Origin of the sequence: Pseudomonas sp. 09C 129 (genome assembly GCF_002843625.1) — a bacterium.
Taxonomy (GTDB): domain Bacteria; phylum Pseudomonadota; class Gammaproteobacteria; order Pseudomonadales; family Pseudomonadaceae; genus Aquipseudomonas; species Aquipseudomonas chlororaphis.
Genome location: NZ_CP025261.1, coordinates 6,838,313 through 6,893,064, shown reverse-complemented (window position 1 = coordinate 6,893,064; position 54,752 = coordinate 6,838,313). Strand labels below are relative to the sequence as shown.

The 54,752-nt window shown below is 64.6% G+C and carries 57 protein-coding genes, 2 pseudogenes and 1 riboswitch (2 of these 60 running past the window's edge); of the genes and pseudogenes, 30 read left to right on the top strand and 29 right to left on the bottom strand.

Annotated elements, in window-relative coordinates; all coding sequences use genetic code 11:
- Positions 1-193: pseudogene (gene mtgA, locus CXQ81_RS30945) on the bottom strand (monofunctional biosynthetic peptidoglycan transglycosylase) (it extends 529 nt beyond the left edge of the window).
- Positions 194-227: 34 nt separating this feature from the next.
- Positions 228-386 carry a hypothetical protein gene (locus CXQ81_RS31605; RefSeq protein WP_256593495.1) on the bottom strand — a complete coding sequence of 53 codons (159 nt, stop codon included), beginning with the start codon at positions 384-386 and terminating at the stop codon, positions 228-230.
- Between CXQ81_RS31605 and CXQ81_RS30940 the strand changes: the two are divergent.
- From CXQ81_RS30940 to trmB, 4 genes and pseudogenes are all read left to right on the top strand, one after another.
- Positions 345-637, top strand: a pseudogene (locus tag CXQ81_RS30940) (DUF423 domain-containing protein). The gene CXQ81_RS31605 and the pseudogene CXQ81_RS30940 sit on opposite strands and share 42 nt — an antisense overlap.
- Positions 638-727: 90 nt before the next feature.
- Positions 728-928 (top strand): sulfur carrier protein ThiS, encoded by a 201-nt coding sequence (gene thiS / locus CXQ81_RS30935; protein ID WP_007921206.1) that lies wholly within the window; start codon positions 728-730, stop codon positions 926-928.
- 67 nt (positions 929-995) lie between these two features.
- Complete coding sequence (locus CXQ81_RS30930; protein WP_007921204.1) at positions 996-1,790, top strand: thiazole synthase; 795 nt, start codon at positions 996-998, stop codon at positions 1,788-1,790.
- 9 nt (positions 1,791-1,799) lie between these two features.
- Positions 1,800-2,525 (top strand): tRNA (guanosine(46)-N7)-methyltransferase TrmB, encoded by a 726-nt coding sequence (gene trmB / locus CXQ81_RS30925; protein ID WP_016704842.1) that lies wholly within the window; start codon positions 1,800-1,802, stop codon positions 2,523-2,525.
- A 121-nt stretch (positions 2,526-2,646) separates the two neighbouring features.
- On the opposite strand, the gene CXQ81_RS30920 is transcribed toward trmB, so the two are convergent.
- The 10 genes from CXQ81_RS30920 to CXQ81_RS30875 form a co-directional block, all read right to left on the bottom strand.
- Positions 2,647-2,970 (bottom strand): DUF3392 domain-containing protein, encoded by a 324-nt coding sequence (locus CXQ81_RS30920; protein WP_007921199.1) that lies wholly within the window; start codon positions 2,968-2,970, stop codon positions 2,647-2,649.
- Between the two features lie 22 nt (positions 2,971-2,992).
- Positions 2,993-4,195 (bottom strand): radical SAM family heme chaperone HemW, encoded by a 1,203-nt coding sequence (gene hemW / locus CXQ81_RS30915; RefSeq protein ID WP_101336194.1) that lies wholly within the window; start codon positions 4,193-4,195, stop codon positions 2,993-2,995.
- On the bottom strand, positions 4,192-4,788 hold the full coding sequence (rdgB, locus tag CXQ81_RS30910) for an RdgB/HAM1 family non-canonical purine NTP pyrophosphatase (protein WP_101336193.1): 597 nt from the start codon (positions 4,786-4,788) through the stop codon (positions 4,192-4,194). The genes hemW and rdgB overlap by 4 nt, the downstream gene beginning before the upstream one ends.
- Complete coding sequence (locus CXQ81_RS30905; RefSeq protein WP_007921193.1) at positions 4,785-5,219, bottom strand: DUF4426 domain-containing protein; 435 nt, start codon at positions 5,217-5,219, stop codon at positions 4,785-4,787. The genes rdgB and CXQ81_RS30905 overlap by 4 nt, the downstream gene beginning before the upstream one ends.
- 24 nt (positions 5,220-5,243) lie before the next feature.
- On the bottom strand, positions 5,244-5,864 hold the full coding sequence (gene metW / locus CXQ81_RS30900) for a methionine biosynthesis protein MetW (protein ID WP_007921185.1): 621 nt from the start codon (positions 5,862-5,864) through the stop codon (positions 5,244-5,246).
- A gap of 7 nt (positions 5,865-5,871) precedes the next feature.
- Positions 5,872-7,011, bottom strand: a complete 1,140-nt coding sequence (locus tag CXQ81_RS30895; RefSeq protein WP_007921181.1) for a homoserine O-acetyltransferase — start codon at positions 7,009-7,011, stop codon at positions 5,872-5,874.
- Positions 7,012-7,220: 209 nt separating this feature from the next.
- The gene (locus CXQ81_RS30890) at positions 7,221-7,514 is read right to left on the bottom strand and encodes a DUF167 domain-containing protein (RefSeq protein ID WP_053262984.1); all 294 of its coding nucleotides are present in this window, start codon (positions 7,512-7,514) and stop codon (positions 7,221-7,223) included.
- A 13-nt stretch (positions 7,515-7,527) separates the two neighbouring features.
- The gene (locus tag CXQ81_RS30885) at positions 7,528-8,118 is read right to left on the bottom strand and encodes a YggT family protein (RefSeq protein ID WP_007929986.1); all 591 of its coding nucleotides are present in this window, start codon (positions 8,116-8,118) and stop codon (positions 7,528-7,530) included.
- 10 nt (positions 8,119-8,128) lie between these two features.
- Positions 8,129-8,947 (bottom strand): pyrroline-5-carboxylate reductase, encoded by an 819-nt coding sequence (gene proC, locus CXQ81_RS30880; protein ID WP_101336192.1) that lies wholly within the window; start codon positions 8,945-8,947, stop codon positions 8,129-8,131.
- A 34-nt stretch (positions 8,948-8,981) separates the two neighbouring features.
- Positions 8,982-9,680, bottom strand: a complete 699-nt coding sequence (locus CXQ81_RS30875) for a YggS family pyridoxal phosphate-dependent enzyme (RefSeq protein WP_101336191.1) — start codon at positions 9,678-9,680, stop codon at positions 8,982-8,984.
- Between the two features lie 57 nt (positions 9,681-9,737).
- Between CXQ81_RS30875 and CXQ81_RS30870 the strand changes: the two genes are divergently transcribed.
- Entirely contained in the window at positions 9,738-10,772 is a 1,035-nt protein-coding gene (locus tag CXQ81_RS30870) for a type IV pilus twitching motility protein PilT (protein WP_101339361.1), read from the top strand.
- Between the two features lie 76 nt (positions 10,773-10,848).
- Here the strand turns inward: CXQ81_RS30870 and CXQ81_RS30865 are convergent, their stop codons facing one another.
- Entirely contained in the window at positions 10,849-11,481 is a 633-nt protein-coding gene (locus CXQ81_RS30865) for a C40 family peptidase (RefSeq protein ID WP_007929981.1), read from the bottom strand.
- 250 nt (positions 11,482-11,731) lie between these two features.
- Between CXQ81_RS30865 and CXQ81_RS30860 the strand changes: the two genes are divergently transcribed.
- A complete protein-coding gene (locus tag CXQ81_RS30860) occupies positions 11,732-12,151 on the top strand; it encodes a TM2 domain-containing protein (protein WP_007929980.1) in 420 nt (139 codons plus the stop codon).
- A 105-nt stretch (positions 12,152-12,256) separates the two neighbouring features.
- On the opposite strand, the gene CXQ81_RS30855 is transcribed toward CXQ81_RS30860, so the two are convergent.
- The 7 genes from CXQ81_RS30855 to gshB all read right to left on the bottom strand — a co-directional run bounded on the left by CXQ81_RS30855 (position 12,257) and on the right by gshB (position 18,480).
- Positions 12,257-13,528 carry a dihydroorotase gene (locus CXQ81_RS30855; RefSeq protein ID WP_101339360.1) on the bottom strand — a complete coding sequence of 424 codons (1,272 nt, stop codon included), beginning with the start codon at positions 13,526-13,528 and terminating at the stop codon, positions 12,257-12,259.
- Positions 13,525-14,529: an aspartate carbamoyltransferase catalytic subunit gene (locus CXQ81_RS30850; protein ID WP_007929978.1), complete on the bottom strand. Its 1,005-nt coding sequence runs from the start codon at positions 14,527-14,529 to the stop codon at positions 13,525-13,527. The genes CXQ81_RS30855 and CXQ81_RS30850 overlap by 4 nt, the downstream gene beginning before the upstream one ends.
- A gap of 26 nt (positions 14,530-14,555) precedes the next feature.
- Complete coding sequence (gene pyrR / locus CXQ81_RS30845; RefSeq protein ID WP_007929976.1) at positions 14,556-15,062, bottom strand: bifunctional pyr operon transcriptional regulator/uracil phosphoribosyltransferase PyrR; 507 nt, start codon at positions 15,060-15,062, stop codon at positions 14,556-14,558.
- Between the two features lie 122 nt (positions 15,063-15,184).
- Entirely contained in the window at positions 15,185-15,622 is a 438-nt protein-coding gene (gene ruvX / locus CXQ81_RS30840) for a Holliday junction resolvase RuvX (protein ID WP_009046019.1), read from the bottom strand.
- Positions 15,622-16,191, bottom strand: coding sequence for a YqgE/AlgH family protein (locus tag CXQ81_RS30835; protein ID WP_053262979.1), 570 nt, complete (start codon positions 16,189-16,191; stop codon positions 15,622-15,624). Before CXQ81_RS30835 ends, ruvX begins: the two co-directional genes overlap by 1 nt.
- Before the next feature lie 224 nt (positions 16,192-16,415).
- Positions 16,416-17,315 carry an energy transducer TonB gene (locus CXQ81_RS30830; RefSeq protein WP_007929970.1) on the bottom strand — a complete coding sequence of 300 codons (900 nt, stop codon included), beginning with the start codon at positions 17,313-17,315 and terminating at the stop codon, positions 16,416-16,418.
- 190 nt (positions 17,316-17,505) lie between these two features.
- Positions 17,506-18,480 (bottom strand): glutathione synthase, encoded by a 975-nt coding sequence (gene gshB, locus CXQ81_RS30825; RefSeq protein ID WP_007929968.1) that lies wholly within the window; start codon positions 18,478-18,480, stop codon positions 17,506-17,508.
- Between the two features lie 236 nt (positions 18,481-18,716).
- On the opposite strand from gshB, the gene pilG reads away from it, so the two are divergent.
- The 16 genes from pilG to madM all read left to right on the top strand — a co-directional run bounded on the left by pilG (position 18,717) and on the right by madM (position 37,374).
- Entirely contained in the window at positions 18,717-19,124 is a 408-nt protein-coding gene (gene pilG / locus CXQ81_RS30820) for a twitching motility response regulator PilG (protein ID WP_007929962.1), read from the top strand.
- Positions 19,125-19,167: 43 nt separating this feature from the next.
- Positions 19,168-19,533, top strand: coding sequence for a twitching motility response regulator PilH (pilH, locus tag CXQ81_RS30815; protein WP_007929961.1), 366 nt, complete (start codon positions 19,168-19,170; stop codon positions 19,531-19,533).
- 11 nt (positions 19,534-19,544) lie between these two features.
- A complete protein-coding gene (locus CXQ81_RS30810) occupies positions 19,545-20,084 on the top strand; it encodes a chemotaxis protein CheW (protein ID WP_101339359.1) in 540 nt (179 codons plus the stop codon).
- A 97-nt stretch (positions 20,085-20,181) separates the two neighbouring features.
- Positions 20,182-22,245 (top strand): methyl-accepting chemotaxis protein, encoded by a 2,064-nt coding sequence (locus CXQ81_RS30805; protein ID WP_037035562.1) that lies wholly within the window; start codon positions 20,182-20,184, stop codon positions 22,243-22,245.
- Positions 22,246-22,275: 30 nt separating this feature from the next.
- On the top strand, positions 22,276-28,230 hold the full coding sequence (locus CXQ81_RS30800; protein WP_101339358.1) for an Hpt domain-containing protein: 5,955 nt from the start codon (positions 22,276-22,278) through the stop codon (positions 28,228-28,230).
- A complete protein-coding gene (locus tag CXQ81_RS30795; RefSeq protein WP_009046013.1) occupies positions 28,223-28,678 on the top strand; it encodes a chemotaxis protein CheW in 456 nt (151 codons plus the stop codon). The genes CXQ81_RS30800 and CXQ81_RS30795 overlap by 8 nt, the downstream gene beginning before the upstream one ends.
- A 991-nt stretch (positions 28,679-29,669) precedes the next feature.
- Positions 29,670-29,930, top strand: coding sequence for a hypothetical protein (locus tag CXQ81_RS30790; RefSeq protein WP_101339357.1), 261 nt, complete (start codon positions 29,670-29,672; stop codon positions 29,928-29,930).
- 147 nt (positions 29,931-30,077) lie between these two features.
- Positions 30,078-31,748: a malonate decarboxylase subunit alpha gene (mdcA, locus tag CXQ81_RS30785; RefSeq protein WP_101339356.1), complete on the top strand. Its 1,671-nt coding sequence runs from the start codon at positions 30,078-30,080 to the stop codon at positions 31,746-31,748.
- Positions 31,749-32,624: a triphosphoribosyl-dephospho-CoA synthase gene (locus CXQ81_RS30780; protein ID WP_101339355.1), complete on the top strand. Its 876-nt coding sequence runs from the start codon at positions 31,749-31,751 to the stop codon at positions 32,622-32,624. It abuts the gene before it with no gap.
- Positions 32,624-32,923 carry a malonate decarboxylase subunit delta gene (locus CXQ81_RS30775; protein ID WP_101339354.1) on the top strand — a complete coding sequence of 100 codons (300 nt, stop codon included), beginning with the start codon at positions 32,624-32,626 and terminating at the stop codon, positions 32,921-32,923. Before CXQ81_RS30780 ends, CXQ81_RS30775 begins: the two co-directional genes overlap by 1 nt.
- Entirely contained in the window at positions 32,916-33,767 is an 852-nt protein-coding gene (locus tag CXQ81_RS30770) for a biotin-independent malonate decarboxylase subunit beta (protein WP_101339353.1), read from the top strand. Before CXQ81_RS30775 ends, CXQ81_RS30770 begins: the two co-directional genes overlap by 8 nt.
- Positions 33,764-34,567, top strand: coding sequence for a biotin-independent malonate decarboxylase subunit gamma (gene mdcE / locus CXQ81_RS30765; protein WP_101339352.1), 804 nt, complete (start codon positions 33,764-33,766; stop codon positions 34,565-34,567). The genes CXQ81_RS30770 and mdcE overlap by 4 nt, the downstream gene beginning before the upstream one ends.
- A 5-nt stretch (positions 34,568-34,572) precedes the next feature.
- Entirely contained in the window at positions 34,573-35,193 is a 621-nt protein-coding gene (locus tag CXQ81_RS30760) for a malonate decarboxylase holo-ACP synthase (protein WP_101339496.1), read from the top strand.
- Complete coding sequence (mdcH, locus tag CXQ81_RS30755) at positions 35,190-36,125, top strand: malonate decarboxylase subunit epsilon (RefSeq protein ID WP_101339351.1); 936 nt, start codon at positions 35,190-35,192, stop codon at positions 36,123-36,125. The genes CXQ81_RS30760 and mdcH overlap by 4 nt, the downstream gene beginning before the upstream one ends.
- A gap of 66 nt (positions 36,126-36,191) precedes the next feature.
- A complete protein-coding gene (gene madL, locus CXQ81_RS30750) occupies positions 36,192-36,608 on the top strand; it encodes a malonate transporter subunit MadL (RefSeq protein ID WP_053262968.1) in 417 nt (138 codons plus the stop codon).
- Position 36,609: 1 nt separating this feature from the next.
- Positions 36,610-37,374, top strand: a complete 765-nt coding sequence (gene madM / locus CXQ81_RS30745) for a malonate transporter subunit MadM (protein WP_007932567.1) — start codon at positions 36,610-36,612, stop codon at positions 37,372-37,374.
- A 99-nt stretch (positions 37,375-37,473) separates the two neighbouring features.
- Here the strand turns inward: madM and CXQ81_RS30740 are convergent, their stop codons facing one another.
- Positions 37,474-38,391 (bottom strand): LysR substrate-binding domain-containing protein, encoded by a 918-nt coding sequence (locus CXQ81_RS30740; RefSeq protein ID WP_007932558.1) that lies wholly within the window; start codon positions 38,389-38,391, stop codon positions 37,474-37,476.
- A 153-nt stretch (positions 38,392-38,544) separates the two neighbouring features.
- Between CXQ81_RS30740 and CXQ81_RS30735 the strand changes: the two genes are divergently transcribed.
- Positions 38,545-39,162 carry a hemolysin III family protein gene (locus tag CXQ81_RS30735; protein ID WP_101339350.1) on the top strand — a complete coding sequence of 206 codons (618 nt, stop codon included), beginning with the start codon at positions 38,545-38,547 and terminating at the stop codon, positions 39,160-39,162.
- A gap of 35 nt (positions 39,163-39,197) precedes the next feature.
- Here CXQ81_RS30735 and CXQ81_RS30730 read toward each other — a convergent pair whose 3' ends face one another.
- Positions 39,198-40,112, bottom strand: a complete 915-nt coding sequence (locus CXQ81_RS30730; RefSeq protein ID WP_009051293.1) for a LysR family transcriptional regulator — start codon at positions 40,110-40,112, stop codon at positions 39,198-39,200.
- 107 nt (positions 40,113-40,219) lie between these two features.
- On the opposite strand from CXQ81_RS30730, the gene CXQ81_RS30725 reads away from it, so the two are divergent.
- From CXQ81_RS30725 to CXQ81_RS30715, 3 genes are read left to right on the top strand one after another with little or no spacing between them, the layout of a single operon-like run.
- Positions 40,220-41,461 carry a D-amino acid dehydrogenase gene (locus CXQ81_RS30725; RefSeq protein ID WP_101339349.1) on the top strand — a complete coding sequence of 414 codons (1,242 nt, stop codon included), beginning with the start codon at positions 40,220-40,222 and terminating at the stop codon, positions 41,459-41,461.
- A 27-nt stretch (positions 41,462-41,488) separates the two neighbouring features.
- Positions 41,489-41,839: a RidA family protein gene (locus tag CXQ81_RS30720; RefSeq protein WP_101339348.1), complete on the top strand. Its 351-nt coding sequence runs from the start codon at positions 41,489-41,491 to the stop codon at positions 41,837-41,839.
- Positions 41,840-41,866: 27 nt separating this feature from the next.
- A complete protein-coding gene (locus tag CXQ81_RS30715) occupies positions 41,867-42,769 on the top strand; it encodes a transporter substrate-binding domain-containing protein (protein ID WP_007932538.1) in 903 nt (300 codons plus the stop codon).
- A gap of 124 nt (positions 42,770-42,893) precedes the next feature.
- Here CXQ81_RS30715 and CXQ81_RS30710 read toward each other — a convergent pair whose 3' ends face one another.
- Both CXQ81_RS30710 and CXQ81_RS30705 read right to left on the bottom strand, forming a co-directional pair.
- The gene (locus CXQ81_RS30710; RefSeq protein ID WP_007932537.1) at positions 42,894-43,613 is read right to left on the bottom strand and encodes a 16S rRNA (uracil(1498)-N(3))-methyltransferase; all 720 of its coding nucleotides are present in this window, start codon (positions 43,611-43,613) and stop codon (positions 42,894-42,896) included.
- A 97-nt stretch (positions 43,614-43,710) separates the two neighbouring features.
- Positions 43,711-45,117, bottom strand: coding sequence for an adenosylmethionine--8-amino-7-oxononanoate transaminase (locus CXQ81_RS30705; RefSeq protein WP_101339347.1), 1,407 nt, complete (start codon positions 45,115-45,117; stop codon positions 43,711-43,713).
- Positions 45,118-45,397: 280 nt separating this feature from the next.
- Between CXQ81_RS30705 and CXQ81_RS30700 the strand changes: the two genes are divergently transcribed.
- Together CXQ81_RS30700 and CXQ81_RS30695 are read left to right on the top strand one after the other, a co-directional pair.
- Positions 45,398-45,949 (top strand): cytochrome b, encoded by a 552-nt coding sequence (locus CXQ81_RS30700; protein ID WP_101339346.1) that lies wholly within the window; start codon positions 45,398-45,400, stop codon positions 45,947-45,949.
- Positions 45,950-45,981: 32 nt separating this feature from the next.
- Positions 45,982-46,581, top strand: a complete 600-nt coding sequence (locus CXQ81_RS30695; protein WP_007932534.1) for a YceI family protein — start codon at positions 45,982-45,984, stop codon at positions 46,579-46,581.
- 107 nt (positions 46,582-46,688) lie between these two features.
- Here the strand turns inward: CXQ81_RS30695 and CXQ81_RS30690 are convergent, their stop codons facing one another.
- The 5 genes from CXQ81_RS30690 to ahcY all read right to left on the bottom strand — a co-directional run bounded on the left by CXQ81_RS30690 (position 46,689) and on the right by ahcY (position 53,251).
- Positions 46,689-48,545 carry a DEAD/DEAH box helicase gene (locus tag CXQ81_RS30690; protein WP_101339345.1) on the bottom strand — a complete coding sequence of 619 codons (1,857 nt, stop codon included), beginning with the start codon at positions 48,543-48,545 and terminating at the stop codon, positions 46,689-46,691.
- A 225-nt stretch (positions 48,546-48,770) separates the two neighbouring features.
- The gene (locus CXQ81_RS30685) at positions 48,771-49,586 is read right to left on the bottom strand and encodes an ABC transporter substrate-binding protein (RefSeq protein ID WP_101339344.1); all 816 of its coding nucleotides are present in this window, start codon (positions 49,584-49,586) and stop codon (positions 48,771-48,773) included.
- A gap of 55 nt (positions 49,587-49,641) precedes the next feature.
- On the bottom strand, positions 49,642-50,724 hold the full coding sequence (locus CXQ81_RS30680) for a hypothetical protein (protein ID WP_101339343.1): 1,083 nt from the start codon (positions 50,722-50,724) through the stop codon (positions 49,642-49,644).
- Positions 50,725-50,806: 82 nt separating this feature from the next.
- The gene (gene metF, locus CXQ81_RS30675; RefSeq protein WP_007932530.1) at positions 50,807-51,652 is read right to left on the bottom strand and encodes a methylenetetrahydrofolate reductase [NAD(P)H]; all 846 of its coding nucleotides are present in this window, start codon (positions 51,650-51,652) and stop codon (positions 50,807-50,809) included.
- Between the two features lie 189 nt (positions 51,653-51,841).
- Entirely contained in the window at positions 51,842-53,251 is a 1,410-nt protein-coding gene (ahcY, locus tag CXQ81_RS30670) for an adenosylhomocysteinase (RefSeq protein ID WP_009045993.1), read from the bottom strand.
- A gap of 22 nt (positions 53,252-53,273) precedes the next feature.
- A riboswitch (S-adenosyl-L-homocysteine riboswitch) is annotated at positions 53,274-53,380 on the bottom strand.
- 197 nt (positions 53,381-53,577) lie between these two features.
- Between ahcY and CXQ81_RS30665 the strand changes: the two genes are divergently transcribed.
- Together CXQ81_RS30665 and CXQ81_RS30660 are read left to right on the top strand one after the other, a co-directional pair.
- A complete protein-coding gene (locus CXQ81_RS30665; protein ID WP_007932525.1) occupies positions 53,578-53,982 on the top strand; it encodes an acyl-CoA thioesterase in 405 nt (134 codons plus the stop codon).
- A 100-nt stretch (positions 53,983-54,082) separates the two neighbouring features.
- On the top strand, positions 54,083-54,752 hold the 5' portion of the coding sequence (locus CXQ81_RS30660) for a formate/nitrite transporter family protein (protein WP_101339342.1). It continues 218 nt past the right edge of the window; only the first 670 of its 888 coding nucleotides appear in the window; its start codon is at positions 54,083-54,085; the stop codon falls past the right edge of the window.

The window sequence follows — 54,752 nt, the reverse complement described above, 5'->3', positions numbered from 1 at the left end:
GAGATTTCGTCCAGGGTTTCCAGCTGCGTTGCAGGTCGATGGGCTCACCATCGATCCAGGATTCGATCTTGCGTTCGACCATCAAGGCCGTGCCCGGAGGCGGCACGACGCGGAACACCAGCACCAGCAAAACGCTGCCGACGGCGAACCAGAACAGGGCTTTAGATAAACGACGGAAAAATAAACGCAGCATAGAGATGGCTTGGCCGAACCCGTTGAGCGCGCCATTATACAGGCCCGACCGACGATTCTGACTGGAGTTCCTCATGCTGCGTGGCTTCCTGATGCTGGCCGCCTTTTTCGGCTTTACCGGCGTTGCCCTGGGCGCATTTGCCGCCCACGGCCTGAAAAATCGCCTGAGCGCGGAATACCTGGCGATTTTCCATACCGGCGTCACCTACCAGCTGGTGCACACTCTGGCGCTGCTGGGGTGGCGCTGCTGGCCACGCAGATTCCCGGCCGCCTGGCGACCTGGGCCGGCGCTTCGTTCGCCATCGGCATCCTGCTGTTTTCCGGCAGCCTCTACCTGCTGACCCTGACCGGTTTCAGCAAGCTGGGCATAGTCACTCCCTTCGGTGGTCTGGCCTTCCTGGTCGGATGGTTGTGCCTGGGTCTTGCCGCCTGGCGGTTGAGCTGACCGGCAGGTCCATTTCGAGACGAATGGCTTGGGTCGGCCAGACTGATCGGGCTAGAATGCTGGCCCCTAAAAATGATGGCGGCATTCGGCATGCGCATTCAGTTGAACGGCGAATCCTTTGAACTGCCCGACGGCGAAACCGTTGCGGCCCTGCTGACCCGTCTGGACCTGACCGGACGCCGGATCGCGGTCGAACTCAACCTGGATATCGTCCCGCGCAGCCAGCACGCCGAGACCACCCTCAACGAGGGCGATCAGGTCGAAGTGGTACACGCCATCGGCGGCGGCTAGCCACCCGGGCCAGGGCTGGCCCCACCCACGCATTCTGCAAGAACCTCACCCCAACAGAGGATTTCCGATGAGCAACGTTCGTAGCGACAAGCCTTTCGTCCTGGCCGGTCGTACTTACCAGTCGCGTTTGCTGGTAGGCACCGGCAAGTACCGTGACATGGAAGAAACCCGCCTGGCCATCGAAGCCTCGGGGGCCGAGATCGTCACCGTCGCCGTGCGCCGGACCAATATCGGGCAGAACCCGGGCGAACCGAACCTGCTGGATATCCTGCCGCCGGATCGCTACACCATCCTGCCGAACACCGCTGGCTGCTATGACGCGGTCGAGGCCGTGCGCACCTGCCGCCTGGCCCGTGAGCTGCTCGACGGTCACAATCTGGTGAAGCTGGAAGTGCTGGCCGACCAGAAAACCCTGTTTCCCAACGTGCTGGAAACCCTCAAGGCCGCCGAAGTGCTGGTCAAGGAAGGTTTCGACGTGATGGTGTACACCAGCGATGACCCGATCATCGCTCGCCAACTGGCGGAAATGGGCTGCATCGCGGTCATGCCGCTGGCCGGCCTGATCGGTACCGGCCTGGGGATCTGCAACCCGTACAACCTGCAGATCATCCTCGAAGAAGCCAAGGTCCCGGTGCTGGTGGATGCCGGTGTCGGCACTGCCTCCGACGCTACCATCGCCATGGAACTGGGTTGCGAAGCGGTGCTGATGAACTCGGCCATCGCCCATGCGCAACAACCGGTGCTGATGGCCGAAGCCATGAAGCACGCCATTGTGGCAGGCCGCCTGGCGTACCTCGCCGGCCGCATGCCGAAGAAACTCTATGCCAGCGCCTCCTCGCCGCTGGATGGTCTGATCAAGTAAGAGCCATTGATGACTGAATCAAACGACACGCCAATCCAGCCGGAAGCCGGCGACGAGCGCCAACACCGCCGCATCAAGAGTTTCGTGATGCGCGCCGGGCGCATGACCGAAGGCCAGCAGCGCGGCCTGGAGCAGGGCGCGCCGCTGTATGTGCTGCCGCTGGCCGACGCGCCGGTGGATTTCGATCAGGTGTTTGGCCGCTCGGCGCCACGCTCCCTGGAAATCGGCTTCGGCATGGGCCACTCGCTGCTGGAAATGGCCGCGGCCGCGCCGGAGCAGGATTTCATTGGTGTGGAAGTGCACCGTCCGGGTGTCGGCGCGTTGCTCAACGGCGTACTGACCCAGGGCCTGACCAACCTGCGGGTCTACGATTGCGATGCGATCGAGGTGCTCAACCGCTGCATCGCCGATAACAGCCTGGATCGCCTGATGCTGTTTTTCCCCGATCCGTGGCACAAGAGCCGTCACCACAAGCGGCGTATCGTCCAGGCGTCCTTCGCCGAGCTGGTGCGCAGCAAGCTGAAGGTCGGCGGCATCCTGCATATGGCCACCGACTGGGAGCCTTACGCCGAGTACATGCTGGAAGTGATGAATGTCGCACCGGGTTACCGCAACCTGGCCGAAGACGGCAAGTGCGTGCCACGCCCGGCCGAACGCCCGATCACCAAGTTCGAGCGCCGCGGCGAGCGCCTGGGCCATGGGGTGTGGGATCTGAAGTTCGAAAAGCTGGCGTAAGCCCTGCTGTGTAGGAGCATCCGTTCGATGCTCGATTGCTCGCAATCAGCTGCCAGGCTGAAAGATAGCGGCGCTGCGAAGTCCGCTATCGCGAGCAAGCTTCGCTCCTACGGGGCGTGGTTTATCGGCGGTCGGCGACGACGCCGATCAACACCAGCACCACCAGCAGCACCGGCGCCAGGCTGTAGTTGTTGAACTGGCTCAGGCCGCGGACGATCCATGGCGTGGCGTAGATCAGCGCGGCACCGCTGCCGATCATGCACAGCAGCGCCATCATCGGTACGCGCAGGGCGCCGGCGAGGCCGCCCAGGCGTGCTTCGACCCAGCCCTTGATATCGGCGCCGAACAGCACCAACAGGCAGCCGACGAGGGCCAGGGAGATTTCTGAAAGGTTGCTGCGACTCCAGCGGGACACGGTAGCGAGCAGGTCGAGTATCAAATCCATTCGTTTTCCCTTAGGGCTGAAATCAGCTCAGAAATTTCTGCAGCAAGTCATTGAGGAACAGCTGGCCGCGCGGGGTGGCGGCCAGGCGTGACGGTTCGACCTGTAACAGGCCGCTTTGTTCGGCGTCGCGGCGACCTTCGGCGAGGCTTTCCAGGGGCAGCCCGGTACGCTCCGGATACAGCCGCGCCTCGACGCCTTCGGTCAGGCGCAGGGCGTTCATCAGGAACTCGAACGGCAGCTCTTCGTTGCTCAGGTCCTTTTCGCCGGCCTTGAAGTGTTTCGCCGGGTTGAGGTAGTCCTTGGGCAGGCGGGTCTTCCAGGTGCGCACGATGCGCCCGTCCGGATGGCTGAGCTTGCCGTGTGCCCCGGCGCCGATGCCGATGAAGTCGCCGAAGCTCCAGTAATTGAGGTTGTGCCGGGCCGCCCGACCGGGCTGGGCATAGGCCGAGACTTCGTACTGGGCGTAGCCGTGCTCGGCCAAAAGCGCCTGACCGGCTTCCTGGATGTCCCACAGGGTGTCGTCTTCCGGCAGCGTCGGCGGCTGGTTCCAGAACACCGTATTGGGTTCCAGGGTCAACTGGTACCAGGACAGGTGGGTCGGCTTCATGGCGATGGCCTGGCGCAGGTCGCCCAGGGCGTCGTCCAGGGACTGGTCGGGCAGGCCGTGCATCAGGTCCAGGTTGAAGTTGTCGAACCCGGCCTGGCGCGCCATGCCGGCGGCGCGCACGGCTTCGTCGCCATTGTGGATGCGGCCCAGGGCCTTGAGCTTGTCTTCCTGGAAACTCTGGATGCCGATCGACAGGCGATTGATGCCCAGGGCGCGATAGGCGGTGAACTTCTCCTGTTCGAAGGTCCCGGGGTTGGCTTCCAGAGTGATCTCGATGTCGCGGGCGAACGGGATGCGTTGCTCCACGCCTTTGAGCAACCGGCCCAGGACCTGGGCGCTGAACAGGCTCGGTGTACCGCCGCCGAAGAAGATCGAACTCAGCTCGCGGCCGTAGACGGCGGCCAGGTCCTGGTCGAGGTCGGCCAGCAGGGCGTCGACGTACTCTTCTTCCGGCAGCACCGGGCTGGCGGCGTGGGAGTTGAAGTCGCAGTAAGGGCATTTGCGTACACACCACGGGATGTGGATGTACAGCGCCAGGGGCGGCAGCTGGGGCAGGGCCGCCCGGGGCGTTTGCGCACCGCCGAGAATCAGCGGTGGCGCGGACGAATCAATGGTCATTGCAGGCTCAGGCGTTGCCGCAGAATGGCCATGGCGCGGGCGCGATGGCTGAGTTGGTTCTTTTGGATCGGGTCCAGCTCGGCGCTGGAGCAGTTGCGCTCCGGCACCCAGAACAGCGGGTCGTAGCCGAAACCGTGTTCGCCGCTGGCGGCCGTGAGGATGCGCCCGTGCCACAGGCCTTCGCAGAGGATCGGCAGCGGATCCTCGGCATGTCGCACCAGCGCCAGGACGCAGACGAACTGCGCGCCGCGCTCGGCCTCGGGAACGTCCTTCAGGGCGTCCAGCAGCTTGGCGTTGTTCGCCGCGTCGCCCTGGCCGTCGGCGTAGCGCGCCGAGTAGATGCCCGGCGCGCCGCCGAGGAAGTCCACCGCCAGGCCGGAATCGTCCGCCAGCGCCGGCAGGCCGGAAATGCGCGAAGCGTTGCGGGCCTTGAGGATGGCGTTCTCGATGAACGACAGGCCGGTTTCTTCCGGTTCGACGCTGCTGAACTCGCCGATCGAGCGCAGGTGCACCGAGTCGCCGAGCATGGCCTGGAGTTCCTTGAGCTTGCCGGCGTTATGGCTGGCCAGTACGAGTTGGGTAAAAGTCATCATTCGCCGGGGAAAAGCTCTTGGTTGAAGTTGATGGTGTTGATCGCGTCACCGGTCTGCACCTTGATTTCGAAGGTGCGGGTTTCCTGCTGTTCCACCGGGTACTGGGCGATGTAGTAGATCGCGCCCTGTTCGGTGACCTGCTTGAATTTCAGCGGCACCGACTGGCTGGTCAGGTCCTTGACAGTCCCGGTGACCTGGGCGACCAGCGGTTTGCCGGCCTTGAGCACGGAAACGTTGATCACGCCCTGGTTCTTGCTGCGCACCAGCTCCGCAGCCTTGGCGATATCCGGTTGCAGGAAGGTGGAGTTGAAGGTGTTGTAGTGCACGGTCACGTCACCGAACACTTCCTGGCGCTCGCCCTTGATGGGCTCGGCGGCCATCGCCGATGCGCTCAGGCACGCTGCCAATAGAAAAGTAACCAAGCGACCCATGATCGTTCTCCTTTTGAACCTGGTTTATACCGCGATCTGGTGATCCTGCAGGCCGGGGCTGCTGACGCGGTAGATGCCGATCTCACCTAACAGATTAGGCCATAGCTTACTGGCCCACCCGTGCCGGTGCTGTTGATCCACCGCAAGGCGATCGATGACCTTGGCTTCACGTTCGCGGCAAAGCTCTTCAAAGTCCTCGAACGTGCAGAAGTGGATGTTCGGCGTGTTGTACCAGGTGTACGGCAGGAATTCGGAGACCGGCATCCGTCCCTTGCTGGCCAGGTACCAGCGGCAGCGCCAGTGGCCGAAGTTGGGGAAGGTGATGATGCACTGGCGGCCGACCCGCAGCATTTCGTCGAGGATCCGATCCGGGTAGTGCACGGCCTGCAGGGCCTGGGTCATGACCACGATATCGAAGCTGTTGCTGGCGAAGTTGCCCAGGCCCTTGTCCAGGTCCTGCTCGATGACGTTGATGCCCTTGGCCACGCACTCGGCGATGTTGTCCGGGTCGTTTTCCAGGCCATAGCCGGTGACTTGCTTGTGATCGCGCAGCCAGCTCAGCAGTTCGCCATTGCCGCAACCGAGGTCGAGCACGCGGCTGCCGGCGGGGATCCATTCTTGGATGATTTCCAGATCGGCTCTCATGGCGTCCTCACAGCGTTATACGGTTCATGTAGTTGCCGAACGCCTGCAGGTAACGCGGGATCGGAATCAGAAAGGCGTCGTGGCCCTGTGGGGCATCGATTTCCAGGTAGCTGACGTCCTTGCGCGCGGCCATCAGGGCATCCACCAGCTCCCGCGAGCGGGCCGGGGAGAAGCGCCAGTCGGTGGTGAAGGACATCACGCAGAACTTGGCCTTGGCGCCTTCGAAGGTTTTCGCCAGGTTATCGTCGAAGTTCGCCGCCGGATCGAAGTAATCCAGGGCCTTGGTCATCAGCAGGTAGGTGTTGGCGTCGAACCGCCCGGAGAACTCCTCGCCCTGATAACGCAGATAGCTTTCGACCTGGAACTCGACGCTGTGGAAGTCGTAGTTGAGCTTTTCGCTCTTCAGGCCACGGCCGAATTTCTCGCCCATGGAGTCGTCGGACAGGTAGGTGATGTGCCCGACCATCCGCGCCAGCATCAGCCCGCGCTTGGGGATCACGCCCTGTTCCTGGAACGAACCGCCGTGGAATTCGGGGTCGGTGAGGATGGCCTGGCGCGCCACTTCGTTGAAGGCGATGTTCTGCGCCGACAGCTTGGGTGCCGAGGCGATGGCCAGGCAATGGCGCACACGGTCCGGGTAGGTGATGGTCCATTGCAGGGCCTGCATGCCGCCCAGGCTGCCGCCGATCACGGCGGCCCACTGGTGGATGCCGATGCGGTCGGCCAGGCGCGCCTGGCTGTGCACCCAGTCTTCCACGGTCAGCACCGGGAAATCGGCGCCGAACGGCTTGCCGGTGTCCGGATTGACGCTACTTGGGCCGGTGGAACCGTTGCAGCCGCCGAGGTTGTTCAGGCTGACGACGAAGAACTTGTTGGTGTCGATCGGCTTGCCCGGGCCGATGCAGCTGTCCCACCAGCCCGGCTTGCGGTCGTCGGGGCTGTGGTAGCCAGCGGCGTGGTGATGGCCGGACAGGGCGTGGCAGATCAGCACGGCATTGCTCGCCGTGGCGTTCAGCTGGCCGTAGGTCTCGTAGATCAGATCATAGGCTGGCAGGGAGCGGCCGCAGGCCAGGGCCAGGGGCTCGCTGAAATGCGCCACTTGCGGCGTCACCAGACCAACGGAATCGGCGGGAAAGGCAGTTGGCATCGACCCTGCTCTCGTTTAAATGAGGCGTAAGTCTAAAGACCGCTGCCCCCAGCGGCAAGCAAAGGCCGGGGCTGATTCTCCCGCGACCTGTGACGAACCTTGTAGCCGCTGCCGCAGGCTGCGATCGGCTCCGCAGGAGACGTGCTCTTGAGGGCCTCGAAGGGCCTTCGGCCCTTATCGCAGCCTACGGCAGTGGCTACAGAGAGTGATCAGGATGGACGCTGTAATTCCGGCAGGTCCGGGAGTTTTTTCGGTGCGTTGATCCGCACCCGTTTCTGCCGGTTCAGCTCGCCGCTGATCAGGCTGACCTGGCTCTTGGACACGCCGAAGGCCTTGGCCAGGAACGCCATCAAATAAGCGTTGGCCTTGCCCTCCACCGGTGGCGCGGTGAGGCGGATCTTCAGGCGCTCACCATGTAGCCCGGCGAAATCATCGCTACGGGCCGCAGGTTGCAGGTGGCACTCCAGGATCAGGTCGTCGCCGTCCCAGCGAAAGTAACTCATCACAGAGGCCGGGTCAGATCAGCAGACGCAGGATTTCCGGCATCATGGTCATGGCCGCCAGGTTGTTGATCACCAGCATGTCGATCAGCTTGAGCACCATGAACGCCAGGATTGGCGAGATATCCAGGCCGCCCATGCTCGGCAGGATGCGGCGGAACGGCGCCAGGGCCGGCTCGCAGATCTGGTTGACCAACTCGGCGCCCGGGTTATGGCTGCCCGGGGCGACCCAGGAAAGGATCACGCTGATGATCAGGGCGAAGAAGAAAATCTTCATGAACAGCGCGGTCACGCCAATGATCGACCAGATCAGCAGTTGCAGCGGGTTGCCGGTGGTGCCGTAGGTCAGCAGCAGGGTCAGGGCCATCAGCAGCAGTTGCACGACGATCGCCAGGATCAGCGACGACATGTCCAGGCCGAACAGGCTCGGGATGACCCGGCGCATCGGCTTGAGCAGCGGCTGGGTGGCGCGCACGGCGAACTGGCACAGCGGGTTGTAGAAGTCGGCGCGTACCAGTTGCAGCACGAAGCGCAGCAGCACGATCAGCAGGTACAGGCTGCCCAGGGTTTGCAGCACGTACACCGCCGCAGTGTTCAATCCAATCATCATTGCCTCCTTATTGGCCCAGTTGTTCGGCCATCTCGGCCGAGCGGTGCGCGGCGGCACCCAATGCTTTTTCCACCAGGGCTTCGAAGCCACTGGCCTGGAACGACTTGATCGCGGCTTCCGTGGTCCCGGCCGGCGAGGTCACGCGGCGGCGCAGTTCAGCCGCGTCCACGTCGCTGGAGGCCGCCATGTGCGCCGCGCCCAGCGCGGTCTGCAGGGTCAGTTGGCGGGCGGTTTCCCGTGGCAGGCCGAGTTTCTCGCCGGCGGCGGTCATGGCTTCGATCAGCAGGAAGAAATACGCCGGACCGCTGCCGGACACGGCGGTCACCGCGTCCAGTTGCTGCTCCTGTTCCAGCCACAGGACGATGCCCACGGCCGACAGCAGTTCTTCGGCCTGCTGGCGTTGCGCCGCGCTCACCGCAGCGGTGGCGTACAGGCCGCTGGCACCCTGGCGCAGCAGGGCCGGGGTATTGGGCATGCAACGCACGATCGGCTGCTCGCCGAGCCACTTGTTCATGCTGGCGCAGGTGATGCCGGCGGCGATGGACACGATCAACTGGTGCGGTTTCAGGCTGGGGCGCAGGGCTTCGCACACGGCCTTCATGGCCTGTGGCTTGACCGCCAGCACCACCACGTCGACGCCGGCGATAGCCTCGGCATTGTCGGCGAACAGTTCAATGCCGTGCTCGGCCTGGACCTTGGCGCGGGTTTCGGCGCCCGGGTCGCTGGCGCGGATCTGGCTGGCGTCCAGGCCCTTGGCGCGCAGGCCGCCGATCAAGCTGGCAGCCATGTTGCCGGCGCCGATAAAGGCGATACGAGTCTTGCTCATGACAGGTCCTTATTCAGAGGTGAGGCCGCCACAGTCATGGCTGGCCATAATCGCGTGCGCCAAACAAAGCGGTACCGATACGTACCCAGGTGGCGCCCTGGGCAATGGCCGCTTCGAGGTCGTGGCTCATGCCCATGGAAAGTGTGTCGGTTGGCAGGTCCAGGCTTTCGCGCAGGTTGTCGTTCAGGCTGCGCACGGCCGCGAAGGCGGCGTCCTGGGCGGCACGATCTTCGGTCGGCTCGGGAATCGCCATCAGCCCGCGCAGTTGCAGGCGCGGCAAGGCGCTGATGGCGCTGGCCAGGGCCGGCAGGTCGGCCGGTGTGCAGCCAGATTTGCTGGCCTCGCCACTGACATTGACCTGAATGCAGATGTTCAGCGGCGGCAAGTCGGCCGGGCGTTGCTCGGACAGGCGTTGAGCGATTTTCAAGCGATCCACGGAATGCACCCAGGCGAAGTTCTCGGCGATAGCTCGCGTCTTGTTCGACTGAATGGGGCCGATGAAGTGCCAACTCAAGGGCAGGTCGCCAAGTTCCGCCTGTTTGCCCAGGGCTTCTTGCAGGTAGTTCTCGCCGAAGTCGCGCAGACCGGCCGCGTAGGCTTCACGCAGCGCCGCGGCGGGCTTGGTCTTGCTCACGGCCAGCAGATGGATGCTGCTTTCGTCACGTTGCGAGGCCTGCGCCGCGGCACGGATCCGTGCGCTAACCAGGGCGATGTTGTCTGCTATCGTGGACATTCGATGTACGCCAGCGGGTCTTGGGTTCGCGGCATTCTACTGGAATTGGGGAACGCTATGGATATCACTGAGTTGCTGGCCTTCAGCGTCAAACAGGGCGCTTCGGACCTGCACCTCTCGGCCGGTTTGCCGCCGATGATTCGCATCGACGGCGATATTCGCCGGATAAACCTGCCGGTGCTGGAGGCGCAACAGGTGCATGAGCTGATCCTGGCCAGCATGACTGATCCGCAACGGGCCGAGTTCAAGGCCGCGCTGGAAATCGACTTTTCCTTCGCGGTGCCGGGCCTGGCGCGCTTTCGGGTCAATGCCTTCAACCATCAGCGCGGCGGTGGCGCGGTCTTTCGCAGCATTGCGGCCAAGGTGCCGGGCCTGGACGAACTGGGCATGGGTGAGGTCTTTCGCCGCATCAGCGAAGTGCCCCGCGGCCTGGTGCTGGTGACCGGGCCGACCGGCTCGGGCAAGTCGACCACCCTGGCGGCGATGATCGATCACCTGAATCAGCACCGGCACCAGCACATCCTCACCATCGAGGACCCCATCGAGTTCATCCACGAATCGAAGAAGTGCCTGATCAACCAGCGCGAGGTGCATCGCGACACCCGCAGCTTCTCCACGGCCTTGCGCTCGGCCTTGCGCGAAGACCCGGATGTGATTCTGGTAGGGGAAATGCGCGATCTGGAAACCATTCGCCTGGCGCTGACCGCCGCGGAGACCGGGCATCTGGTGTTCGGCACCCTGCACACCACGTCGGCGGCGAAAACCGTGGATCGGGTGGTGGACGTGTTCCCGGCCGAGGAGAAGGCGATGGTTCGCTCCATGCTCTCGGAATCGCTGCAGGCGGTGATTTCCCAGACGCTGGTGAAGCGTATCGGTGGAGGCCGGGTAGCGGCTCACGAGATCATGCTGGGCAGCGCGGCGATCCGTAACCTGATCCGCGAGGACAAGGTGGCGCAGATGTACTCGGCGATCCAGACCGGCGGGGCGCTGGGGATGCAGACCCTGGACATGAGCCTGAAGGCACTGGTGGATGCGGGGCTGGTCAGCCGGGAGCACGCCCGGGAAAAGGCGCGGGCGCCGGACAGTATTTGAAGAGGTATCGGGGCGGCCAATGCAATCGCGAGCCATCGAGCGTGGTGGCTCGATGATTCGCGATCAGGGAGGGCGATCAGCGCTGAACGATGCGCAGGGTGTTCTGCTCTTTTGGCAGGACCCGCTTGGCCACTACGTAGTTCTTGTCCCAGTACGGCTTCTTCAGGGTATCGATGGTCACCGACTTGCCGCGACGCGGCGCGTGGATGAAGCGATCGTTGCCCAGGTAGATGGCGACGTGGTTGACCCGACGGCTCTTGAGGTTGAAGAACAGCAGGTCGCCAGGCTTGAGGTCCTTGCGCTCGACTTTCTGCCCGTGACCGCTGGCCATGGCGTTCGAGGTGCGCGGCAGATCGACGGCGGCGACGTCGTTGAAGGCGTATTTCACCAGGCCGCTGCAGTCGAAGCCTTTACTTGGGCTGCTGCCGCCCCAACGGTAAGGAGTACCCAGTACGTTGACGGCACGGCTGAGCACGGTGCTGCTCTGCTTGGCCGCCATCTGCGGTACCGGCTTGCTGCTGACGCTGCTCAGGTGAGTCGGGCGTTTGACCGACAGCTTGTTCTTGGAGCTGTTCTTGCTGATTTGGGTGACGTGGGCTTTTGGAGTGAAGCCGTTCACGTTGGGAAGACGTTGCTCACGATTGGTGGCGTGGGCAGCCAGTGGCATCAATAGGCAAATGGTTAGCCATGTCTTGAAAAATGGACGCATTAGGCAAGGCTCATATGGGTTAGCGCGCAACTTTATAACAGCTTTTTTGTCACTTCTCAGGCCGTTGGTCGATTCAACCTGGAGGTCAAATTCGCTGAAGAGGCGGCAAATTGACGCAATTGTCCGACAGAAGTCAGGCAGTACAAGGGTTTCATGGCAGCGACCTTAACATTTGCCACACGTCGGCTGCCTGTAAAAAAGTCACAAAGAATTAAAGAAAATTTATCTATTGCGTGGAACGAGGTACTCAATGAACACCTATCGCCCGGACGGTTCGACCCATGACACCCACAGCAAGGTGATCGGTTACCTGTTGTGGATTTTCGGTTTTACCGGCTCCCACCGCTTCTATTACGGCAAGCCGGTTACCGGAACCATCTGGTTTTTCACCCTGGGCTTGCTGGGCATCGGCTGGCTGATCGACCTGTTCCTGATCCCGGCCATGGACCGCGAGGCCGACCTGCGTTTTACCCCGGGACCCATCGAATACAGCGTCGCCTGGATCCTCCTGACCTTTCTCGGGATCTTCGGTGTGCACCGCATGTATCAGGGCAAATGGATCAGCGGCCTGCTGTACCTGCTGACTGGCGGGGTGTTCTTTCTGGGGGTCTTGTATGACTTCTGGACGCTGAACGACCAGGTGTCGTTGCGTAACGCGCAGCGGCGTTGAATACAGGAGCGCCATCGCGAGCAAGCTCGCTCCTACCGAAGAAGTGCGGCGCCAATGGGGTCTGCGCCGTACCTGTAGGAGCGAGCTTGCTCGCGATCATGGCCGTCAGCCCTTGTGGCTGATCCGTCCATCCACCAGGGTGTAGCGCACCACGCCCGGCAGGCTATGGCCGAGGAACGGGCAGTTCTCGCCTTTCGACAACCAGTGTTCGCCAGCCACCGTGGACGTGCTCGGGTCGAACAGCACCAGGTCCGCCGGAGCGCCCACCGCCAGCTTGCCGGCTGGCAGGCGCAGGGCGTCGGCCGGGCCGCTGCTCAGGCGGGCCAGCAGGGTCGGCAAGTCGAGCAGACCGTCTTCCACCAGGGTCATGGCCAGTGGCAGCAGCAGCTCGACGCTGCTGATGCCCGGCTCGGTGGCGCCGAAAGGCGCCAGCTTGGCGTCGCGTTCGTGGGGCTGGTGATGGCTGGAGATGGCCTGGACCACCCCGGACTTCACGGCCTCGCGCAGGCCTTCGCGGTCGGCGCGCGAGCGCAGCGGCGGCTGGACGTGATAGAGGCTGGAGAAGTCGATCAGCGCGTCGTCGGTGAGGATCAGCTGGTACAGCGCCACGTCGGCGGTCACCGGCAGGCCGCGGGCCTGGGCCTGGGCGATCAGGGCCACGCCCCGGGCGCTGGTCAGCTGGCTGAAGTGGGCGCGCACGCCGCTTTGCTCCACCAGCAGCAGGTCACGGGCCAGGGCCACGGTTTCCGCGGTTTCCGGAATGCCCGGCAGGCCGAGGAAGCTGGCGGTGGCGCCTTCGTGGGCCAGGCCGCCTTCGGCCAGGTCGCGGTCCTGGGAGTGGAAAATCACCGTCAGGTCGAAGGTCGCCGCGTATTCCAGCGCCCGGCACAGGGTGCGGGTGCTGCGAAAGCCCTCCAGGCCGTTGCCGAAGGCCACGCAACCGGCGTCGCGCAGGGCGATCAACTCGGCCAGCTGTTCGCCGTCCAGGCCTTTGCTCAGGGCGCCGATTGGGAACACCTTGGTGTTGCCGGCCTCGCGGGCGCGATCGAGGATCAGCTCGGCCACCGCCGAGGTGTCCAGCACCGGCTTGGTGCGCGGCGGGCAGCACAGGCTGGTGACGCCACCGGCCGCGGCGGCGCGGGTTTCGCTGGCGATGGTGCCTTTGCGGCTGTAGCCCGGCTCGCGCAGGGAGACGTTCAGGTCCACCAGCCCGGGCGCGGCCACCAGGCCCTTGGCGTCGAGGCTTTCAACCGCGCTGAAACCGGCGGGCGCGGCGCCGATGGCGACGATCTTGCCGGCTTCCAGATGGATATCGCTGACTTGATCCAGGCCGCTGCTTGGATCGATGACACGGGCGCCGAGAATGCTGAGCTTCACTGGGCGTTCTCCTGCTCGAATTGTCGCTGGGCGGTCTGCCCGCTCATGGCCATGGACAGTACGGCCATGCGTACCGCGATGCCGTAGGTCACCTGGTTGAGGATCACCGAGTGCGGACCGTCGGCCACCGCCGATTCGATCTCCACGCCGCGGTTGATCGGGCCCGGGTGCATGACGATGGCGTCCGGCTTGGCGCCGGCCAGGCGCGCGGTGGTCAGGCCGAACAGGCGGTAGAACTCGCCCTCGCTCGGCAGCAGGCCGCCCTGCATGCGCTCGCGCTGCAGGCGCAGCATGATCACCACGTCGACATCTTTCAGACCTTCGGCCATGTCGGTGTAGACCTTCACCCCGTATTGCTCGATGCCGATCGGCAGCAGGGTCTTGGGCGCGATCACGCGGATGTCCGGGCAACCCAGGGTTTTCAGGGCCAGCATGTTCGAGCGCGCCACCCGTGAGTGCAGGATGTCGCCGACGATGGCCACCGAGAGGTTTTCGAAACCGCCCTTGTGCCGACGGATGGTGAGCATGTCGAGCATGCCCTGGGTCGGGTGGGCGTGGCGGCCGTCGCCGCCGTTGATGATCGCCACCTGCGGGCACACATGCTCGGCGATGAAGTGCGCGGCGCCGGAGTCGCCGTGGCGCACGACGAACATGTCGGCGGCCATGGCTTCGAGGTTGCGCAGGGTGTCGAGCAGGGTTTCACCCTTGCTGGCCGAGGAGGTGGACACGTTGAGCGTGATCACGTCCGCCGACAGGCGCTGGGCCGCCAGTTCGAAGGTGGTGCGGGTACGGGTGGAGTTCTCGAAGAACACGTTGCACACGGTCTTGCCGCGCAGCAAAGGGACTTTCTTCACCGCCCGGGCGCCGACTTCGAGGAAGGAGTCGGCGGTGTCGAGGATTTCCGTCAGCAGCTCGCGACGCAGACCGTCGAGCGAGAGGAAGTGGCGCAGCTGGCCCTGATCGTTGAGCTGCAGCGGGCGCTTGGCGTCTAGAGGCGTCATCGCAATGGACTCTTTAGAGGGGCGAATTAAAGGGCGAGGTCTTGAAGCTCGAGTTGAAGCGGCGCAGGACCGGACAATTTTACCCGCTCGTGGGCGGCCAGCGACAGGGTGGCGCCGACCACGTTCGGACGAATCGGCAGCTCGGCGGCGTCCAGGTCCAGCAGGCAGACCAGGGTCACGCTGGCCGGGCGGCCGTAGTCGAACAGCTCGTTGAGGGCAGCGCGGATGGTACGGCCGCTCATCAGCACGTCGTCGATCAGGATCAGGTGCTGGCCCTCGATCTCGAACGGCAGCTCGGAAGGGCGCACTTGCGGATGCAGGCCGTTCTGGCTGAAGTCGTCGCGGTAGAAGGACACATCCAGAGTGCCCAGCGGCGCGTCGCTGCCCAGTTCGGCGAGCAGGGCCTGGGCGACCCAGACGCCGCCGGTACGGATGCCGATATAGCGGGGCTCGCTGATGGCGCGTTGTTCCAGGTGGGCGGTGAGACGCACGGCCATCTGGCTGATCAGTTCGGCGGGATTGGGCAGGCTCATGATTGCTCCTTCGTGGGCCCGCGCCTGGTTGCATGCAGCAAGGCGCAGGGTCTTACGGCTGGTGTTGTGGCCAGGAGGCGCGTGGCCGGGGGGGTGACCACGCATCTTCAGGATTCGGCGTTTCAGTTGTTCAACAGCGCTGCGTTTTCGTCGAGCCAGCCTTGCAGCAGCAGGGCGGCAGCGATGGCGTCGACCGGGTTGTCGCGGTAACTGCCTTTCTGGCCGCCGCGGGCCAGGCGTTCGCCCTTGGCCTCGAAGGTGGTCAGGCGTTCGTCATGGGTATAGAAGGGCAGGTTGTAGCGGCCATTGAGGCGCCGGGCGAACTTCTCGGCGCGCACGCACATCTCGCTCGGGGTGCCGTCCATGTTCAATGGCAGGCCGACCACCACCGCATCCGGCTTCCATTCCTTGATCAGGGCTTCGACCTGATTCCAGTCCGGCACGCCGTTCTGCGCCTTAAGGGTGCACAACTCGCGGGCCTGGCCGGTGATGGCCTGGCCGACCGCCACGCCGATCTGCTTGGTGCCGTAGTCGAACCCGAGGATCAGTCGCAGGGCCATCAGGCGTGGCCCGCCTGGCTGGTCAGCAGGGCGAGGTTGATGCCCAGGTGCCTGGCCGCTGCTTCCAGGCGCAGTTCGCTGCTGGTGTTGAACAGGATGTCGGCGTCGAACGGGCAGGTCAGCCAGGCGTTGTCCGCCAGCTCGGCTTCCAGCTGCCCGGCTTCCCAGCCGGCATAACCGAGGGCGATCAGGCTTTTGGCCGGGCCGACGCCATCGGCGATGGCGAACAGCACGTCCTGGGACGTCGACAGCGACAGGCCGTCCAGCTCGACCGTGGCCTGGAAGGTCGGGCCGCTGGGGTGCAGGACAAAACCGCGATCGGTCTGCACCGGGCCGCCGATGAAGATCGGCACATGCTGGCAGAGCGCTGGCGGGTCGATCTCGGGGCGCAATTGCTCGAGGATATCGGCGAGGTTCAGGTCCTGCGGACGGTTGACCACCAACCCCATGGCGCCATTGGCATTGTGCTCGACGATGTAGGTCAAGGTGTGCGCAAAGTTCGGGTCGGCCATGTGCGGCATGGCGATCAGGAAGTGATGCTTGAGGTAGCTGGGGCTGACGTTTTTCATGAGCGCTAGTGTGGCGGTGGAGGGGCGAACTGACAAGCTGGGGATGCTCTCATTCCCCACGAATCCTGTAGCCGCTGCCGAGCCTGCGAGGCTGCGTACGACTGCGCGGCAGGCGCAAATCTGCCTGCACGTTTTGCCTGGCACACCGCATGGACATTTTTTGCGGCCGCTACGCGCCCGTACGCAGCCTCGCAGGCTCGGCAGCGGCTACAAGAGGCAGGGAATCAGTTGCTGGACAGCCGGTCGCCGCGGGCGAACTTCCAGGTGCGGATGATCTCCAGGCGGTCGATATCCGACAGGTCGCCGGTAAAGGGCGCGAACGGTGCCGCCAGGCGTACGATGCGTTGCGCCGCCTGGTCCAGCAGCGGCTGGCCGGAGGACTCCAGCACCAGCACCTCGTACAGAGAACCGTCGCGGTTGATCGAGACCATCAGCCGCAGGTTGCCGTAGATCTGCTTGCGCCGGGCTTCTTCCGGGTAGTTGAGGTTGCCGATGCGCTCGACCTTCTTGCGCCACTCATCCTTGTACCAGGCGCCCTTGTCGCGCATGGTCGAGGCCGCGCTCAGGCGGTGGATGCGCGGGCGCTTGGCGTACAGCTGCTGCTCCTGGGCCAGTTCGGCCTCCAGGCTGGCGATGTCGCTGGACAGCTGCTCGCTGTCGAACGTCGGCACGGGAACCTTGGGTTTGGCCTCGGTCTTGACCTCTTCACGCTTGGTGACGGTCTTTTTCGGCTTCGGCGCGGTAGTGGCGACCGCGGCCTTGGGCGCGGCTTCCTTGACCTCGGTCTTCGCCGGAGGCGGCGGGGTGACCTTATTGACCTTGTTTTCCTGGAACGGCGCCACTTCGGTGGTCTTCGGGATCGCTTTCTTGTCCAGGGTGCCACTGCCTTGCTGGTTTTCCTGGGCGAGGAAATCGGCCTTCTTCGGCTTGGTCTCGCTCTTGAAGGTGGCCAGGGTGATTTCCAGGGTCTTGCTGATCTGCTTGGGTTCGGCGAAGGAGAAACCCAGGCCGAGAATCAGCGCGATATGCAGCAGGGCAGCCAGGAACAGGGTAAACCCCAGGCGATCGGCCGGGCGCACGCCGCTGTGAGCCAGCTCGGGGGGCAGATCGGAAGGGAGAGCCATCAGCGGTTTACAAAAGTCATCAGCGGTTTACAAAAGTCATCAGCGGTTCACAAAAGTCATCAGCGGTTCAACATCACAAAAAGCATCACAAGACCAACATCGCGCGTTTCACAGGCGGCGCATGATAGCGCAATGTTGGTTTCAAGCCGTAAGCCTCAAGCTTCAAGCGACAAGCTGCATGTGACGCCGATCAAGCTTGTGGCTTGCGGCTTGCGGCTTGCAGCTTCTTCTCGATGGCATCCATCAGCATTGCGCCGATGTTGGTGCCAAAGGCGTTGTCGATCTCGCGGATGCAGGTCGGGCTGGTGACGTTGATTTCGGTCAGGTGCTCGCCGATCACGTCGAGCCCCACGAACAGCAGGCCTTTCTCGCGCAGGGTCGGGCCGACCTGTGCGGCGATCCAGCGATCTTTCTCGGTCAGCGGCCGGGCTTCGCCACGGCCACCGGCGGCGAGGTTGCCACGGGTTTCACCTTGGGCGGGAATCCGTGCCAGGCAGTAATCCACAGGTTCGCCGTCGATCATCAGGATGCGTTTGTCGCCATCGACGATGGCCGGCAGGTACTCCTGGATCATGATCTGCTGCTTGCCGTGCTGGGTCAGGGTTTCGAGGATCACCGAGAGGTTCGGGTGGCCGGCGGTGTGGCGGAAGATCGACGAGCCGCCCATGCCGTCCAGCGGTTTGAGGATCACGTCGCCGTGATGGTCGGCGAATTCGCGCAACACGTCCGGACGACGGCTGACGATGGTCGGCGGCGTGCACTGCGGGAACAGGGTGGCGAACAGCTTTTCATTGCAGTCACGCAGGCTCTGCGGCTTGTTGACCACCAGCACGCCGTCGCGCTCGGCCTGCTCCAGCAGGTAGGTGGAGTAGACGAACTCCATGTCGAACGGTGGGTCCTTGCGCATCAGGATCACGTCCAGCTCGCTCAGGGCGCTGTCGGTCTCGGCTTCCAGTTCGAACCACTTGTGCGGGTCGGCGAACACCTTCAGCGGGCGCATCCGCGCCCGGGCCACGCCACCGGTCGCCTGGTACAGGTCGCGCTGTTCCATATAGAACAGGGTCCAGCCGCGCTCCTGGGCGGCCAGCAGCATGGCCAGCGAGCTGTCCTTCTTATAGGAGATGCTGGCGATAGGGTCCATGACAATCCCGACGCGAACGCTCATGGGCGGTTTCCTCGAAAATTAGTGGGCGCAATGGCTTGCAAAATTGGCGTCAGAGTGGCGTCCGGGCGGTTCCCGGTCAAGGAAAAACCACCGCGCCGGTCGGCCGATAGATTGCATGGGGAGAGTATGCTAAAAAGGCTCGCATGCCGTGCTCAGGCCTTGAACATCAAGGGCTTGAGGCATTGGCCACCAGTACGGGCAGAAAATCGATTCGCTGTGGCGATGGTAGAGCAGATATGGAACAGCAATCCAGCGCCCTCAAGGTGATGGTGATCGATGATTCGAAGACGATTCGCCGCACGGCCGAAACGCTGCTGAAGAATGTGGGCTGTGAAGTCATCACCGCGGTCGACGGTTTCGAGGCCCTGGCCAAGATCGCCGACAACCACCCGGGCATCATTTTCGTCGACATCATGATGCCGCGGCTCGATGGCTATCAGACCTGCGCGTTGATCAAGAACAACAGCGCGTTCAAGTCCACGCCGGTGATTATGCTGTCCTCCAAGGACGGTCTGTTCGACAAGGCCAAGGGTCGCATCGTCGGCTCTGACCAGTTTTTGACCAAGCCTTTCAGCAAGGAAGAGCTGCTGAGCGCGATCAAGGCCCATGTGCCGGGGTTCGCCGCAGTAGAACAAGCACATTGAGGTTCGGCCGGCGGGCCGCACGCCTATTCGTATGGGGAAGACCATGGCTCGTATTCTGATCGTCGATGACTCGCCGACTGAAATGTACAAACTGACTGGCATGCTGGAAAAGCATGGCCATGAAGTCCTGAAGGCCGAAAACGGCGCCGACGGCGTGGCCCTGGCGCGCCAGGAAAAGCCCGACGCGGTCCTGATGGACATCGTCATGCCCGGCCTCAATGGTTTCCAGGCGACCCGTCAGTTGACCAAGGACGCGGAAACCAGCCATATCCCGGTGATCATCATCACCACCAAGGATCAGGAAACCGACAAGGTCTGGGGTACTCGCCAGGGTGCCAAGGATTACCTGACCAAGCCGGTCGACGAAGACACCCTGATCAAGACCCTGAACAGCGTCCTGGCCGGCTGACCGCCTGCGCCATGGCCGAGTCGCAAACCGCCTTCGAACTGCTGCTCGAGATCGACCAGCGCTGCCGCCTGCTGGCAGCCGACCTGCCTTCCCAGGAAACCCGCCAGCACGGCTGGAGCGGTATCGGCTTTCGCATCGGCGAGCATTGGTATGTGGCGCCGATGGGCGAAGTCAGCGAAGTCCTGCACGAGCCCCGTTACACCCTGCTGCCCGGGGTCAAGCCCTGGGTGAAAGGCGTGGCCAACCTGCGCGGACGGCTGCTGCCGATCATGGACCTGTGCGGGTTCTTCGGCCATGAGCTGTCGGCCCTGCGCAAGCAGCGGCGGGTGCTGGTGGTCGAGCACAAAGAGGTGTTCGCCGGCTTGATGGTGGACGAGGTGGCCGGCATGCAGCACTTCGAGCAGAGCAGCCTGGAAACCGCGGCCAGCGCTAGCGGACAGGGCGCCATCACGCCGTACCTGCGGGGGTATTTCCCGTGTGAGCAGGTCTGGTGGGTATTCAGTCCCTTCGCCCTGGCGCAGTCGCCGGGGTTCCTGGATGTGGCGCTGTAGGCGCGAGACCTGCTCGCGATGAATATTGCGCGATGAACCTGCAGGACCGCGCCGTCCATGGCGCGGGCAACAGAACAACCGGAGTTCAGGTGTGCAGATGCTAAAAGCCAACCCAGGCAAGCCAATGGAAGGATCGCGCAGCCGCTCGCAGATCATCGTGCTGTTCATCGCCCTGATCGTGTTCATCATGCTGCTGTTCGCCAACTTCGCTTATCTCAACACCCAGGCCACGTACGACAAGCAGTACATCGGCCACGCCGGCGAGTTGCGGGTGCTGTCCCAGCGCATCGCCAAGAACGCCACGGAAGCCGCGGCGGGCAAGGCCGCGGCATTCAAGCTGCTGGGCGATGCGCGCAACGATTTCGCCCAGCGCTGGGGCTACCTGAAAAAAGGCGACCCGGCCACCGGGCTGCCCGCCGCGCCGGTGGCGGTGCGTCAGGAAATGCGCGCGGTGCAGCAGGACTGGGACAAGCTGCTGCACAACGCCGACGCGATCCTGGCCAGCGAACAGACCGTATTGTCCCTGCATCAGGTGGCCGCGACCCTGGCGGAAACCGTGCCGCAGTTGCAGGTCGAGTATGAAAAGGTCGTGGAAATCCTCCTGCAGCGCGGCGCTCCGGCGGCCCAGGTGGCCATGGCGCAACGCCAGTCGTTGCTCGCCGAGCGCATTCTCGGCGCGGTGAATACTGTGCTGGCCGGCGACGAAAACGCGGTGCAGGCCGCGGATGTCTTCGGCCGTGACGCGGCGCGTTTCGGCCAGGTGCTCAGCGGCATGCTCCAGGGCAACCCGACCCTGAAGATCAGCCAGGTCGAGGACCGCGATGCGCGGGCGCGCCTGACCGAGATCAGCGAGCTGTTCCAGTTCGTCTCCGGCTCAGTGGACGAAATTCTCGAAACCTCCCCTGAGCTGTTCCAGGTTCGCGAATCGGCGAGCAATATCTTCAGCCTGTCGCAGACCCTGCTCGACGAGGCCTCGCACCTGGCCATCGGCTTCGAGAACCTGGCCGGCGGGCGTTCGCTGGACACCATCGGCGGTTATGTCCTGGGCCTGGCTGCGCTGGCCTCGATCATCCTCATTGGCCTGGTGATGGTCCGTGAAACCAATCGCCAGTTGCACGAGACTGCGGAGAAGAACGAGCGCAACCAGAACGCGATCATGCGTTTGCTGGACGAGATCGAAGACCTGGCCGACGGCGACCTCACCGTGACCGCCTCGGTGACCGAGGACTTCACCGGCACCATCGCCGACTCGATCAACTATTCCGTGGACCAGCTGCGCGACCTGGTGGCGACCATCAACCTCACCGCCGGCCAGGTCGCCGGCGCGGTGCAGGAAACCCAGGCCACCGCGATGCAACTGGCCGAAGCCTCGGAGCATCAGGCCCAGCAGATTTCCGAAGCCTCCACCGCGATCAACGAAATGGCCCAGTCGATCGATCAGGTGTCGGCCAACGCCGCCGAGTCCTCGGCGGTAGCCGAGCGTTCGGTGGAGATCGCCAACAAGGGCAACGAGGTGGTGCACAACACCATCCACGGCATGGACAACATCCGCGAGCAGATCCAGGACACTGCCAAGCGCATCAAGCGCCTGGGCGAGTCGTCCCAGGAAATTGGCGACATTGTCAGCCTGATCGATGACATTGCCGACCAGACCAATATCCTCGCCCTCAACGCGGCGATCCAGGCCTCCATGGCCGGGGATGCCGGGCGCGGCTTCGCGGTGGTGGCCGATGAGGTGCAGCGCCTGGCGGAACGTTCTTCGGCGGCGACCCGGCAGATCGAGACCCTGGTGCGGGCGATCCAGACCGACACCAACGAGGCGGTGATCTCCATGGAGCAGACCACCTCGGAAGTGGTGCGCGGCGCTCGGCTGGCGCAGGATGCCGGGGTGGCCCTGGAAGAAATCGAAGGCGTCTCCAAGACCCTGGCGGCGCTGATCCAGAGCATCTCCAACGCCGCCCAGCAGCAGACGTCGTCGGCCGGACAGATATCCTTGACCATGAACGTGATCCAGCAGATCACTTCACAGACTTCGTCCGGCTCGACCGCGACGGCCGAGAGCATCGGCAACCTGGCGAAAATGGCCAGCCAGCTGCGGCGCTCGGTGTCCGGTTTCACCTTGCCGGCCGGTCGCGAGCAGACGCCGCGGGACAACCGCTGAGGCCGGAGCACGACTTTGATGGGAATGGTAATGGGTGATCGGCACGACTATGTGGCCCTGGAATGGGTCAAGGGCGAAATTGCCGAAACGCTGAAGCAGGCCCACCAGGCGCTCGATCATCTGGTCGACGAGCCGCAGGCGGTGGAAGCGCTCGAGCAGTGCCTGGACTGCATCCATCAGGTCCACGGCAGCCTGCAGATGGTCGAGTTCTATGGTGCGGCGCTGCTCGCCGAAGAAATGGAAGCCCTGACCCTGGCCCTGCGCGAGTACCGCGTGGCCCAGCGGGACGAGGCGATCTATCTGCTGCGCCAAGCCATCAGCCAGTTGCCGCAGTACCTCGACCGGGTGCAAAGCGCGCGCCGCGACCTGCCGTTGGTGGTGTTGCCGCTGCTCAACGACCTGCGCAGCGCCCGGGGCGAAGGCTTGCTGAGCGAAACCAGCCTGTTCAGCCCGCAGCTGCCGGACCTGCCGGCGCTGGACCAGGCGGCACTGGACCGCCTGGCGCCCCCCGACCTGACCATCCTGCTGCGCAAGTTGCGGCACATGCTGCAAACCGCGCTGGTCGACCTGCTGCGCGAACAGGATGTGAAAAACAGCCTGGGCTACATGGCCAAGGTTTTCGAACGCCTCCAGGTGTTGTGCCAGAACGCCCCGCTGGGGCCCTTGTGGCAGATCGCCCTGGCCCTGGTGGAAGGCATGGGCAGCGGGGCGATCGCCAATAGCCCGGCGGTGCGCAGCCTGCTCAAGGATGCCGACCGCGAACTCAAGCGTCTCTATGAACAAGGCATCGCCGGGGTCAACCAGGCGGCCCCCGACGAACTGCTGAAAAGCCTGCTGTTTTACATCGCCAAGGCCCGCTACCCCACCGCGCAGATGCAGACCATGAAAGACACCTACGGACTCGATGACGCTTTGCCCGACAATGCGCTGGTCGACCAGGAGCGGGCGCGCATGGCCGGTCCCGACCGCGACGCCATGCGCTCGGTGCTGGCGGCCTTGTGCGAGGAATTGGTGCGGGTCAAGGAACGCCTGGACCTGTTCGTGCGCAGCGACCGCCAGCATGCGTCGGACCTGGACAGCCTGCTGGCGCCCCTGCGACAGATCGCCGACACCCTGGCGGTGCTGGGCTTCGGCCAGCCGCGCAAGGTCATCATCGACCAGCTGGCGGTGGTGCTGAGCCTGGCCCAGGGCCAGCGCGAACCGAATGACGCGGTGCTGATGGATGTGGCCGGGGCCCTGCTGTATGTCGAGGCGACCCTGGCCGGCATGGTCGGCCCGGCCGAACCCGAGAGCCGCGAAGAAAGCCGCCTGCCGACCACCGACCTGACCCAGATCCACCAACTGGTGATCAAGGAGGCGCGGATCTGCCTGCAACAGGCCAAGGACCTGATCGTCGACTACATCGACGCCGGTTGGGACCGCGAACACTTGCAGGCGCTGCCGGAGCTGCTGACCCAGGTGCGCGGCGCCCTGGCGATGGTTCCCCTGGGCCGTGCGGCGGGCCTGCTGCAAGCCTGCATCGGCTTCGTGCGCGAACACCTGCTGCTGGACCCGCGCCAGCCCGGCTGGCAGCAGCTGGACAATCTGGCCGACGTGATCACCAGCATCGAGTATTACCTGGAGCGCCTGAGCGACGATCCCCTGGCGCCGGGGGAAAAGATTCTCGACGTGGCCGAGCAGGGCCTGGCCGCGCTGGGCTATGCGCCACAAAAGCGGGCGCCGGACGAGTGGCTGCCGAACGAACAGGTGCCGCTGCTCAGCGATGTGCTCAGCCCCAACGAAGCCCTGGTGATGCAGGACCTGCAGGAACTGGACAGCCCGGAAGTGGCGCAGTCCCTGGCCGATGTACTGGCCAGCCCGGTCTCGGCGCTCAACCCGCCAGCGCTGGACACGCCGGGCAGCCTGTTGCCGCCGCCGGGCGATGAAGCGCCGGTGGACGACGAACTGCGCGAAGTCTTCCTCGAAGAGACCGACGAAGTGCTCGACGTGCTGCGCGAGCACCTGCCGCGCTGGGTCGCCGAGCCCCACGGCAAGGCAGCGCTGGGCGAACTGCGCCGGGCCTTCCACACCCTCAAGGGCAGCGGGCGGATGGTGCGCGCGCTGGTGCTGGGCGAGCTGGCCTGGGCCGTGGAGAACCTGCTCAACCGGGTCCTGGAACACAGCGTGGAACCGGGGCCGCAGGTGCGGCAATTGCTTGAAGAGGTCGTGCAGTTGCTGCCGGAGCTGGTCGCCGAGTTCGCCGCCCAGGCCCAGCGCCAGCGCGACGATGTCGACCGCCTGGCTGCCCGGGCGCATGCCCTGGCCAAGGGCGACACGGCGTTGCTAGACGGCTTGGCAGACGAGCTCGACCCGCAGTTGCTGGAGATCTTCCGCAACGAGGCCGAAACCCATCTGGAGAGCATCAAGCGCTTTCTCGAGCAGGCTGCCGAGCACCTGCCGCTGCAGGCCAGCGACGAATTGCAGCGCGCCTTGCACACCCTCAAGGGCAGCGCCTACATGGCCGGCGTGCTGCCGATCGCCGAGCTGGCGGCGCCGCTGGACCTGCTGGCCCGGGAATATCGCGCGCACCTGATGGCCCTGGACCTGGACGAGGTCGAGCTGCTGCTGGAGGCCGAAGGCCTGTTTCGCCGCAGCCTGCAACAGCTGGGCAGCGATCCGCTGGCGCCCATCGAAGGCGCCGCCGACCTGATCGAACGGGTCAAGGCACTGACCGCCGAGCGCCTGGAAGCCCTGCTCAACGCGCCCAATACCGGGCTGCGGGTCAAGCGCGATGCGCAATTGATCAGCAGCTTCCTGGCCCAGGGCATGGACATCCTGCTGGATGCCGAAACCCTGCTGCGCCGCTGGCAACAGCACCCCGGCGAGCGCCAGGAGCTCAGCGCGCTGCTGGACGAGTTGACCACCCTTGGCGAAGGCGCGCACCTGGCGGACCTGCAGCCGATGGATGAGCTGTGCGAAGCGCTGCTGGACCTGTACGGCGCCGTGGAAGAAAGCAGCCTGGCGGTGGGCGAACGGTTTTTCCATGAGGCGGAAAACGCCCACGAAGCCCTGATCAACATGCTCGACGAACTGGCCGCCGGCCAGGAAGTCAGCCCGCAACCGGCCATGGTCCGGGCCTTGCGCGAACTGCTCGAGGAAAGCCTCGACCCGTCGGCCATGGGCCTGATCCGCAGCGACGGCAGCCGCACCCTGAGCATCACCGACCTGGCCAGTGCCACCGCCGAGATGGAGCAGGAGGCGCAGATCGAGGTGGAGGGGCCGGACGATGAAATCGTGGCGATCTTCCTCGAAGAGGCGATGGATATTCTCGAAAGCGCCGGCCAGGCCTTGCAGCGCTGGCTGGCCGACCCGGACAACGGCGCGCCGCTGTCTTCCCTGCAGCGCGACCTGCACACCCTCAAGGGCGGCGCGCGCATGGCCGAAGTCGGCCCGGTGGGCGACCTGGCCCAGGAACTGGAAAACCTCTACGAAGGCCTGGTGGATCGCCGTTACCAGCATGGCGAGGCCCTGGTCGACCTGCTGCAACGCAGCCATGCGCAACTGGCGCTGCTGTTGCAGCAATTGCAGGCACAGCAAGCGCTGAGCGATCCCAAGGCGCTGATCGAAGCGATCCGCGGTTTTCGCCAGCGCAGCGGGGTCACCAGCGAGGTGTCCGAGGCCGCGGTGACCGACGATTCGGCGGCCCACGATCCGGAGCTGCTGGAGATCTTCCTCGAAGAAGGCTTCGACATTCTCGACAGTTCGGGGGCGGCGCTGACGCGCTGGCAGGCCGAGCCGGCCAGCCGCCAGGAAGTGGAAACCCTGTTGCGTGACCTGCACACCCTCAAGGGCGGTGCGCGCATGGTGGAGATCGTGCCGATCGGCGACCTGGTCCATGAACTGGAGTTTCTCTATGAAGGCTTGTCCGCGGGCTTGCTGCAACCGACCCCGGCGCTGTTCGGCCTGTTGCAGAAAAGCCAGGACCGCCTGGCGCAGATGCTCGACGCCGCCCGCGCCGAACAACCGATCAAGCCGGCCGACAGCCTGATCGAGGCGATTCGCGGCTTTACTCATCCGGCCCAGGCCGAAGCGCCGCCTCTGTTGCTGCCCGACCTTAGCCCGCCGAGCAAACCCGAACCGCCGGTGGCGCAGGCGGAAGTCGCGGTGGCCGGGGATATGGTCAAGGTCTCGGCCGAGTTGCTGGACGACCTGGTCAACCTGGCCGGGGAAACCTCGATCTTCCGTGGGCGCATCGAGCAACAGGTCAACGATGCGCGGGTGGCCCTGAGCGAAATGGAAACCACCATCGAGCGTATCCGTGACCAGTTGCGCCGCCTGGACACCGAAACCCAGGGGCGGATTCTCAGCCGCCAGCAGGTCGAGGCCGAGCGCCTGGGCTACGAGGAATTCGATCCGCTGGAGATGGACCGCCATTCGCAGTTGCAGCAACTGTCGCGGGCCCTGTTCGAGTCGGCGTCCGACCTGCTCGACCTCAAGGAAACCCTGGACCGGCGCAACCAGGACGCGGAAAACCTGTTGCAGCAGCAAGGGCGGGTCAATACCGAATTGCAGGAAGGCCTGATGCGCACGCGCATGGTGCCGTTCGAGCGTCTGGTGCCGCGCCTCAAGCGCATCGTCCGCCAGGTGGCCGAGGAGTTGGGCAAGGATGTCTCGTTCAGCGTCGGCAACGCCGAGGGCGAGATGGACCGCAACGTGCTGGAGCGCATGGTTGCGCCCCTGGAGCACATGCTGCGCAACGCCGTCGACCATGGCCTGGAGTCCGCCGAGGTGCGCCGCGCCTCGGGCAAGCCGGAGCAGGGGCGGATCACCCTGGACCTGTCCCACGAAGGTGGCGATATCGTTTTCGACATGCGCGACGACGGCGCCGGGGTGCCGCTGGAGGCGGTGCGGCGCAAGGCGATCAAGCGTGGCCTGCTCGCCCCCAATGCCGAGATCAGCGACCGTGACGTGCTGCAATTCATCATGCAGCCGGGGTTTTCCACGGCGGAGAAAATCACCCAGATTTCCGGGCGCGGGGTGGGCATGGACGTGGTCCATGAAGAGGTGCGCCAGCTCGGCGGCTCGATGACCATCGACTCGATCCCGGGGCAGGGCGTGCATTTCCGTATCCGCCTGCCGTTCACCCTGTCGGTCAACCGCGCGCTGATGGTGCAGTGCCTGGAGGAGCAGTACGCGATCCCGCTGAACACCATCGAAGGCATCGTGCGGGTGCTGCCCAACGAACTGGAAAGCCATTACCAGCTCGACCCGCCCCATTACGTATACGCCGGCCAGCGCTATGAGCTGTGCTACCTCGGCGAGCTGCTGCACACCGTGGCCCGGCCGAAGCTGCTGGGGCAGAGCCTGCCGCTGCCAGTGCTGCTGGTGCATTACAACGAGCACCGGATCGCCGTGCAGGTGGATGCCATGGCCGGCACCCGGGAGATTGTGGTCAAGAGCCTGGGGCCGCAGTTCGCGGCGGTGCAGGGGCTGTCTGGCGCGACCATCCTCGGCGATGGCCGGGTGGTGCTGATCCTCGATCTGCTGGCGCATATCCGCGCCCTGCAAACGCGCTTGCCGGTGCCGCGCATGGCGGCCGGCGACGAAGTGATTGCCGAGGTCGAACCGCTGCGGCCGAGGCTGGTGCTGGTGGTCGACGATTCGGTGACGGTGCGCAAGGTCACCAGCCGCCTGCTGGAACGCCACGGCATGAACGTGCTGACCGCCAAGGACGGGGTCGACGCCATGGCGCTGTTGCAGGAGCACACCCCGGACCTGATGCTGCTGGACATCGAAATGCCGCGCATGGACGGCTTCGAGGTGGCGATGCAGGTGCGCGCCGACCCGCGCCTGCACCAGCTGCCGATCATCATGATCACTTCGCGCACCGGCCAGAAGCACCGCGACCGGGCCATGGCCATCGGCGTCAACGACTACCTCGGCAAGCCTTATCAGGAGTCGGTGCTGCTGGAGAGCATCGCCCAGTGGAGCAGACCCCATGCATGACTACCGCGCCAGCTTCCTCACCGGACTGCTGCTGCCCCTGGCCGACCGCACCCTGATCCTGCCCAACGTCGCGGTGGCCGAATTGATCGACTATCAACGCGGCGAGCCGGCCAGCGACGCGCCGCCCTGGTACCTGCGTTCTGTTGCCTGGCGCGACCGCCAGCTGCCGCTGATCAGCTTCGAGGCCGCTTGCGGCCAGCCCCTGGCCATCGGCGAGCGCGCGCGCATCGTCGTGCTCAATACCCTGGGCGGTCGCGAGCGCCTGAAGTTCATTGCCTTGGTGATCCAGGGCATCCCGCGCTCCTGCCGGCTCGACAGCCAGCTGAGCTACGTCGACGTGCCGCTGTGCCGGCTGGAGAAGGCCGCGGTACAGGTGGGGGAGCAGGTGGCGAAGATTCCGGATCTGTTGGGGTTGGAGGAGATGCTAGTGAAGGCGGGGTTGTCCTAGGCCCTGTCGAGCGGCTTGATCGTTCCCAGAAAGGGACCTATCGGTCCCTATTTGGGACTGATGGGGGCAACTATGTTGGGCGACGTAGCCTCTGGTTTTTGGTGTGACATCGGACCTGTAGGAGCGAGCTTGCTCGCGATGGCGCCCATCCTGGCGCTGCATTTTTTGGACGGGGTGCATATCCATTCCTGCGGTAACGGCGGCTGGCGGTTTCGCCCTTACGGCGAGTCACTTTTTTTCAAACGCCGGAATGCCGGCCCAGCAAAAAGTAACCAAAAAACGCTTGCCCCTGCGTACGGCCTTCGCTGCGCTCAGGTTCCCTCGCTCCGGCGTTCATCAGGGGGCATCGACTCCGGTCGGCTTCGCTTCGACCTCCATACGATGTCCTCGACTGCGTCGAGGGGCGCTGCGCGCCTGTCCCCTGATGAACGCCTCCACTCGGCCTCCCGATGGGGCGGGTAGATCAAGATCAAAAGCTGGCGCTGGCGCGACCTACCGGTCGGCGCAAACCCTGTAGCCGCTGCCGAGCCTGCGAGGCTGCGTACGAGGACGTAGTCCTCGCCAAACCTGGCGACGCGGTCTATCGGGAGAAATGAGGTGTCTGCTTTTGCGCCCGCTTCGCGGTCGTGCGCAGCCTCGCAGGCTCGGCAGCGGCTACATGCAGTGTCCGGAGGTGTTAGCGGGCATTTCAGCCGTAGAGAGTGGCAACAGTTTGCCGGTTGCTGGGGCGGATATCAGGCTCCATAGTCCGGGCTGTCGCCGACGCATCGGCGACCGATCTTAGCCGGTCGAAACAAGTTAATGGATGCATCAGTGCCCCGTATAATACCGAGCGCTTGTCGCTTGGCATTTGCTATGGCGGCTGTGCGCGGGACACCTTCGGGTGTGTCGGGCTTCCATTCTTGTCCCGGCCGGCTAACCCGCGCCCAGCTGCCACCTATTTTGTTTAGCCGCAAAGGGTGGTTGCTCTACACAAGATGGAGAAACACCCATGACTGAGTTCATCCCGCTGCAAAGCAATCTCACCTCCACCCCAGTGCTCTACCTCAACCCCAAGGCCTCGGCGGCCGACCTGCACGGCTGCGCTGTGCAGCGCATCAAAGCCACCCGCGATCTGATGCACAGCCTCAACTGCCTGAGCCTCAAAGGCGTCCACGACCAGGACTTGCAGCACATCGTCAATGCGGCCCATCTGCTGCTGCAGGATGGCTGCGATGCGCTGGATGCGTTGCAGTGGCGGATCGAGGCTTAAGCGCAAGGTTGTCTATGGGGCGTAGGCGTGATGGCCTGCGCCCTTGATCATTACCCTCACCGTAACGATCCACCACTCTGCTTGATTGATGCCATGCCTCCTGCGCTCCTAAGGTAGCGGCCACGACAGCGAACCCGTGGAGTGAGCATGACAACAACAATATCCCCCGACTCGCGCTGGACGCGGCGACGCGCTGAAAAGCAGCGGCGTCTCGAGCAGGTGCGGGGTCTCGCCGATGGCGCCGTGTTGCCCACCGACAAGATAGTCGCGGCGCTGGAGGCGTTGATTCTGCCCGGCGACCGCGTGGTGCTGGAGGGCAACAACCAGAAGCAGGCGGACTTCCTGTCGCGCTCCCTGGTCAAGGCCGACCCGGGCCGCCTGCACGACCTGCACATGATCATGCCCAGCGTCGGCCGCTCGGAGCACCTGGACCTGTTCGAACGCGGCATCGCCCGCAAGCTCGACTTCTCCTTCGCCGGCACCCAGAGCCTGCGCATTAGCCAGTTGCTGGAAGACGGCCTGCTGGAAATCGGCGCCATCCACACCTACATCGAGCTCTATGCGCGGCTGGTGGTGGACCTGATCCCCAACGTGGTGCTCTCGGCCGGGTTCATGGCCGACCGCGCGGGCAATATCTATACCGGGCCGAGCACCGAGGACACCCCGGCGCTGATCGAGCCGGCGGCGTTCAGTGATGGCATCGTCATCGTCCAGGTCAACCAGCTGGTGGACGACGTCAGCGAGTTGCCGCGGGTGGATATCCCGGCGTCCTGGGTCGACTTCGTGGTGGTGGCCGACAAGCCGTTCTACATCGAACCGCTGTTCACCCGTGACCCGCGCCACATCAAGCCGGTGCATGTGCTGATGGCGATGATGGCGATCCGCGGCATCTATGAAAAACACAAGGTCCAGTCGCTCAACCACGGCATCGGCTTCAACACCGCGGCCATCGAGCTGATCCTGCCGACCTACGGCGAATCCCTGGGCCTGAAAGGCAAGATCTGCCGCAACTGGACCCTCAACCCCCACCCGACCCTGATCCCGGCCATCGAAAGCGGCTGGGTGGAAAGCGTGCATTGCTTTGGCACCGAGCTGGGCATGGAAAACTACATCGCCGCGCGGCCGGATGTGTTCTTCACCGGGCGCGACGGTTCGTTGCGTTCCAACCGGATGTTCTGCCAGCTGGCCGGGCAGTACGCGGTGGACCTGTTTATCGGCGCGACCCTGCAGGTCGATGGCGACGGCCATTCCTCCACCGTGACCCGTGGCCGCCTGGCCGGCTTCGGCGGTGCGCCGAACATGGGCCACGACCCCCGTGGCCGGCGCCACGGCACCCCGGCCTGGCTGGATATGCGCCACGACGACGCGCAACAACCGATGCTGGAGCGAGGCAAGAAGCTGGTGGTGCAGATGGTCGAGACCTTCCAGGAAGGCGGCAAACCGACCTTCGTCGAAACCCTCGACGCCGTGGAAGTGGCGAAGAAAAGCGGTATGCCCCTGGCGCCGATCATGATCTATGGCGACGACGTCACCCACCTGCTGACCGAAGAGGGCATCGCCTACCTGTACAAGGCGCGTTCCCTGGAAGAGCGCCAGGCGATGATCGCGGCGGTGGCCGGGGTGACCGCCATCGGCCTGCGCCACAACCCGAAAGACACCGCGCGCATGCGCCGCGAAGGCCTGATCGCCTTGCCCGAAGACCTCGGTATCCGCCGTACCGACGCCAGCCGCGAGCTGCTGGCGGCGAAAAGCGTCGCCGACCTGGTGGAGTGGTCGGGTGGCCTGTACAACCCGCCCGCCAAGTTCAGGAGCTGGTAAATGCACGCCTTCAACCTGCAAAGCAAACCCCTGAGCCTGGCCGAGCGCCTGGCGGACCTGGCGGTGGACGCGCTGATCGACGAGGCCGACCTGTCGCCGAAACCGGCCCTGGTCGACCGTCGCGGCAACGGCGCCCATAGCGATCTGCACCTGGGGCTGATGCACGCCTCGGCGCTGTCGCTGTGGCCGGCCTTCAAGGAAATGGCCGACGCCGCCAGCGTGTTCGGCGCGGTCGGCCTACCCCTGCGCGAAGCCCTGGGCCGCATCGGCCGTGAAGGCGAAGCGGCGATGCTCGCTACGACTAACGGGGTGAACACTCATCGTGGCGCGATCTGGGCCCTGGGCCTGTTGGTGGCCGCCGCCGCGCTGGAACCTCAGGCCAACAGCGTCGGCGCCCTGTGCCTGCGGGCCGCGCGCCTGGCGCTGCTGGACGACCGTTACGCGCCGCGACCCCTCAGCCACGGCGCGCAAGTGGCGTTGCGCTATGGCGTGCGCGGCGCCCGCGAAGAAGCCCAGCTGGGTTTTCCAGCGGTGCTGCAACGGGGCCTGCCGCAACTCGAACGCAGCCGTGCCCAGGGGCATGGCGAACAGAACGCCCGGCTCGATGCGCTGCTGGCGATCATGACCAGCCTGGCCGACACCTGCGTGCTCTATCGCGCTGGCGAGGCGGGCCTGCGGGCCATGCAACAGGGTGCCCAGGCGGTGCTCGACGCCGGCGGCAGCGCCAGCCTGGCCGGGCGTCGCCGCCTGCATGAGCTGGACCAGTGCCTGCTGGCCTTGAACGCCTCGCCCGGTGGCGCCGCGGACTTGCTCGCGGCCTGCCTGCTGATCGACCGGATCGCCTCCGGCGCCGCCTTTATCCAGGGAGCAGTGTGATGGAAACCTTGTCTTTCGAATTTCCCGCCGGGCAACCCGCCCGGGGCCGGGCGCTGGTGGGCTGTGTCGGCTCGGGCGACCTGGAGGTGCTGCTCAAGCCCGGGCAGCCCGGCAAGCTGAGCATTCAGGTGCAGACCTCGGTCAACGGCAGTGCGTCGCGCTGGCAGCATCTGTTCGAGCGCATGTTCGACGGCCAGACGCCGCCGGCCCTGAGCATCGACATCCATGATTTCGGCGCCACCCCGGGCGTGGTACGCCTGCGCCTGGAGCAGGGCTTCGAGGAGATCGGCCATGACTGACAGCGCCCGGTTGCTCAACAAACACAGCTTCGTCGAACTCAGTGCCCGGCAGCGGGCCAAGGCCCTGCTCGACGCCGGCAGCTTTCGCGAGTTGCTTGATCCGTTCCAGCGCGTCATGTCGCCGTGGCTGGCGCGCCAGGGCGTGGTGCCCCAGGCCGATGACGGGGTGGTGATCGCCAAGGGCCGCATCGACGGCCTGCCGGTGGTGATCGCCGCCATCGAAGGCGCGTTCCAGGGCGGCAGCCTCGGCGAGGTCGGCGGGGCGAAGATTGCCGGCGCCCTGGAGCTGGCGGCCGAAGACAACCGCAAGGGCATTGCTACCCGCGCCGTACTGCTGCTGGAAACCGGTGGCGTGCGCCTGCAGGAAGCCAATCTCGGGCTGGCGGCGATTGCCGACATTCACGCAGCCATCGTCGACCTGCGCCAGTACCAGCCGGTGATAGGCGTGGTGGCCGGCAGCGTCGGCTGTTTTGGCGGCATGTCGATTGCCGCCGGGCTGTGCAGCTACCTGCTGGTGACCCAGGAGGCGCGCCTGGGCCTCAACGGTCCGCAGGTGATCGAGCAGGAAGCCGGCCTCGAGGAATACGACTCCCGCGACCGACCCTTTATCTGGAGCCTGACCGGCGGCGAGCAGCGTTTCGCCAGCGGCCTGGCGGACCGCTATGTGGCCGACGACGTGGCGCAGATCCGCCAACAGGTCGGCGAACTGTTGGCCCAGGGCCTGCCCAGCGCGCAACGCAGCCGGCAGGCCGAGCTGTACCTGCAACGCCTGGCCCGGCTGGACAGCCACCCACAGATCGACCCGGCGACGGTTCGCCAGCTGTATCGAGGAGACCGCTCATGAGTGCTTATTCCCTGCGGGGCCTGCATTGGTTCACGGCCCTGAGCGCGGGCGCCGCCCCGGTAGCGGGTTTGCCGGCCTCGTTGAAGGTGGCGGACGCCACGCTGGAGCAACAACCGGTACGGTTTATCGCCGTGGTCGCCGACCCGGCCAACCCTTTTGTGCGGGCGCGCAATGGTGAGGTCGGCCTGCTGGAAGGCTGGGGCCTGGCCAAGGCGGTGGACGACGCGATCGAGGCCGACCGTGAGCAGAGCGTCAAGCGCGCGCTGATCGCCATAGTCGACGTGCCGAGCCAGGCCTATGGGCGTCGCGAAGAGGCCCTGGGCATCCATCAGGCCCTGGCCGCGGCCGCCGACAGCTATGCCCGGGCCCGGCTGGCCGGGCATCCGGTGATCGGCCTGCTGGTGGGCAAGGCCATGTCCGGGGCCTTCCTGGCCCACGGTTACCAGGCCAACCGCCTGATCGCCCTGCGCGATCCGGGGGTGATGGTGCACGCCATGGGCAAGGTCTCGGCGGCGCGGGTCACCTTGCGCAGCGTCGAGGAACTGGAGGCCCTGGCCGCCAGCGTGCCGCCCATGGCGTACGACATCGACAGCTATGCCAGCCTCGGTCTGCTCTGGGAGACCTTGTCGGTCAGCCAGATCGAACAGCCGACCGTCGACGACCTGACCCTGGTACGGCAATGCCTGGGTCAGGCGATTGCCGATGCGCGGGCCCATGGCCGCGATCTGTCGGGACGCCTGGGCGCCAGCAACCGTGGCGCTTCCAGCCGGGTCCGCCAGCTGTTGCGCGAGCAATGGTGAGCGCCATGACCAGCGCCTTGCTGCCCCATGACCTGCTGTGGGGCCTGTCCCCTCGGCAGTTGCCCGCCGATGCCCCGGCCTGGGCGGTGGCGGCCATGGCCGCCGGGCAACCGGTGGTGGTGCGCCGCGCCTTGACCGCGCCCGGGCAGGTGGCGGTGGGCGTGCGTGGGCGGCTGCGCGAGCAACGCTACGGGACGCTGATGGCGGTGGCGGCCATCGAGCGCCGGGTGCGCCCGGAAGAGCTGTGTTATGCCGAGTCGGATCGGGACTGGCCAGCGCTCCAGACGCTGGCTCGGTTGCGTGAACCTTTGGACGCCCTTGGCCTGGCCTGGGGTGTCAGCGGCAGCGCCGGTTTTGAACTGGCCAGCGGCGTGCCGGCGCTGCATCGACACAGCGACCTGGACCTGATCCTGCGCACTGCGCAGCCCATGGACCGGGCCGAGGCCCGGGCGTTGCTGGCGCTGCTCGACGCCGCTGTCTGCCCGGTGGACCTGCAATTGCAGACACCCAACGGCGCCGTGGCCCTGCGCGAGTGGGCCGGGACATCGGCGCGGGTGCTGCTGAAAAGCGCCAGCGGCGCGCGGCTGGTCGGCGATCCGTGGCAGGCCCTGGAGCAGGTGGCGTGAGCAGCCTGCTGGTGTTTCCGGGCCAGGGCGCGCAGCAGCCGGGGATGTTGCATCGGCTGCCGCCCAGCGCCCTGGCCGAGTCCTGCCTGCAACAGGCGAGCGAGGTCCTGGGCGAGGATGCCCTGGCCCTGGATTCGCCCCAGGCCCTGGCGAGCACCCGGGCGGTGCAGTTGTGCCTGCTGATCGCCGGCGTGGCCCATGCCCGGGTGTTGCTGGAAAACGGGCCGGGCGCGGATTACGTGGCGGGCCTGTCGATTGGCGCCTACCCCGCCGCGGTGGTGGCCGGGGTGCTGGATTTCGGCGATGCGCTGCGTCTGGTCAGCCTGCGCGGCGAGCTGATGCAGCAGGCCTATCCGCAGGGTTATGGCATGACCGCGATCATCGGCCTGCAACTGGCGACGGTGGAGGCTTTGCTGGCCTGGGTGCACAGCCCGGCCAGCCCGGTGTACCTGGCCAATATCAACGCCGACAGCCAGGTGGTGATCGCCGGCAGCGATGCCGCCATGGCCCAGGTCGCCGAGCTGGCCCGGGGCTGCGGGGTCGGCGTGGCCAAGCGCCTGGCGGTCAGTGTGCCGTCCCATTGCCCGCTGCTGGAGCCGCCGGCCCAGGCCCTGGCCGAGGCGTTCGCCAGGGTGGCGTTGCAGCCGCCGCGCCTGGGTTACCTGAGCGGCAGCCGCGCGCGGCCGCTGCGTACGCCGGAGCAGTTGCGCGACGACCTGGCGTTCAACATGTGCCGGGTGGTGGATTGGCGCGGCACCGTGCAAAGCGCCTACGAGCGCGGCGTGCGGCTGCAGATCGAACTGCCGCCCGGCGCGGTGTTGACCGCTCTGGCGCGCCGGGTGTTCGAGCAGGGCACCGTGATGGCCTGCGACGGGGCCCGGCTCGACACCCTGCAAGCGCTGTTGCGTGAGGAGGGAAACCGCCAACCCTAGACACCGACTCAAGCTGGCGAAGCACAAGAACAACAACTTCGACGATGCACTTTGAGGACTACAACAATGATTATTTACGGTGTGGCGCTGCTGGCGATCTGTACGCTGGCAGGGGTGATTATCGGTGACATGCTCGGCGTCCTGCTGGGGGTGAAATCCAACGTCGGCGGTGTCGGCATCGCGATGATCCTGCTGATCTGCGCGCGGCTGTGGATGCACAGGCACGGCGGCATGACCAAGGACTGCGAGATGGGCGTCGGCTTCTGGGGCGCCATGTACATCCCGGTGGTGGTGGCCATGGCCGCGCAACAGAACGTGGTCACCGCCCTGCACGGCGGCCCGGTGGCGGTGCTGGCGGCCATTGGTTCGGTGGTGCTCTGTGGTTGCACCATCGCCCTGATCAGCCGCACCAACAAAGGCGAACCGTTGCCGGACGAACCGGACGCTGTCGCCCCTGGTGCCGCTCCGGCAGGGGGACGCTGATATGTGGGATCTGATCGAGAAAGGCCTGGAACACAACGGCCTGGTCACCGCTTTCGCCTTCGTCGGCGTGATCATGTGGGTCTCGGTGCTGCTGTCCAAGCGCCTGACGTTCGGCCGGGTGCACGGCTCGGCCATCGCCATCGTCATCGGCCTGGTGCTGGCCTGGGTTGGTGGCACTGTCACCGGTGGGCAAAAGGGCCTGGCGGACCTGGCGCTGTTCTCCGGCATCGGCCTGATGGGCGGTGCCATGCTGCGCGACTTCGCGATTGTCGCCACGGCCTTCGAGGTCCAGGCCACCGAGGCGCGCAAGGCCGGGATGATCGGCGCCATCGCGCTGTTTCTCGGCACGGTGCTGCCGTTCATTGTCGGGGCGAGCATCGCCTGGGCCTTCGGCTATCGCGATGCGGTGAGCATGACCACCATCGGCGCCGGCGCGGTGACCTACATTGTCGGTCCGGTGACCGGGGCGGCGATCGGCGCCAGCTCCGATGTGGTGGCGCTGTCCATCGCTACAGGGTTGATCAAGGCGATCCTGGTGATGGTCGGCACGCCCATGGCGGCGCGCTGGATGGGCCTGGACAACCCGCGTTCGGCGATGGTCTTCGGCGGCCTGGCCGGCACCGTCAGCGGGGTGACCGCGGGCCTGGCGGCGACCGACCGGCGCCTGGTGCCCTATGGCGCGCTGACCGCGACCTTCCATACCGGGCTGGGTTGCCTGCTCGGGCCTTCGTTGCTGTATTTCATCGTGCGCGGGTTGGTGGGGTAGGGCGGCTGGCTTCATCGCGAGCAAGCTCGCTCCTACAGAGGTATACGGTCTCTGCAGGAGCGAGCCTGCTCGCGATAGCGCTCGTGTAAACACCGCGCTTTATGTGTCTTGCCGGTTGGCATACATCCGGCACTCGGCCAGCAGCGCCAGCAGGTTCGGGTCGCGCTCCTTGGCCTTGAGGAACACCACGCCGATATGCTGTTGCAGCCGGTAGCGCGCCTGCAGCGGAATCAACTTCACGCGGTTTTCGTACACCGCGGCAATCCTTCCCGGCAGCAGGGCATAGCCCACCCCCGAGCTGACCATGCTCAGCAGGGTGAAGATGTCGTTGACCTGCATCGCCACCTTCGGCTCGAACCCCGCCTGCTTGAACACCCGCACCCCGTCCTGATGGGTGGCGAAGCCCTGGGTCAGGGTGATGAAGGTCGCGTCGCGCACATCGCTGAGATCGACTTCCGCCTGCCGGGCGAACGGCGAGTCGGCCGGCGTGGCGAGGAAGATATCGTCGGAAAACAGCGGGATCTGCTCGCAGTCCGGGTCGCTGACGCTGTCGTCCAGTGATACCAGGATCGCGTCGACCTCCATGTTCTTCAGCTTGTACAGCAGGTCGATGTTGGAGCCCAGGATCAGGTCGATATTCAGCTCGCTACGGCGCAGCTTCAGGCCCATGATCAGCTGCGGCACGGTCTTCACCGTCAATGAATACAACGAGCCGAGCTTGAAGCGTTCCGCCGAGAACCCGGCGGCTTCGCGGGTCAGGCGCACGCTTTCGACCACGTCCTGGATCAGCTTCTGCGCCCGTTCTTCGAGGACGAAGGCGCTTTCCAGCGGTGTCAGGTTGCGTCCTTCATGCTTGAACAGTGGGCAGCGCAGGGCGCTTTCCAGGGAGTGAATGGCCCGGTGCACGCTGACATTGCTGGTCTGCAACTCGGCGGCGGCGCGCGCCAGGTTGCCGGTGCGCATGAATGCCAGAAACACTTCGAGCTTTTTCAGGGTCAACTCTTCATCGATCAGCATGATGGGCGCTCTTATTCGAATGCTCCGATTGTGCCTGCCGGGTCATGACTTGGCTGGAGGTTTTTTCGTCCATGGCTTTATTTGGAAACATTGCGTTTTCAGGCTACAGGCCTGAGCCTTGCGCAGATTTTCGCCTTGGGAGGTGAGTGGCACATGTATCACGGGGAAAGACTCAACGCCTGGACGCATCTGGTGGGCGCGATTGCGGCACTGGTCGGGGGGATCTGGCTGCTGGTGCTGGCCAGTCTCGACGGCAGCCCTTGGAAAATCGTCAGCGTGGCGATCTACGGCTTCACCTTGCTGGTGCTGTACAGCGCCTCGACCCTGTACCACAGCGTGCGCGGGCGGGCGAAAAACATCATGCAGAAGGTCGATCACTTCTCCATCTACCTGCTGATCGCCGGCAGCTATACGCCGTTCTGCCTGGTGACCCTGCGCGGGCCCTGGGGCTGGACGCTGTTCGGGATCGTCTGGGGGCTGGCGCTGATCGGCATCCTGCAGGAGATCAAGCCGCGCTCCGAGGCGCGCATCCTGTCCATCGTGATCTATGCGGTGATGGGCTGGATCGTGCTGGTGGCGGTCAAGCCGCTGCTGGCGGCCCTGGGCCCCGCCGGCTTTGCCTGGCTGGCCTCGGGCGGGGTGCTCTACACCGTGGGCATCATCTTCTTCGCCCTCGACAGCCGTTTGCGCCACGCCCACGGGATCTGGCACCTGTTCGTGATCGCCGGCAGCCTGCTGCACTTCGTGGCGATCTTGTTCTACGTGCTCTGATCGGCGACAGCGTTATCGTTCATCGCGAGCAAGCTTCAATCCCCGGTCATCAACCGATCCAGCTGCTCCTGCGCCCGGCCGCCGAAGATCTCCAGCAGGCTGCTCAAGGTGTGTGGCAGCGCCTCCGCCGCGCGGGTCACGGCATACAGGGTGATCGGCAGCGCCGGGGTCAGCGGGCGAATCGCGGTGCTGGCGGGCGAGGCGCCGAGGGCGGTGAAGGGGTCGATCACCGCCAGCCCGGCCCCGGATTCGACCATGGCCCGGGCCAGGGAGTAGGTCTGCACAGCGATGCTGACCCGCGGCGCCGGTTCCACGGCTTTCAGGTAACCGTCGAGTTTCGCCGCCAGTGGGTCGGCGCTGGACAGGCCGATCAAGGGCGCCCCCGCCAGCTCCATCAACGGCAGCGGCGTGCCCCTGGCCGCCTGGGGCCAGTAATCCAGCGGCGCCAGCGCCACCAGCACCCCGCTGGCCAGGGCCTGGGCGGTCAGTCCCGGATGATCCGGGCGTTGCAGGGTCAGGGCCACATCGATCTCGCGCATCAGCAGGTTCTGCACCAGCTCGCGGCTGTGGGCGCTGGACAGCTCGCAGACGATGTCCGGGTAGCGCCGGGTCCACTGGTTGATGGCCGGCGGCAACAAGGACAAGGCCAGCGCCGGCGTGGCGCCGATCCGCAGGCTGTGGCCCGGCTCGCGACGCAGGCTCTGGGCCAGGCGCCGCACCCCTTGCAGGCTTTCGCTGACCTTGTCGACCTCGCGCTCCAGCTCCAGGGCTTCCGGGGTGGCCTGCAACTTGCCCTTGACCCGCAGGAACAGCGGGAAGCCCAGCTGCTGCTCGGCGTGCTGCAAGACCTTGGTCACCGCCGGCTGGGAGACGTGCAGCAGTTGCGCCGCGCCGCTGATCGAGCCGGTCTGGCGGATGGCCTGGAAAATCTCGATATGGCGCAGTCGCATGATGAGTCCATAACCTTTGTTTATGGGTGGTCCATCTTTATTCATTGTCCCGGGCCTGTCACCTGGTCCTAACCTGAAGCCCGCTCAACAAGGCTTTAAGGACTGACATGGCACAGCGGGCTTGCATCATCGGCGGCGGGGTCATTGGCCTGGCCAGCGCCTACGCCCTGGTTCGCGAGGGGTTCGACGTCAGCCTGGTGGAGGCGCGCGAGGCCTTCGCCAGCCAGACCAGCTTCGCCAACGGCGGCCAACTGTCGTACCGCTACGTGGCGCCGCTGGCCGATGCCGGCGTGCCCTGGCAGGCCCTGGGCTGGATGCTGCGTGGCGACTCGCCGCTGAAGCTGCGCCTGCGCCTGGACCCGGCGCAGTGGCGCTGGATGGCCGGGTTCCTGGCGGCCTGCCGTGGCTCGGTCAACCGTCGCAACGGTGCCCATCTGCTGCGCCTGGCGCTGCTGAGCCAGGCCACCTTGCAGAGCTGGCGCGAGGAGGACCGGCTCGACGGTTTCCACTGGCGGCGCAACGGCAAGCTGGTGACCTTTCGCGAAACCACGAGCTTCGAGCACGCCCGCCACGGCCTGGCCGATCCGCGCCAGCAGCAGGTGCTGTCCGCTGACGAATGCACGGAACTGGAGCCGACCCTTGGCGGCGCGCCCTTTGTCGGCGGCATCTTCACTCCGGACGAAGAAGTGGCCGACTGCCACGCCTTCTGCCAGCAACTGGTGGCGCGGTTGCAGGCGTCCGGCCGCTGCCAGCTGCTGACGGGGCGCCAGGTCACCGCTATTCGCCAGGCGGGCGGCCAGGTGCAGGCCATCGAGTTGGGCGACGAGGTGTTGGCGGTGGACCAACTGATACTCGCCGCCGGTCATCGCAGTGGCGAACTGGCGTTGCCCGGGCTGAAGCTGCCGCTGTACCCGCTCAAGGGCTACAGCCTCAGCGTGCCGATCGGCGCGGGGCACCGGGCGCCGGAAATCAGCATCACCGACTACAACCGCAAGATCGTCTATGCGCGGATCGGCCAGCAGCTGCGGGTGGCGGCCATGGTCGATATCGTCGGTTTCGACCCGGCCCTGGACCCCAAGCGCCTGGCCCTGATGCAGCGCCAGGCCCGGGAAACCTTCGCCAATGCCGGCGACTACGATGCCGCCATCGAGTGGGCCGGCATGCGCCCGGCGACCCCCAGCGGCGTACCGCTGATCGGCGCCACCGGCTACCGCAACCTGTGGCTCAACCTCGGCCACGGCGCCCTGGGTTTCACTCTGGCCTGTGGCAGCGGGCGCCTGCTGGCCGAGCTGATCGGCCAGCGCCGCACTTCCATCGACATGCAGGGGCTCGCGCCCCATGCCGCCTGATTTCTTTCGCGTACAAGGAGCTGTCCCATGACCATCCAGCGTCTCCACAGCAATGACCGCCTTAGCGCTGTCGTGGGTTTTGCCGATCTGCTGTTCCTGTCCGGCCAGGTGCCGGGCCCGGCCACCGATGCCGCCGGCCAGACCCGCGAAGTGCTGGCGAAGATCGACGCCTTGCTGGCCGAGGCCGGCAGCGACAAGGATCATCTGCTCAGTGCGACCCTCTACCTGAAAAACATCCAACAGGACTTTGCCGCGATGAACGAGGTCTGGTCGGCCTGGCTGTCCCCGGGCCAGGCGCCAAGCCGCACCACGGTGCAGGCCGCCCTGGCGCGCCCGGACATCCTGGTGGAAATCACTGTCATCGCGGTTCGCCGCTAACGCCTTCACCCACAACGGAGAATAACAATGCAAAAAATCACGTTGCTCGGCTGCACCCTGGGCCTGTTGCTCGGCTCCCCGCTGTACGCCAGCGAGGCGCCGCTGACCGGCACCCTGGGCAAGATCGCCACCGCCGGCAGTATTACCCTGGGTTATCGCGATGCCTCGGTGCCGTTTTCCTACGTGGGTGACAACAGTGGCAAACCCATGGGCTATTCGGTGGACCTGGCGAGCAAGGTCGTCGAGCGCATCCGCGACAAGCTGGCGCTGCCGCAACTGGCGGTGAAGTACAACCTGGTGACGTCGCAGACGCGCATTCCGTTGGTGCAGAACGGCACCGTGGACCTGGAATGCGGCTCCACCGGGGTGACCGCCGAACGGCAGAAGCAGGTGGCGTTTTCCTACGGCTTCATCTATGTCAAAGGCCAGTTGCTGACGGCCAGGGACAGTGGGATCAAGAGTTTTGCCGACCTGCGCGGCAAGAACGTGGTGACCACCGCCGGCACCACCAACGAGCGCTTCCTCAAGAGCTACAACGTCGAGCACAAGATCGACATGTTCGTGATCAGCGCCAAGGACCACGGCGAAGCCTTCCAGATGCTGCAATCGGGTCGCGCCGCGGCGTTCTACATGGATGACGCGCTGCTCTACGGCGAACGGGCCAAGGCCCGCGATCCACACAACTGGGTGGTGGTCGGCGAGGAGCAGTCGCGGGAAATCTACAGCTGCATGGTGCGCAAGGACGATCCGCAGTTCCTGGAACTGGTGAACGCCACCCTGGCGGACCTGTACCGCTCAGGGGAAATCAACGGCATCTACCAGCGCTGGTTCGAACAGCCGATTCCGCCCAAGGGCCTGAACCTGGAATTCCCGATGACCAGCGAGCTGAAGGCGATCATCGCCAAACCGGTGAGCGATCCGGTGGAGTAAACACCGGTCCGCTTTTGCTTCTGTAGGAGCCAGGCTTGCCGGCGAAGGGTGTGTCAGGTGAAACGCTTCGCGGGCAATCGAGCGTCGACCGGCCGCTCCTACAGAGGCCAGAGGCGGGGGCGGGTTAGAAGTCGCCCCACAGTTGCTGTGCCACGGCCAGCGCCACTACTGGCGCGGTTTCGGTGCGCAGCACCCGCGGCCCGAGGCGCGCCGGCAGGAAGCCCGCACCCTGGGCCTGGTCCACTTCGGCATCGGACAGACCGCCTTCCGGACCGATCAGGAATGCCAGGGTCGCAGGCTTGGCGTGGCTCACCAGCGGCTCGGCCACCGGGTGCAGCACCAGCTTGAGGTCGGCCTGGGTCTGCTTGATCCAGTCGGCCAGCAGCACCGGCGGATGAATCACCGGCACCCGCGAGCGCCCGCATTGTTCGCAGGCGCTGACGGCCACCTGGCGCCAGTGGGCCAGGCGCTTGTCGGCGCGCTCGTCCTTGAGCCGCACCTCGCAGCGCTCGCTGAAGATCGGGGTGATTTCATTCACCCCCAGCTCGGTGGCCTTCTGAATCGCCCAATCCATGCGCTCACCCCGGGACAGGCCCTGGCCGAGGTGGATCTGCAGCGGCGACTCGACCTGCCCGGCGAAGCTTTCATCGAGCCGGACCACCACGCGCTTCTTGCCGACTTCCAGCAGCGTGCCGCGAAATTCGTTGCCCGAACCGTCGAACAGCTGCAGCGCGTCGCCCTCGGCCATGCGCAGTACGCGCCCGATGTAGTGGGCCTGGGCTTCCGGCAGCTCGTGCTCGCCGAGGCTCAGGGGGGCGTCGATAAAGAAGCGGGACAGTCTCATGGTGGTTCTCTGGGGAAAATTCGGTTCGAGGTGGGTCAATGGATCTTTGCGTCGGCAAGCCCGCTTCTGCAAAACGGCGGGCTTGCCGGCGAGGGGCTCAACCCGGATCGCGGAAGCCTGGGTGGAAGTCCTTGGGCACCGCCACGCTGACCTTGTCGTTGGTAGCAATGTCGATGCCTTCGCTGGCAACGATGGCGAGGAAGTCGATCTGATCCGGGGTGATCACGTAGGGCGGCAGGAAATACACCACGCTGCCCAGCGGACGCAGCAGGGCGCCACGCTCCAGGGCGTGCTGGAAGACCTTCAGGCCACGGCGTTCCTGCCACGGGTAGGCGGTCTTGCTGGCCTTGTCCTGGACCATCTCGATGGCCAGCACCATGCCGGTCTGGCGTACTTCGGCAACGTGCGGGTGATCCGCCAGGTGCGCGGTCGAGCTGGCCATGCGCTGGGCCAGCGCCCGGTTGTTCTCGATGACGTTGTCCTGCTCGAAGATATCCAGGGTCGCCAGCGCCGCCGCACAGGCCAGCGGGTTGCCGGTGTAGCTGTGGGAATGGAGGAAGGCGCGCAGGGTCGGGTAGTCGTCGTAGAAGGCGCTGTAGACTTCGTCGGTGGTCAGGCACGCGGCCAGCGGCAGGTAGCCGCCGGTCAGGGCCTTGGACAGGCAGAGGAAGTCCGGGCGGATGCCGGCCTGTTCGCAAGCGAACATCGTGCCGGTACGACCGAATCCGACGGCGATCTCATCATGGATCAGGTGCACGCCGTAGCGGTCGCAGGCCTCGCGCAGCAGCTTGAGGTACACCGGGTGGTACATGCGCATGCCACCGGCGCCCTGGATCAGCGGTTCGACTATCACCGCGGCAACGCTGTCGTGGTGTTCCGCCAGGGTCTGCTCCATGGCCGCGAACATGTTGCGCGAGTGTTCTTCCCAGCTCATGCCTTCGGGGCGCAGGTAGCAGTCCGGGCTCGGCACCTTGAGGGTGTCCAGCAGCAGGGCCTTGTAGGTCTCGGTGAACAGCGGCACGTCGCCCACCGACATCGCGGCGATGGTTTCGCCGTGGTAGCTGTTGGTCAGGGTGACGAAGCGCTTCTTGTCTTTCTGGCCGCGGTTGAACCAGTAGTGGAAGCTCATCTTCATCGCCACTTCGATGCACGACGAACCGTTGTCGGCATAGAAGCAGCGGGTCAGGCCTTCCGGGGTGATCTGCACCAGGCGCTCGGACAGCTCGATCACCGGCTGATGGCTGAAGCCGGCGAGAATCACGTGCTCCAGTTGATCGACCTGATCCTTGATGCGCTGGTTGATGCGCGGGTTGGCGTGGCCGAACACGTTGACCCACCAGGAGCTGACCGCGTCGAGGTAGCGCTTGCCTTCGAAGTCCTCCAGCCACACACCTTCGCCGCGCTTGATCGGGATCAGCGGCAGCTGCTCGTGGTCTTTCATCTGGGTGCAGGGATGCCATAACACCGCGAGATCGCGTTGCATCCACTGGTTGTTGAGGCCCATGTTCAGTCTCCTGGAGGCGGCTCGAAGTACGCGAGCAAACAATCGCGCAAGCCTATGCAATGCCAGGCCGTGTCACAACCCATTGCATGCCTGGAAGGGCGAATTGGTCGCGGTCGCAGGACGGTCTGTCACGTTTTTCCCCCGTAGACCTTAATGCCTGGTTAATTTAGTGTTCGTAGGATCAACATCGTATTTCTCGATATTTCAAAGCGAAAATTTCCGCTTTAATTCGATAGTTAAATCGATAGTCTTGGGCAGCAGTTCTTACAGGATTCAAGTGATGCAGCTAGGTAACTCTTCTTCCCGCTACGGCTGGGTAAGCATTTTTCTGCACTGGAGCGTGGCGCTGGCAGTCTTTGGATTGTTCGCCCTGGGCCTGTGGATGGTCGGCCTGGATTACTACAGTGCCTGGCGCAAAGATGCGCCGGACCTGCACAAGAGCATTGGCTTGACGCTGTTCGCGATCATGTTGCTGCGGGTGCTGTGGCGCCTTGTCAGCCCGCCGCCACCGGCACCGGCCAACCACGGTCGCCTGACGCGCCTGGGCGCCACCTTCGGCCATGCCTTCCTTTATCTCAGTCTGTTCGCTGTGATGATTGCCGGTTACCTGATTTCCACCGCAGACGGTGTCGGGATTCCGGTGTTTGGCCTGTTTGAAATTCCTGCCCTGGTTTCCGGACTGCCGGACCAGGCAGATGTGGCCGGCGAGGTGCATCTGTACCTGGCCTGGGCCCTGGTGATCTTCGCCGGAGTGCATGCTCTGGCTGCCTTGAAACACCACTTTATCGATCGTGACGCGACCCTGGCTCGTATGCTGGGGCGCAAAGCCTGATGCTCAACCTCGACTCAAAAGGAATAGAAAGCATGTTGAAAAAGACTCTCGCCGCTCTGGCAATCGGTTCTGCTCTGTTGTCTGCCGGTCAGGCGATGGCCGCGGACTACGTGATCGACAAGGAAGGCCAGCACGCCTTCGTCGACTTCAAGATCAGCCACCTGGGCTACAGCTTCATCACCGGTACCTTCAAGGACCTGGACGGCAAGTTCAGCTTCGACGCGGCCAAGCCTGAAGACGCCAAGATCGAAGTCAACGTGCGCACCGCCAGCGTGTTCACCAACCACGCCGAGCGTGACAAGCACGTCAACAGCAAGGACTTCCTGGAGTCGGGCAAATTCCCTGACGCGAAGTTCGTTTCCACCAGCGTCAAGCCAACCGGCAAGAATGCTGATGGCAAGCAGACCGCCGATGTGGCTGGCGACCTGACTTTCCACGGTGTGACCAAGCCTATCGTGGTCAAGGCCACCTTCCTGGGTGAAGGCAAGGATCCATGGGGCGGCTACCGTGCCGGTTTTGAAGGTACCACCAGCATTAGCCGTAAAGAGTTCAACAAGGACGGGATGGATGTTGGCCCGCAGTCCGACACCGTTCAGCTGTACATCACCTTCGAAGGTGTGAAAGCGAAGTAATGCTTCGCCTGTAACCGCAGCCTCGCAGGCTCGGCAGCGGCTACAGAGAACATAAAAAAACGCCCCTGATCGCGAGATCAGGGGCGTTTTTTATTGTCGCGAAAACTTCAGCGATTGCGGGTCAGCAAGGCTGGCTTCTCGCCACGTGGACGGCTTGGCAGTTGATCGAGCTGCTCGGGTGTCGGGAAGCGGTCGGCTTTCGACTCCTTGTGCATGATCTTCGGCTGGTTGCCGCGCGGGTTCTGCACCGCCGGCTCCTGACGCGCCTGGTCGTCACGGGCCGGACGACGATTGCGCGACTCTTCGCGACGGGCCTGGCCGTCACGTGGAGCGCCGCTGCGTGGGCCGTTGCGCTTGGCAGGCGGGGTGCCGGTGCTGGCACCGTTGCTGGTGCGCGGACCGCCGGAGCGACCCTGGCCGCCGCTGCGTGGCGCGTTGCTGCTGGTTGTACCCTGGGCTGGCGCGCCAGGACGACGGCCGCGGCCCTGGTTGTTCTTGTTCTGGTACGGGCTGACGTAGTCGGCGCGATTGCCGAAGTTGTCCACGTCATCGTCCAGGAACTCATCCGGGGCGCGGTCGGCGCGTGGCGTCGGCTGGCGCTGCTCGCGGGCCGGGGTGCCCTCGCGAGGCTTCTGCTCACGGGCCGGGCGGTCGCCGCGAGCGGCCGGTTTGTCCTTGCCCTTGTCCTTGCCTTTGTCTTTACGACCGCCGCCGCCACCGCCGCCATTCGGACCGTCGCCACGCGGGCCACGGGAGTTGCGTGGGTTACGCACGTCCGGACGCTCGCGCACTTCCGGTTTCTCGGCTTCCACGGCGCTGGCATCGAAGCCCATCAGATCGCCGTCGGGGATCTTCTGCTTGGTCATGCGCTCGATGCTCTTGAGCAGCTTCTCTTCGTCCGGCGCGACCAGCGAGATCGCTTCGCCCGAACGACCGGCGCGGCCGGTACGGCCGATACGGTGCACGTAGTCTTCGTCGACGTTCGGCAGCTCGAAGTTGACCACGTGTGGCAACTGGTCGATGTCCAGGCCACGGGCGGCGATATCGGTGGCGACCAGGATCCGCACTTCACCGGCCTTGAAGTCGGCCAGGGCCTTGGTGCGGGCGTTCTGGCTCTTGTTGCCGTGGATGGCGACGGCGGTCAGGCCGTGCTTGTCCAGGTACTCGGCCAGGCGGTTGGCGCCGTGCTTGGTGCGGGTGAAGACCAGCACCTGTTCCCAGGCGCCGGCGGTGATCAGGTGGGCCAGCAAGGCGCGCTTGTGGCTGGCGGCCAGGCGGAACACCCGTTGCTCGATACGCTCGACCGTGGTGTTCGGCGGCGTGACTTCGATGCGCTCGGGGTTGTGCAGCAGTTTGCCGGCCAGGTCCGTGATGTCCTTGGAGAAGGTCGCGGAAAACAGCAGGTTCTGGCGCTTGGCGGGCAGGCGCGCGAGGACTTTCTTCACGTCATGGACAAAGCCCATGTCGAGCATGCGGTCGGCTTCGTCGAGCACGAGGATTTCCACGTGGGACAGGTCGACACTGCCTTGGCCGGCCAGGTCGAGCAGGCGGCCGGGGCAGGCCACCAGCACGTCGACGCCACGGGCCATGGCCTGAACCTGTGGGTTCATGCCGACACCGCCGAAGATGCAGGCACTGACGAACTTCAGGTCGCGGGCATAGACCTTGAAGCTCTCGTGCACTTGCGCGGCCAGTTCGCGGGTCGGGGTCAGGACCAGTACGCGCGGTTGGCGCGGGCCGTGACGCTGGGATTTGTCCGGGTGACCGTTGGGAAACAACCGTTCCAGGATCGGAAGGGCGAAACCGCCGGTTTTACCAGTACCTGTCTGTGCCGCGACCATCAGGTCGCGACCTTGCAACACGGCGGGAATGGCCCGCTGTTGCACCGGAGTAGGCTGGGTGTAGCCGGCGGCTTCGATGGCGCCGACTAAAGCCTCGGAGAGACCGAGGGAAGCAAAGGACATGAGTAATCCTGTTTTAGTGAGGGCTTGGCCCAGAGGGATAGTCTTGCCTGGCGCGAATGGCGTTTAAGAGGACGCAATCCCGTCCGGTCCTGCTGGCTCCTGAAGGCTCATCGGCGAGGGCTCGCGCGGGCCTTGTGGCTGCGCTGTAGCGGTATCGAGATGCCTTGAACAGGATCGAGCGTCCGGGCGTGAGCCTGGCGGGAAGGCCGGAGTATAACAGAGCAATCAGCGTGCGCTGCTTTCCTGCTGCTCAACGGTTTTCAGTGGTGTGCCGGGCGGCATTGCGCTTGAGTCGGCGATGGCCGGCGCCGCGCCATAGCGGGCGCTCAGTTCGGCGTAGGCCGGCTCGCGCTTGAAGCGCTTGAGTTCGGCGCCGAAACGCTGCACCAGCAAGTCCATGCCGGCATTGCGCCGCACCGCGAGAAACTGGCTCTGGCGGCTGATGACCACCGGGTTCTCGGTGATCTGCTGGCGAATGTTCAGTTGGTCGAGCAGATGCTGGCCGACCCGCCGATCGGTGATCAGCAGGTCGATACGGCCGCGCAGCAGCTTGCCGAAGTTGGCTTCGTGGGTCGGCGCCGGTTCGTGCTTGAACAGGGTGGATTCCCTGAAGTCCTGGCTGTACAGGTAGCCGGGGGAGGTACCCACGGTCAGCCCGCGCAAGTCTTCCAGGGTACGGAACGGAAAGGGCCGGGCATTGGCATAGAACATCACGAACTCGACGTCCGACAGCGGCTCGCTGGGGTAGAGCAGGCTGCTTTCGCGTTCGTTGCTGTGAAAGATGTCCAGGGCACCGTCGGCCTGGCCTTGTTCGAGCATGGCCAGGCAACGTCTCCAGGGCAGGAACTGCCATTCGACTTCGATCCCCAGGCGCTGGAAGACGATGGCCGTGGTTTCGTAATCCAGGCCCTGGGCCTTGCCCTGTTCCTCATAGACATAAGGGGCCCAGGGCTCGGTGACAATGCGCAGCTTCTCGCCATGGGCGGTGAGGCTCAGGCAAGCGCAGATAAAGGCTGTCAGCAGCTGGGCAATGACGGGCATCGCTGGAGATTACGACGGGAGGTCGTCCAATGCTAGAGGCCGTCTAGCTCAAGCCTCAGTCAGCCTTTGTCTCGATCAGATGCAGGTAGATGGCCTTGCGCCGCTGGCCCAGTACCAGGCGAATCACCGGGTGATTGAACCAGCGCTCGAGTTGATGGCTGTTGAGCGGCTTTTTCAGGCGGCCTTCGGCGTTTTCCCGGGCTTTCTCCCACCAGACCGGGGCGCAGGCCTGGTCGAATTCGTTGGTGTGGCGGTAGCAGCCGTAGAGGATTTCGCGCATGAACTGCCGCTGGTGCCCGGGCAGGGCCAGGGTCACGATCTTGTAGGCCAGGCGTTGCAACGCCGGCGGGCGTGGCAGGGTCGCGGTGACCAGGCGGGTTTCGTCCAGGGCGACGCTGCTGGTGGGTGCTGCGCCGTGCTTGTCCAGCCAGGCCTTGATCTTGGCGCGAAACAGCTGCTTGCGGCTCCAGTAATGGTGGATCAGGTCGGGGCATTCGCGAACCTGCTTGGTGCGGTAGGCCGCCACCGACAGGCAGAACTCTTCGAGGGTGTAGGCGCCATTGGCCAGCGGGTACAGCTCGTCCATCAGGGCGATGGAGCGGTCCAGCACATCGGCGTCCGCGCGGTGCAGGCCGATCACGCCGGAGTTCAGCAATGGCATCTGGTCGTCGGCGAGTTTGCGTTCCCGCAGCAAGCCGGCCAGGGACTGGTAGAGGCCGGACTCCTTGTTGGCGCCGTAGCACATGCCGAATGCGTTACACAGCAGGGTGCCGGGCTGGATGCGGCGAAACAGCTCCAGCGGCGAGCAGTGGAAAAAGGTATCGGTGTCGATCAGCAGCGCCAGTTCGGACTCTTGCAGCACCTGCTGCATCACCACGTGCTTGGCGCGAAAGTGGTAGCCGTGTGGGGCGATCCAGGCCTGGCGGGTGTTTTCGTCCAAGGGGCGCACGCGCACAGGCAGGTCGCGGTAAGGCGCGGGATTGTCGGTGAAGACCTGGATATCGAGGGCTTCGCCCGGTGTTTCGCGCAGCCCGGCCAGGGCGCTGGCAATACTGAACGCGGCTTCCTGGTGATAGGTCGCGGCGCCGTAAACCAGATAGATCAATTGTGGGCGTGCTGCGGTGCTGCCTGTGGACATCTACGGCGATCCTTCGGATGTATGGAGGTTAAAAAAAAGGCCCTGGATTTCGCCAAGGCCTTTTTCCGATGCTGTCGGGCGGTTAACGCGGCAGCTTCAGGTTGTTCCAGACGGCCAGGCTTGGCTCGGCTTGGTTCAGAGTATAGAAGTGCAATCCTGGCGCACCGCCTTGCAACAAACGCTCACACATTTCGGTGATGACCTGTTCGCCGAACGCCTGAATGCTTTGGCTGTCGTCGCCGTAGGCTTCCAGTTGCTTGCGGATCCAGCGCGGGATTTCCGCACCGCAGGCGTCGGAGAAACGCGCCAGCTTGCTGTAGTTGGTGATCGGCATGATGCCGGGCACGATCGGGATGTTCACACCCATTTGTTGCACACGTTCGACGAAGTAGAAATAACTGTCGGCGTTGAAGAAATACTGGGTGATCGCACTGTTGGCGCCGGCGTTGGCCTTGCGCACGAAGTTGTTGAGGTCGTCTTCGAAATTGCGCGCCTGTGGGTGCATTTCCGGGTACGCCGCCACTTCGATGTGGAAGTGATCGCCAGTCTCTTCACGAATGAAGCTCACCAGGTCGTTGGCGTGACGCAACTCGCCGCTGGCCATGCCCATGCCCGAAGGCAGGTCGCCGCGCAGGGCGACGATACGGTTGATGCCGGCGGCCTTGTACTGGGTCAACAGGCCACGCAGGTCGGCCTTGCTGTCACCCACGCAAGACAGGTGCGGTGCGGCGGGGATCTTCACTTCGCTTTCGAGCTGCAGCACGGTGTTCATCGTGCGGTCGCGGGTCGAGCCACCGGCACCGTAGGTGCAGGAGAAGAAGTCGGGGTTGTAGCTGGCCAGCTGGCGGGCAGTGGCGAGCAGTTTTTCATGCCCAGCATCGGTCTTGGTCGGGAAGAACTCGAAGCTGTAGCGACGGTCTTGGGACATGGAGGAAACCTCCAGCTACAAGCTGCAAGCCACAAGCTGCAAGAGTAGCGGAGGTGCGCTCAGCTCTTGTGCCTGGAACGGGCTGCTTGAAACTGTTTAAGCAAATAGGGACGAAGCCGAAAGCTTCGAGCGGCAAGCACGGCTTGTGGCCTTTGCTTGCCGCTTGAAGCTCAAGGCTTGCAACTGCTCTTAGTACCGGTAAGCGTGCGGCTTGAACGGGCCTTCGACGGTGACGCCGATGTAGTCAGCCTGCTGCTTGGTCAGTTGGGTGACCACGCCACCGAAGCCGCGGACCATTTCCAGGGCCACTTCTTCGTCGAGTTTCTTGGGCAGTACTTCAACGGTCAGGCGCTCGGCTTTCTGGGCTGGCGACAGGTCGGCGTACTTCTGGCCGAACAGGAAGATCTGCGCCAGAACCTGGTTGGCGAACGAACCGTCCATGATGCGGCTTGGGTGACCGGTGGCGTTGCCCAGGTTCACCAGGCGGCCTTCGGCCAGCAGGATCAGGTAGTCGTCGTTCTGGGCGTCGAAAGCGCCTGGGCCGGTGCGGTGAACCTTGTGCACCTGCGGCTTCACTTCTTCCCATGCCCAGTTCTTGCGCATGAAAGCGGTGTCGATTTCGTTGTCGAAGTGACCGATGTTGCAGACAACGGCGCGCTTCTTCAGGGCCTTGAGCATGTTTGCGTCGCAAACATTGACGTTACCGGTGGTGGTCACGATGAGGTCGATCTTGCCCAGCAGGGCCTTGTCGATGCTCGCTTCGGTGCCGGTGTTGATGCCGTCGATGAACGGCGAAACCAGTTCGAAACCGTCCATGCAGGCTTGCATGGCGCAGATCGGGTCGACTTCGGAAACCTTGACGATCATGCCTTCCTGGCGCAGGGACTGGGCCGAGCCCTTGCCCACGTCACCGTAGCCGATGACCAGCGCTTGCTTGCCGGACAGAAGGTGGTCGGTACCGCGCTTGATCGCATCGTTCAGGCTGTGACGGCAGCCGTACTTGTTGTCGTTCTTGCTCTTGGTCACCGAGTCGTTGACGTTGATGGCCGGGATCTTCAGCTCGCCCTTGGCCAGCATGTCCAGCAGGCGGTGCACGCCGGTGGTGGTTTCTTCGGTCACGCCGTGGACGCGATCCAGCACCTGCGGGTACTTCTTGTGCAGCAGCTCGGTCAGGTCGCCGCCGTCGTCGAGGATCATGTTGGCGTCCCAAGGCTTGCCGTCCTTGAGGATGGTCTGCTCCAGGCACCACTCGTACTCTTGCTCGGTCTCGCCTTTCCAGGCGAATACCGGGATACCGGCGGCAGCGATGGAGGCAGCGGCCTGGTCCTGGGTCGAGAAGATGTTGCAGGACGACCAGCGTACTTCGGCACCCAGGGCAACCAGGGTTTCGATCAGCACGGCAGTCTGGATGGTCATGTGGATGCAGCCGAGAATCTTCGCGCCCTTGAGCGGTTGTTCAGCGGCGTACTTGCGACGCAGACCCATCAGGGCCGGCATCTCCGATTCGGCGATGATGGTTTCGCGACGGCCCCAGGCGGCCAGGGACATGTCGGCGACTTTGTAGTCGGTAAAATCTGCAGGCGTGATGACAGCGCTCATGAAGAGCCTCCATTCGTAAGTATGCGAATGGGCGCCGTTGTGCGTTTAGTGACTGACCGAACCATCACGGCCAGACAACGCCCCATCCGAGCCTGACAGGTCGAACCTGCTGCAGCGCCCCTCGGACAGGTGGCGGGAAAACGGTATCAGGTGATCGTTACCGTTTTGAAACGGAGGCGATTATAGCCGTCTGCCAGCGACTTCCCAAGGATTTCTGTCGGACGATGATCGAACGGTTATCGCGACCATAGTAGAAGCTCAATAGAGCTCTGCGCCGGGGTCTGCCATGATGCCGGCATCAATCGGCAAGACGGTCAGGAGTGAGTATGAATTTCCACACCCGCAAATGGGTAAAACCCGAAGACCTCAACCCCAACGGCACGCTGTTCGGCGGCAGCCTGTTGCGCTGGATCGACGAAGAAGCGGCGATCTACGCCATCGTCCAGCTGGGCAACCAGCGCGTGGTCACCAAGTACATTTCCGAAATCAACTTCGTCAGCGCCTCGCGCCAGGGCGACATCATCGAGCTGGGCATCACCGCCACCGAGTTCGGCAGGACCTCGATCACCCTGACCTGTGAAGTGCGCAACAAGATCACCCGCAAGAGCATCCTCACCGTCGAGAAGATGGTCTTCGTCAACCTGGGCGAGGACGGCTTGCCGGCTCCTCACGGTCGTACCGAGATCCGGTACGTGAAAGACCAGTTCAAGGACGACGAGCCCATCGCCTGACCGCTGTGGGTGTGAGTCTGCCTGCTCCTGCATGAGGGCACTGAACGAGCCCTGAACCCTGGATGTCGTACCTGACAAGGTACCCACAGGTTCAGGAGCCATTAACGTGCAGACAGACGGCAAGACCCCGGGCCTTTCTCCCGAAGAGCAGCACGACGTAGACAAGAACCAGCCGCCCCGCGCGGCGGTCTTGCACGAGATCATCCGTACCCAGGGCGACAAGGAGCTGGAGCGCAGCGTCGCAGCGCTCTGGTGGTCGGCCCTGGCCGCCGGCCTGACCATGGGCCTGTCGCTGATGGGCATGGGCCTGCTCGACTCGCGCCTGCCCGACGGCGAAGGGTTCAAGGTGATTGCCAGTTTCGGTTACTGCGCGGGGTTCCTGGCGGTGATCCTGGCGCGCCAGCAACTGTTCACCGAAAACACCCTGACGGCCGTGCTGCCGATCATGAGCAAACCCACCCTGGGCAATTTCGCGCGCCTGTGCCGCTTGTGGGGCGTGGTCCTGGTGGGCAACCTGTGCGGCACGCTGCTGGTGGCCTATGTGATGCTGCACCTGCCGATTTTCGACGCCAGGACCGACCTGGCCTTCCTCGATATCGGGCGCAAGGTCATGGAGAACGATGCCGGGCAGATGTTCGCCAAGGGCATCGTCTCCGGCTGGATGATCGCCACCATGGTCTGGATGATCCCGTCCATGGAGAGCGCCAAGATGTGGATCATCATCCTGATCACCTACCTGATGGCCCTGGGGGACTTCACCCATATCGTGG

Coding starts and splice junctions, on each gene's coding strand:
- CXQ81_RS31605 (WP_256593495.1), bottom strand. CDS start 386: ATGGAAAATCGCCAGGTATTCCGCGCTCAGGCGATTTTTCAGGCCGTG.
- thiS (WP_007921206.1), top strand. CDS start 728: ATGCGCATTCAGTTGAACGGCGAATCCTTTGAACTGCCCGACGGCGAA.
- CXQ81_RS30930 (WP_007921204.1), top strand. CDS start 996: ATGAGCAACGTTCGTAGCGACAAGCCTTTCGTCCTGGCCGGTCGTACT.
- trmB (WP_016704842.1), top strand. CDS start 1,800: ATGACTGAATCAAACGACACGCCAATCCAGCCGGAAGCCGGCGACGAG.
- CXQ81_RS30920 (WP_007921199.1), bottom strand. CDS start 2,970: ATGGATTTGATACTCGACCTGCTCGCTACCGTGTCCCGCTGGAGTCGC.
- hemW (WP_101336194.1), bottom strand. CDS start 4,195: ATGACCATTGATTCGTCCGCGCCACCGCTGATTCTCGGCGGTGCGCAA.
- rdgB (WP_101336193.1), bottom strand. CDS start 4,788: ATGATGACTTTTACCCAACTCGTACTGGCCAGCCATAACGCCGGCAAG.
- CXQ81_RS30905 (WP_007921193.1), bottom strand. CDS start 5,219: ATGGGTCGCTTGGTTACTTTTCTATTGGCAGCGTGCCTGAGCGCATCG.
- metW (WP_007921185.1), bottom strand. CDS start 5,864: ATGAGAGCCGATCTGGAAATCATCCAAGAATGGATCCCCGCCGGCAGC.
- CXQ81_RS30895 (WP_007921181.1), bottom strand. CDS start 7,011: ATGCCAACTGCCTTTCCCGCCGATTCCGTTGGTCTGGTGACGCCGCAA.
- CXQ81_RS30890 (WP_053262984.1), bottom strand. CDS start 7,514: ATGAGTTACTTTCGCTGGGACGGCGACGACCTGATCCTGGAGTGCCAC.
- CXQ81_RS30885 (WP_007929986.1), bottom strand. CDS start 8,118: ATGATTGGATTGAACACTGCGGCGGTGTACGTGCTGCAAACCCTGGGC.
- proC (WP_101336192.1), bottom strand. CDS start 8,947: ATGAGCAAGACTCGTATCGCCTTTATCGGCGCCGGCAACATGGCTGCC.
- CXQ81_RS30875 (WP_101336191.1), bottom strand. CDS start 9,680: ATGTCCACGATAGCAGACAACATCGCCCTGGTTAGCGCACGGATCCGT.
- CXQ81_RS30870 (WP_101339361.1), top strand. CDS start 9,738: ATGGATATCACTGAGTTGCTGGCCTTCAGCGTCAAACAGGGCGCTTCG.
- CXQ81_RS30865 (WP_007929981.1), bottom strand. CDS start 11,481: ATGCGTCCATTTTTCAAGACATGGCTAACCATTTGCCTATTGATGCCA.
- CXQ81_RS30860 (WP_007929980.1), top strand. CDS start 11,732: ATGAACACCTATCGCCCGGACGGTTCGACCCATGACACCCACAGCAAG.
- CXQ81_RS30850 (WP_007929978.1), bottom strand. CDS start 14,529: ATGACGCCTCTAGACGCCAAGCGCCCGCTGCAGCTCAACGATCAGGGC.
- pyrR (WP_007929976.1), bottom strand. CDS start 15,062: ATGAGCCTGCCCAATCCCGCCGAACTGATCAGCCAGATGGCCGTGCGT.
- ruvX (WP_009046019.1), bottom strand. CDS start 15,622: ATGGCCCTGCGACTGATCCTCGGGTTCGACTACGGCACCAAGCAGATC.
- CXQ81_RS30835 (WP_053262979.1), bottom strand. CDS start 16,191: ATGAAAAACGTCAGCCCCAGCTACCTCAAGCATCACTTCCTGATCGCC.
- CXQ81_RS30830 (WP_007929970.1), bottom strand. CDS start 17,315: ATGGCTCTCCCTTCCGATCTGCCCCCCGAGCTGGCTCACAGCGGCGTG.
- gshB (WP_007929968.1), bottom strand. CDS start 18,480: ATGAGCGTTCGCGTCGGGATTGTCATGGACCCTATCGCCAGCATCTCC.
- pilG (WP_007929962.1), top strand. CDS start 18,717: ATGGAACAGCAATCCAGCGCCCTCAAGGTGATGGTGATCGATGATTCG.
- pilH (WP_007929961.1), top strand. CDS start 19,168: ATGGCTCGTATTCTGATCGTCGATGACTCGCCGACTGAAATGTACAAA.
- CXQ81_RS30810 (WP_101339359.1), top strand. CDS start 19,545: ATGGCCGAGTCGCAAACCGCCTTCGAACTGCTGCTCGAGATCGACCAG.
- CXQ81_RS30805 (WP_037035562.1), top strand. CDS start 20,182: ATGCTAAAAGCCAACCCAGGCAAGCCAATGGAAGGATCGCGCAGCCGC.
- CXQ81_RS30800 (WP_101339358.1), top strand. CDS start 22,276: ATGGGTGATCGGCACGACTATGTGGCCCTGGAATGGGTCAAGGGCGAA.
- CXQ81_RS30795 (WP_009046013.1), top strand. CDS start 28,223: ATGCATGACTACCGCGCCAGCTTCCTCACCGGACTGCTGCTGCCCCTG.
- CXQ81_RS30790 (WP_101339357.1), top strand. CDS start 29,670: ATGACTGAGTTCATCCCGCTGCAAAGCAATCTCACCTCCACCCCAGTG.
- mdcA (WP_101339356.1), top strand. CDS start 30,078: ATGACAACAACAATATCCCCCGACTCGCGCTGGACGCGGCGACGCGCT.
- CXQ81_RS30780 (WP_101339355.1), top strand. CDS start 31,749: ATGCACGCCTTCAACCTGCAAAGCAAACCCCTGAGCCTGGCCGAGCGC.
- CXQ81_RS30775 (WP_101339354.1), top strand. CDS start 32,624: ATGGAAACCTTGTCTTTCGAATTTCCCGCCGGGCAACCCGCCCGGGGC.
- CXQ81_RS30770 (WP_101339353.1), top strand. CDS start 32,916: ATGACTGACAGCGCCCGGTTGCTCAACAAACACAGCTTCGTCGAACTC.
- mdcE (WP_101339352.1), top strand. CDS start 33,764: ATGAGTGCTTATTCCCTGCGGGGCCTGCATTGGTTCACGGCCCTGAGC.
- CXQ81_RS30760 (WP_101339496.1), top strand. CDS start 34,573: ATGACCAGCGCCTTGCTGCCCCATGACCTGCTGTGGGGCCTGTCCCCT.
- madL (WP_053262968.1), top strand. CDS start 36,192: ATGATTATTTACGGTGTGGCGCTGCTGGCGATCTGTACGCTGGCAGGG.
- madM (WP_007932567.1), top strand. CDS start 36,610: ATGTGGGATCTGATCGAGAAAGGCCTGGAACACAACGGCCTGGTCACC.
- CXQ81_RS30740 (WP_007932558.1), bottom strand. CDS start 38,391: ATGCTGATCGATGAAGAGTTGACCCTGAAAAAGCTCGAAGTGTTTCTG.
- CXQ81_RS30735 (WP_101339350.1), top strand. CDS start 38,545: ATGTATCACGGGGAAAGACTCAACGCCTGGACGCATCTGGTGGGCGCG.
- CXQ81_RS30730 (WP_009051293.1), bottom strand. CDS start 40,112: ATGCGACTGCGCCATATCGAGATTTTCCAGGCCATCCGCCAGACCGGC.
- CXQ81_RS30725 (WP_101339349.1), top strand. CDS start 40,220: ATGGCACAGCGGGCTTGCATCATCGGCGGCGGGGTCATTGGCCTGGCC.
- CXQ81_RS30720 (WP_101339348.1), top strand. CDS start 41,489: ATGACCATCCAGCGTCTCCACAGCAATGACCGCCTTAGCGCTGTCGTG.
- CXQ81_RS30715 (WP_007932538.1), top strand. CDS start 41,867: ATGCAAAAAATCACGTTGCTCGGCTGCACCCTGGGCCTGTTGCTCGGC.
- CXQ81_RS30710 (WP_007932537.1), bottom strand. CDS start 43,613: ATGAGACTGTCCCGCTTCTTTATCGACGCCCCCCTGAGCCTCGGCGAG.
- CXQ81_RS30705 (WP_101339347.1), bottom strand. CDS start 45,117: ATGGGCCTCAACAACCAGTGGATGCAACGCGATCTCGCGGTGTTATGG.
- CXQ81_RS30700 (WP_101339346.1), top strand. CDS start 45,398: ATGCAGCTAGGTAACTCTTCTTCCCGCTACGGCTGGGTAAGCATTTTT.
- CXQ81_RS30695 (WP_007932534.1), top strand. CDS start 45,982: ATGTTGAAAAAGACTCTCGCCGCTCTGGCAATCGGTTCTGCTCTGTTG.
- CXQ81_RS30690 (WP_101339345.1), bottom strand. CDS start 48,545: ATGTCCTTTGCTTCCCTCGGTCTCTCCGAGGCTTTAGTCGGCGCCATC.
- CXQ81_RS30685 (WP_101339344.1), bottom strand. CDS start 49,586: ATGCCCGTCATTGCCCAGCTGCTGACAGCCTTTATCTGCGCTTGCCTG.
- CXQ81_RS30680 (WP_101339343.1), bottom strand. CDS start 50,724: ATGTCCACAGGCAGCACCGCAGCACGCCCACAATTGATCTATCTGGTT.
- metF (WP_007932530.1), bottom strand. CDS start 51,652: ATGTCCCAAGACCGTCGCTACAGCTTCGAGTTCTTCCCGACCAAGACC.
- ahcY (WP_009045993.1), bottom strand. CDS start 53,251: ATGAGCGCTGTCATCACGCCTGCAGATTTTACCGACTACAAAGTCGCC.
- CXQ81_RS30665 (WP_007932525.1), top strand. CDS start 53,578: ATGAATTTCCACACCCGCAAATGGGTAAAACCCGAAGACCTCAACCCC.